The following is a 57,368-nucleotide window of genomic DNA, read 5'->3' as shown; positions in this document are numbered from 1 at the left end:
CCCAGTCGTGGACCATGAGGACGAGGTAGAGCAGATTGAGCAGCAGGCCGCCTATGAGCGCTATGGGCGTGAGGAGTCCGACGACGAGGCCCAGCCCGAGGGCGAGTTCGGCGTAGACGACGATGTACGCCATGGCCTTGGGCCGGGGGCTCACGACCTTCTCGAACCCGGTCCGTACGAACCCCCAGCGGTGCTTGCCCGCCACGTCGGCGGCCCACGCGATGCCCGTACCGCGCTCGAACCAGCCCTTCTTGTCCTTGTGTCGCCAGCTCTCCAGCCACCACAGCCCGAGGCCGATACGCAGCACCGCGAGCCATTCGGCCCCGCTGAGCCAGATCGTCTGCATCGCCCGCCCTTCTGCTTTCTACCGCTCCTCGTGTCCCTGCCGTTCCCCGCGCTCCCCCGATTTTCTGACGGTACGTCAGTTCAACGGATGGGTAAGGGGTTACGCAAGGGGCTAGGCTCGGATCTCTTTCCAGTGCAACCCCATTCCTGACGCAGCGTCAGTTCAGTAACCTGACTAGGCGTCAGCTAAGTTGGCCATCGAGCAGGAGTGGGCGAGAACGATGCTTGGATCGACTCACGGCACCCTCACCACCACCTCCCGTACGGCCCGCGTGCTGGCCTGCGGGGAGCAGGCGGCGCCCGCCGTCCACGGCAGGGCCGCACCGGCCGAGGACGTGGATGTCAGCGGCCGGGCCCTGCACTCGGACGTACCCGACCTGGACCGCTTCTTCCGTCCCTCCTCCGTGGCCGTCGTCGGCGCCTCCGACGCCGAGGGGCGCCCCAACACCGGCATCACCCGGCAGCTCATCGCCTGGGCCGAGCGCGTCGGAGCCCGGCTCCACCCCGTGCACCCCACCCGTACCAGCGTCTTCGGCCTCCCCTGCCATCCGAGCGTCGCCGACCTCCCCGAAGAGGTCGACCTGGCCGTACTCCTCGTCGGCGACCCGACCCCCGTCATCGAGGAACTCGGCGAGTCCAAAGTGCGCTTCGCCGTCGCCTTCGCCTCCGGCTTCGCCGAGACCGGCGAGGCGGGCGCGGCCGCCCAACAACGGCTGGCCGCCGCCGTCGAACGCTCCGGAATCCGCCTCCTCGGACCGAACACCAACCTCAACGCCTTCGAGAGGTTCCGCGACGACCTCGACGGCCCCGCCATCGCCCTCATCACCCAGTCAGGCCACCAGGGCCGCCCCGTCTTCACCCTCCAGGAACTCGGCATCCGGCTCTCCCACTGGGCCCCCACCGGCAACGAGGCGGACCTGGAGACGGCGGACTTCATCTCCTACTTCGCCACCTGCCCCGAGGTCGGCGCCATCGCCGCGTATGTGGAAGGGCTCAAGGACGGCCGCGGCTTCCTCCTCGCCGCCGACCGGGCCGCCCGCAACAAGGTGCCGGTGGTCGCCGTCAAGGTCGGCCGCACGCAGGCCGGCGCCCGGATGGCCGCCTCCCACACCGGCAAACTCACCGGCGCGGACGAGGTGGTGGACGCCGCCATGCGGCAGTTCGGCGTGATCCGCGTCGACGGGCTCGACGAACTCCAGGACACCGCCGCCCTGCTCGCCCGTGCCCGGCCACCGCGCGCCGACGGCGTCGTGGTGTATTCGATCTCGGGCGGCACGGGCGCGCACTTCTCGGACCTGGCGACCGCCGCCGGGCTCCAACTCCCGACCCTCGGCGCGGCGAAACAGGCCGAGCTGCACCAGTGGATACCCGACTACCTCAGCGTCGCGAACCCGGTCGACAACGGCGGCCACCCCGTGGGCGACTGGCGCGGCCGCAAGATCATCGACGCGATCCTCGCCGACCCCTCCGTCGGCGTCCTCATCTGCCCGATCACCGGCCCCTTCCCGCCCATGAGCGACAAACTCGCGCAGGACCTGGTGGACGCGGCGGAACAGACCGACAAGCTGGTGTGCGTGGTGTGGGGGTCCCCCGTCGGCACCGAGGACGCCTACCGCACCACCCTCCTCGGCTCCTCCCGCGTCGCCACCTTCCGCACCTTCGCCAACTGCATCACCGCCGTCCGCGCCTACCTGGGCCACCACCGCTTCACCGCGGACTACCACTCCCCCTTCGAGGACGCCCCGCGCACGCTCTCCCCCTCCGCGCGCAAGGCGCAGGCGCTCATGCGCCCGGGCGAGCAGCTCAGCGAGCACTCCGCGAAGCAGTTGCTGCGCGCGTACGGCATTCGCGTACCACGCGAGCAGTTGGTGACGAGCGCGGCGGCGGCCGTGCGGGCGGCCGGCCTGGTGGGCTATCCCGTCGTCATGAAGGCGTCCGGGCCGGGACTCGCCCACAAGAGCGAACTCGGCCTGGTCAAGGTCGGCCTGACCTCCGCCAGCCAGGTCCGGGACGCCTATCGCGAGCTCACCGACATCGCCCGCTACGAAGGGGTGCCGCTCGACGGTGTGCTCGTCTGCCAGATGGTCGCGCGCGGCGTCGAAATGGTCGTCGGCGTCACCTCCGACAGCCTCTTCGGCCCCACCGTCACCGTCGGCCTCGGCGGCGTACTGGTGGAAGTGCTGCGCGACGCGGCGGTGCGCGTACCACCGTTCGGCGAGGACCAGGCCCGCGCGATGCTCGGCGAACTGCGCGGCCGCGCCCTCCTCGACGGCGTGCGCGGCGCGCCGCCCGCCGATGTCGACGCGCTCGTCGAAGTCGTGCTGCGCGTCCAGCGCATGGCCCTCGAACTGGGCGACAGCCTCGCCGAACTCGACATCAACCCGCTGATGGTGCTCGAACGCGGCCAGGGCGCGGTGGCGCTCGACGCGCTCGCCGTCTGCCACTGACCCAAGGACCCGGAGCCGCTCCCCCATGACTTCCTCCCCCGAAGAATCCGTTGAGTCATTGATACGGCACACCACTGACAACGGGGTCTCGTGGATCACCCTCAACCGCCCCGAAGCGATGAACGCCGTCACCTGGGACCAGCGAGAACGCATCATTTCGCTGCTCGACGAGGCCTCTGCCGATCCGGCCGTACGAGCCGTCGTGATCACCGCGACCGGCAAGGGCTTCTGCGCCGGCGCGGACCTTCGCGGCACCCCCGCCACCGGCGGCGCCGAGCGCGTCGCGGGCGATGTGGCCCGTACGATCCGGCGCGGCGCCCAGCGGCTGATCAGCGCCGTCCTGGACTGCGAGAAGCCCGTCATCGCCGCCGTCAACGGCACCGCGGCGGGCCTCGGCGCGCACCTCGCGCTCGCCTGCGACCTCGTGCTGGCGGCGGAGTCGGCCCGGTTCATCGAGGTGTTCGTACGGCGCGGGCTCGTACCGGACGGCGGCGGCGCGTACCTGCTGCCGCGGCTGGTGGGCCCGCAGCGCGCGAAGGAGCTGATGTTCTTCGGCGACGCGCTGCCCGCCGCCGAGGCGGAGCGGCTGGGCCTGGTGAACCGGGTCGTGGCCGAGGCGGAGCTGGCGAAGGTCGCGCGCGAGTGGGCGGGGCGGCTGGCGGCGGGCCCCACCCGCGCCCTCGCCCTCACCAAGCAGTTGGTCAACGCCTCGCTCGACACCGACCGTACGAGCGCCTTCGCGGCCGAGGCCGCCGCGCAGGAGATCAATATGACGACATCGGACGCGCGGGAGGGCGTCGCGAGCTTCGTCGAGCGACGCACCCCCGAATACCGAGGAGGTTAGCCAAGTGTCACGCTCAGTCCATCACTTCCCATCCGAAACCCCGTCCGTTTCAATGAAGTCATGATGGGACACGCAGGGATGGCAGCCACCGCCGTGCGCTATCTGCGGTCGGTGGGCGCGTCCACCTCAGCCGGGCAGCCGGTCGACCCGCTCCCCCGCCCCGAACTCCGGGCCGTCCGCGAGGACGAGCGCTCCCCCGTCGAGGCGGCCGAGTTCCGGCGCGTTCTCGGCAATTTCGCGAGCGGCGTCACCATCGTCACCGCGCCCGCCGAGCCGGACAGAGCGGACGACGGCGGTCCCCTCGGCCCCGCGGGCTTCGCCTGCCAGTCCTTCTCCTCGCTCTCCCTCGACCCGCCGCTGGTCGCCTTCATGGTGGCCCGGACGTCCACGACCTGGCCGCGCATCGCCCGCACCGGCGTCTTCTGCGTCAACGTCCTGGGCGCCGGCCAAGGCGATCTGTGCCGGGGCTTCGCCGTGAGCGGCGCGGACAAGTTCGCCGGAGTGTCCTACGAGCCGTCCCCGGTGACCGGCTCCCCGCTGCTCGCGGACGTAGCCGCGTGGATCGACTGCACCATCCACACCGTGCACACGGGAGGCGACCACCTCATCGTCGTCGGGCGCGTCGAGGCGCTCGGAGCCCCGGAGGGAGACAGGGACACGGCGGAGGGAGGGCCGCTGCTCTTCCACCGGGGGACGTTCGGCTCGTTCGCCGGCCTCTGAACCGATGTGAGGGGGCCGGGGACCTGGCCGGGCTCGGGCTCGTCAGTGCTGGTGGGCCCCGGCGTGGCCGCCGTGTCTGCGCCGCTCCTGCTGCTCGGCCTGCTTCTTCGTCAGCTTCGTCAGCACATAGCGCTTGCCGGAACCGGGCTTCCCCAGCTCGTGGAAGATCCGCGGCTTCTTGGCGGTACCGCCGACGCTCCACTCCCGCACGAGCTCACACGCGTTGATCCGCATGGAGACGCCCCGAACGTGGTCGCCGTCCTTCACCGAACTCCAGGTCCCGGTGCCCTCGCAGTCCTTCGGCCGGTCCTTTCCGGTGCCGTCCCACACGAAGTTGTCGAGCCCGTCGGCGACGGCCTTCCCGTCCGCCGCCAGCTCCACCGATCCGCCGCGTCCGTCGCTCCAGGTGCCCTCGATGTCCGAGGCGCTGAGCCGGGGCGGCTTGTAGACGCTCACCAGCCCCGTCCCGTACGCGGCCGAGCCGAGCACGGCGATGCCGAGCCAGGCCACGGCGGCGTTGCGCGCGACGCGCCGGACGAGGCGACCGCCGCGGCCGGCCCGGGCCCGCCCACCGGCGGTCCGCGCGACCACCGTCGCGGGCGCCGTCGCGACGGTGAGGGCGGCCCACCAGCCGAGGTACGTCAGGGGCTGCGCGAGCGACCGGCTGCCGAGCGCGGCCACCGCCCCGAACGCGGCGACCAGCGCCGCCGACACCACCGGTACGGCCGCGAGGGCCCGCCACCGGTTGTCGGCGCGCCCCCTGCGCCGCGCCCACCAGCGCGCGAGCGACAGCGCCGGCATCACCGCGATGGCGGTGACGAAACCGCTCAGCAGCACACCGAGGAGGCAGATGGCGAGCACCGCCCCGACGATCATCACGGTGCTGCCGGGCAGACCGTCGTGCTCGCGCGCGAGCACGACGAGGACGGCCAGCGTCCCCCCTATGACGACTTCGGCGCACAGGGTCGCCATGGAGGAGCAGAAGGCCGAACCGAAGCCGTCATCGGCCTTCTCGGCGTTCTCGTCGCCTATGGGGGCTTTGGTTGGCCTTTGGCGAGGCTCCGGGGGTCTCGCCTTTGTCAGGTCGACGCGCACGCCGGTCGGCCCGGGGGCGGCTTCCGGGTCCGGGTGGGGGGCTTCCGAGTCCGCGCCGGGGGCTTCCGGGTCCGGCTGGGATGCTACAGGGCGCGTTCCGGGTGCTTCCGGGCCCGTTCCGGGGGCGGCCGAGTCCATTCCGGAGGCTTCCGGGTCCGTTGGGGAGGCGTCCGCCGCCCGTTTCGCGCGCACCGGTTCGCCGTCCGCCTCCGCCGGTATAGCGCCAGGCCCCGTCTGCTGAGTCATAGCCGCCCCTCTCACCAAGAATGATTCCTTGTGGGGCCGGAAGGTTCCGCTCCAAATGGGCCGGCCGTCGGGGCTCCCAACGGGCGGCGGCACACGCGCGTGCCCGCGTCCCCGCCCGGGGGCTGCCGCCCGGGCCGTACGCGGGCTTCGGGAGCGCCTCAATCACCCGGCGCATCGGCCCCGTTGGTGCCGACACGCCCCGACTGTCCCGTACGCACCACCCGCCCCGTACGTACAGAGAGCCCACCCGGAGCCGCCCATGTGGTTCTCGTCACTATGGGCCGTTTTTCGTGCTCCCATGGGCGTGCCCTACGTCCGGGGCCCGACGCCCGGCGACCGGCGACCGGCGTCAGCGGGTACGGGACGTCAGAAGGTGAGCACGCAGCGCGCCACCCGCCCGTGGTGGGCGTCGTCGGCGGCCTTCGCGAAGTCCTCGACCGGATAGGTCTCCGTGATCAGTTCGTCCAGCATCAGCCGGCCCTCGCGGTAGAGCCGCGCGTACAGGACGATGTCGCGCTGCGGGCGGGAGGAGCCGTAGCGGCAGCCGAGTATCGATTTGTCGAGGTACATGGACGAGACGAGAAAGGACGCCTGCGCGTCGGCCGGGGGCACGCCGAGCAGGACGGCCTGCCCATGCCGGTCGAGGAGGTCGACCGCCTGCCGGATCAGCTTGGTGTTGCCGACGCATTCGAAGGCGTGGTCCGCGCCGGTCGGCAGGATGCTCTTCACTGCGGCCGAGGTGTCCGGACTGGTGGAGGCGTCGACGAAGTGGGTCGCGCCGAACGAGCGGGCCGCCGCCTCCTTCGCCGGGTTCGCGTCCACCGCCACGATCGTCGAGGCTCCGGCGAGGCGCGCCCCCTGCAGGACGTTGAGGCCGATGCCGCCCGCGCCGATGACGACGACCGACTCGCCCTGGCCGACCTCGGCCCGGTTGAGCACGGCTCCGACGCCGGTCAGCACCCCGCAGCCGATGAGCGCGGCGGAGGGCAGCGGCACATCGTCGGGGATCTTGACCGCTTGGACCGCCTTGACGACCGTACGTTCGGCGAAAGCCGAGTTGGAGGCGAAGTTGTAGAGCTTCGTGCCGCGCCGGCTGAAGGGCTGCGCCGGCATGCCGATGGCCTTGCGGCACATGGTCGGACGGCCCCGGTCGCACTCGGCGCACGCGCCGCAGTTGGCGAGGGTGGACAAGGCGACGTGATCGCCGGGCGCCACGTGTCCGACGCCCGCGCCGACCGCCTCGACCACGCCCGCGCCCTCGTGGCCCAGGACCACCGGCACCGGGAAGGGGATGGTGCCGTCGATGACCGAGAGATCGCTGTGGCACAGACCGGCCGCGACGACCGCGACCAGCACCTCGCCGGGGCCCGGATCGCGGATCTCCAGATCGTCGACGACCTGGGGCTGTTTGCCGTCGAAGATGACGCCTCGCATAGTGCCGTCCCTTCAAGGTGGCCTCGATCAAGGCCGGAGTGGAGATCCACAGAGGAATCCGGTGCGGAAGACGGCGACCGGTGCCCGGCCCCGGCGCTGTCGCTGGTGCCGCTCTGGCGCTGTTGCCGGTACCCGGCCCCGGCGCTGTCGCTGGTGCCGCTCTGGCGCTGTTGCCGGTACCCGGCTCCGGCGCTGTGGCTGGTGCTGCCCCGGCGCTGGGGCTGGTTCTCGGCCCCGCCGCTTCGCCGGTGCTGCCCCGGCGCTGTGGCTGGTGCTGCCCTGCCGCTGTTCGCCGGTGCGGCGCCGCCGGTCAGGAGGGCCAGACCACGGACTGGAGTTCGCTGTACGCGTGCAGGCCGAACGATCCGCCGTCGCGGCCGACGCCGCTGTCCTTGAAACCGCCGAACGGGGTCTCGGGGTGCCGCTGCACGGTGTTGATGCCGACGTTTCCGCTGCGCAGGCGGGCCGCGAGGGCCCAGGCGTGGCCGGCGTCGGAGCTGAAGACGTAGTCGTAGAGGCCGTAGGAGGTGCCGTTGGCGATGCGGACGGCCTCGTCCTCGTCGTCGAAGGCCATCGCGACGACGACCGGGCCGAAGAGTTCCTCGCGCGCGACCGTCATATCGGGGGTGGCGTCGGCGATGAGGGTGGGCGGTACGTAGAAGCCCGGCTTGAGGTCGGGGCGCGCGCCGCCCGCGACGATACGGGCGCCCTGCTCACGGGCGCCGGCGATGTACGCCTCGACGCGGTCGCGCTGGGCCGCGGAGATCAGCGGGCCGACGATCGTGGAGTTATCCACAGGGTCCCCGATTGTCAGTGCCTCCGCGTAGTGTTTGAGACCGGCGACGACCTTCTCGTACAGCGATCGATGGACGAGCACGCGGGTCGGCGCAGTGCAGATCTGTCCGCTGTGGAATGACCAGACCGAACCGACCGCCTTGATCGCCGACGCGACCGTCTTGTCGTCGGCATCCCCCAGGACGATGGCCGCGCCCTTGCCTCCCAGCTCCATGAGGGTGCGCTTCATCGACCTCCCAGCGGACTCGGCGATCTTCTTTCCCACCGCGGTGGACCCGGTGAAGCTGACCATGTCGACGTCCGGATGGGAGACGAGTTCCTCTCCGGCGGCGGCGCCCGATCCCGTGACGACGTTGAAGGCGCCGTCCGGCAGTCCGGCCTCCTTGAGGATCGGCCCCAGTTCCAGGCAGGCCAGCGGGTCTTGGGGGGCGGGCTTGGCGACGACCGTATTGCCCATGGCCAGGGCGGGCGCGGCCTTGCCCGCGAGATTGACGATGGGGAAGTTATAGGAGGTGATGCATCCGATCACGCCCACCGGGCGGCGTACGGCGGCGGCGCCGATGAGTCCGCCGGGGGCCAGCGCGCTGGCCTTCACGGGCTGCGGCGCCAGCGGGACGACATCCGGTTCGAGCGCGCCGCGCGCGTAGCGGCGGAAGCGGTCGGCCGCGGTGGGCACCTGCATGGTCGAAGCGAGGCGCATGGTCGCCCCGGTCTCGGCCTGGAGCAGGGGCACGAGGTCCCCGCCGTGTTCGGCAAGAAGATCGGCTATCCGGTCCAGCACGGCCGCGCGCTCGCGCGGATCGGTGCGGGACCAGCCGTCATAGGCGGCCCGTGCGGCGGCCACGGCAGCGGCGACCTCGGCTCGCGTCGCTTCCGGGGCCTCCCCGACGACCTCCTCGGTCGCCGGATTGACAACTGCATAGTGCCCTTGGGCGGGCTCGCACCAGGAGCCGTCGATCCAGTGCCCGTACGCGGTCATCGGGACTCCTTCGGCAGGCCGAGCACCCGCTCGGCGATGATGTTGCGCTGGATTTCGTCCGAGCCGCCGTAGATGGTGTCGGCCCGCGTGAAGAGGAAGAGGCGCTGCAGCGCGTCGAGTTCGTACGGGCGCTCGGCGCTCCAAGCGGCGGGGCCCACGGCCGAGGCCGTGCCGCGCACCCGCATCGCCAGCTCGCCGAGCCGCTGGTGCCAGCCGCCCCACAGCAGTTTGGCGACATTGGGCGCGCCGGGCACGTCCGTGGCGCCCAGTGTGCGCAGGGCGTTCCAGCGCATCGTCCGGAGCTCTGCCCATTGCCGTACGAGCCGGTCGCGCAACACCGGTTCCGCTGCGGTGCCGTGCTCCAGGGCGAGGCGTACCACTTCGCCCAACTCCGCTGCGAAGCCGATCTGTTGGACGAGCGTGGAGACTCCGCGCTCCAGAGCCAGCAGCCCCATGGCGACCCGCCAGCCGTTGCCCTCCCCGCCGACGAGGTGCTCGGCGCTCGCCAGCGCCCCGTCGAAGAACACCTCGTTGAATTCGGCGGTCCCCGAGAGCTGCCGGATCGGCCGGACCTCGATCCGGCCGGGCTGGTCCATCGGCACGAGCAGGAAGGAGAGCCCGTGGTGGTGGCGGGAGGCGGGATCCGTTCTGGCCAGCACGAAGCACCAGTGGGCGTCCTGGGCGAGGGAGGTCCAGATCTTCTGGCCCGTGATGCGGTACGGGCCTTCGGGGGCGGTGTCGCGCGTGGCCGTGGTGCGCACTCCGGCCAGGTCGGAGCCGGCGTCGGGTTCGCTGTAGCCCTGGCACCACAGTTCCTGGCCCCGGGCGATGGGGGGCAGGAAGCGCTCCCGCTGCTTCTCGTCCCCGTAGGCGATCAGGGTCGGGGCGAGCAGGTTCTCGCCGATGTGGCCGACGCGTCCGGGGGCGCCGGCGCGGGCGTACTCCTCGGCCCAGACGACCTGCTGGGTGAGGGTCGCCGTGCGGTTGCCGTAGGGGCCCGCCGCGCGGTCCCAGCCGAGTCCGATCCAGCCGCCCGCGCCGAGTTCGCGTTCCCAGGCGCGGCGGACCTGGGGGAGTTCATGTTCGCTGCCGGGTCCGCCGTGGCCCGCGGCGTCCGCGAACTCGCCGGTCAGGTGGGTCGAGAGCCATTCCCGTGCCTCTGCGCGAAAGGTCTCGTCCTGTGGCCCGAAGGCGAAATCCACAGCGTCTCCTTCCTTCCGCGCGGGGCGCGCGGATTCGCCCGGCTCTTCGCCGACCGGGCTACGGACCGGTGCCGCCGACCGGGCTGCGGGCCGGTGCCGCCACATGGGGTCGGCGTTCGGCGTCGCCCCCGGCGGTCTCAGGCGTTGGGGCGTTCCTTGGCCGCCGCGGCGGCGGCCATCGCCTCCAGTTGCGCCAGCATCGGCATGGGGTCCGTGCCGACCGTTCCGGGCAGGAAGTCGGCGATCTTCTCGGGGGTCCACGCGCCGTCCGCGTAGGCGGACCGCAGCTCGCGGGGTTGCGCCCAGACCGCGATCTTGGGGCCGGCGACCGTATAGACCTGTCCGGTGATCTTCTCCTCGCGGGCCCGTTCACTGAGCAGGTAGACGACGAGCGCGGCCACGTCCTCGGGTTCGCCGATCTCCTTGAGCTCCATCGGCACGTTCGCCGACATCCGGGTGCGGGCCACGGGGGCGACGCAGTTCGCGGTCACCCCGTATTTGTTGAGGCCCAGGGCAGCGCTGCGTACCAGGGAGATGATGCCGCCCTTGGCCGAGGAGTAGTTGGCCTGCGCGACGCTGCCCTGGTGGTTTCCGCTGGTGAAACCGATGAGGGTGCCGCTGCCCTGCTTGCGCATCACCGCCGAGGCGGCCCGGAAGACGGTGAAGGTGCCCTTGAGGTGGGTGGCGATGACCGGGTCCCATTCCTCCTCGGACATGTTGAAGAGCATGCGCTCGCGCAGGATTCCCGCGACGCACACGACGCCGTCGATCCGTCCGTACCGCGTCAGGGCGGTGTCGATGATGCGCTGGCCGCCCTCCATCGTCGAGACGTCGTCCGCGACGGCGACGGCCTCGCCGTCGGCCGCCTCGATCTCCTTCACCACCGACGCGGCGATCTCGCTGGTGGGCTCGCCGCCCTCGATGGACACGCCGTAGTCGTTGACGACGACCTTCGCGCCCTCGGCGGCGCAGGCGAGGGCCACGGCCCGTCCGATGCCACGGCCGGCCCCGGTGACGGCGATCACCTTGCCTGCCAAGAAGTTCCCCACGTCGCGCCCCTTCCCGCGTTTTCTGACGGACCGTTAGATTTTTGAGCAGACGGGAGCCGAGCACAAGACCCAGTGGACAACCGATCCCAGGAGGACCCGTGGCCCTGCCACCCGAGTTCCACGACATCGCCAAGCGCGTCAACAACTGGGGGCGTTGGGGGGAAGCCGACGAGCTGGGGACCCTCAACCTCATCACCGCCGACGTCGTCCGCGCGGCCGCCGCGACGATACGGGCCGGGCGCCGCGTCCCCCTCGCCCTCCCGCTGCAACAGGACGGGGTGCAGACCGGGATGATCCCCGGCAGGGTCAACCCACTGCACACCATGGTCGCCGTCAATCTGGAGATGTTCGGCCCCGGCACCGTCGCCACCAGCGACGACGCGGTGACCATGGGCCTACAGGCGGCCACCCACTGGGACGGCCTCACCCATGTCTCGCACGGCGGCAAGCTCTACAACGGCCGCCCGGCGGACTCGATCACCGCCCATGGCGGAGCCGCGTTCCATGGCATCGAGAAGGCGGGGCCGCTCGTCTCCCGCGGGGTCCTGCTGGACGTCGCCCGCGCCCGGGGCGTCGACCGCCTGGAGGGCGAGCACGCCGTCACGCCCGAAGATCTGGAGGCCGCGGAGGAGCTGGCCGGCACCGAGGTGCGCTCCGGCGACATCGTGCTCGTCCGCACCGGCCAGATCCAGCACTACCTGGCGGGCGACAAGCACGCCTACGCCTTCCCCTCGCCGGGGCTCTCCGTCCGGACGCCGGAGTGGTTCCACGCCCGCGACGTGGCGGCCGTCGCCAACGACACCCTGACCTTCGAGATCTTCCCGCCGGAGATAGCCGATCTATGGCTGCCCGTGCACGCCCTCGACCTCGTCGAGATGGGCATGCTCCAAGGCCAGAACTGGAATCTGGAGGAGCTGTCCCAGGCGTGCGCGGAGGAAGGCCGCTACGCGTTCCTCCTGTCGGCCCCGCCGGAGCCGTTCACCGGCGGCACGGGGGCGCCGGTCGCACCGGTCGCCATCCTGTGAACTCGTTTCGGCCCCACGGCAGGCCGGACGGTCGGGCAGCGGTGCGCGGGTGCGCGCCCCGAGCACGGCACGGCGCACCGCCACCCGGCTCCGACGCTCAGACCATGCGGACGCGCCGGGCCGCGACCCGCACTCGCCGAGTCCTCCGGCCGCAGCCGGCTTCTCGGCGTCCCCTCGCGACGAATCGCTCAACCCAAGAGTGATCACACGGACACGTCACGTCAACACCTGGTCTGGACTTTGTGGGTTACGCCCCATTTGTCACGGCGCGAGGTGCGTCATAAGCACCCATCAAGAGCGACTGGGCGCGGTCCACCTCGCACCAGATGCTCTTGCCCGCGCCTTCCGGCCGCCAGCCCCACCGGTCGGCGAGCCCGTCGACCAGTTCCAGGCCGCGGCCGCCCGTCTCCTCGCCGTCCGCGTGGCGCTGCCGCGGCGGCCGCGCGCTGATGTCGGCGACCTCCACCCGGACCGTGCCGACGCCGACACCGGGTTCCATCGCGCCGCCCCCGCCACGGCTGTCGCCGTCGCGCCGTCCGTCGCCTCCGAGGCCGGCGCGGACGACCGGGAAGAGCATGCGGAGCACGGCCGGGCAACCCGTGTGCACCACCGCGTTGGTGACCAGTTCCGAGATCAGCAGCAGAAGCGTGTCGGCCAGCGGCTCATCCGCTCCTATCCCCGAACCGGCGAGCCGCGAGCGGGCCCACCTCCGGGCGCGCCCCACCTCCGCGGGGTCGGGCCTGATCTCCATCTGCACCTGAAGCACCTGCACCGCTCACACCATCCGAACCGGCGGACACATCGCCTCGCACCTCCGAGAGATCACGGACCGTGATCCCCGTGCGAGACAGCATGGTTGACGTTCAGTCACCCCAACAAGCGCTTCGGGCATATTCCGGCGCAAAGGAGTATGCGTGCTGCATACTGTGCGACGCACGCCACGGGGGGTCGAACAATCGAGGTTCACGGGCCTCCACCCGGTGGGAGCGGCGCACATTCCGCCTTCCGGAGTCACCTCATCGGCAACGCCAGGGGGGTTGCGCCTCAGAACCACTCGCACCCAAGGGAGCGTACCTGAGCCCGGGACCGACTCCCCCCTGTGACGAGTCACCCTTAGGACACAACCCGGTATCAACGCTCGGTGACCACTTATATGGTGCAGATGGTGGATTTCGCCCGACGGCTCTATAGCGCGACATTCCCCTCGGACAGCAGCTCCTCCGCCAGCGCTTCCTCGCCCGCCGCCGTGGACTGCCACCGCCGCTCCCTGAGCCAGGCCCGCTTGAGGTGCAGATGAACGTCCGCCTCCCACGTGAACCCCATGCCGCCGTGCACCTGCAAGCAGTCGCGGGCGTTGTGGACGGCTGCCTCGTCGGCGAGCAGTTTGGCCGCCGCCACGTCCCCGGGCTCCCGCGTGACGGCCGCCGCGTACACCGCGCTTCTGGCCAGCTCCGCGCGGACGAGCATCTGCGCGCACAGATGCTTCACCGCCTGGAAGCTCCCGATCGGCCGGTCGAACTGGGTGCGCTCCTTGGCATACGAGACAGCCATCTCGACCGTACGGGCGGCGCTGCCGAGCTGTTCCGCGGCGGTCAGCAGGGCCGCTTCCGCTCGCAGACGGGAAGCGTCGCCCCCCAGCGGGCGGCCCTCCTCGGGCACCACGACGCGGGCCAGCGGCGTCAGCGGGTCCACGGAGCGGATTGTGGTGACCGCCGGGGACGAGGCGTCCACGCCGTACGGCCCGCCGTCGCCGAGGAAGATCAATTCGTCGCAGTCCGCCGGGTGTTCCCAGAGCTGGTCCTTCGCCCCCGCGTCGCACATACCGACGATCCGCTCACCGCTCGCCGCCCCCTCCACGAGCCCGGCCGCGAGGTGGGTGGCGACCAGGGGCCCCGGCAGCAGCACCCGGCCCGCATCCTCGAAAACGAGCACGGCCTCGGGCAGCCCGAGCCCCACGCCGCCCTCGTCCTCCGGCAGCCGCAGGCCGAAGAACCCGGCCGCTCCGAGTTCGCGCCACAGCCCCCGGTCGACGACCGGCCCGGCGCCATCCGCCGCGGCGCGCAGCCGCTCGCGCGGGAACCGGCCCGCCAGCAGCTCACGCGTGCCGCTCCGTAGTGCTTCCTGGTCCTCGGTCAGCTGAAAGTCCATGATCACCACCCTTTCGGAAGACCGAGGATGCGCTCGGCGACGATGTTCGCCTGGATCTGGGACGTACCGGCCGCGATCGTGTACGACAGCGACGACAGCCGGTCCGCCACCCATTCGTGGTCCACGTCCAGCGCCCCCTCCCCCAGGACCTCGGCGGCCGCGTCGTACAGCTCCTGCCTGGCCTGCGAGTAGCGCAGCTTGAACACGGAGCCGCCCACGCCCGGCACCCCGCTGCCGCCGTCGCGCAGCGACCGCTGCGCCTCGCTGACGTTCCACTGCGTGAGCCGCCACAGCGCGCGGAACTCGGCGGACAGCCGGCCGAGCCGCCGCCGCAGCACCGCGTCGTCCCAGAGCCCGTTCGCGCGGGCCGTACGGGCCAGCTCGCCCAGCACCCGCGAGCAGGCGACGACCTCGCCGACGAAGGCCGTGCCGCGCTCGAAGGAGAGGGTCACCATGGTCACCCGCCAGCCGTCGTTCTCCGCCCCGATCCGGTGGGAGACCGGCACCCGCACCTCGTCGAGGAACACCTCGGCGAACTCCGCGGACCCGGCCAGCGTCCGCAGCGGCCGGACGGTGACGCCGGGCGCGTCCATCGGCAGGGCGAGCCAGGAGATGCCCCGGTGCTTGGGGGCCGAGGGGTCCGTGCGGACCAGCAGTTCGCACCAGTCGGCGATCTCGGCGTGCGAGGTCCAGATCTTGCTGCCGCTGACGACATAGGAATCGCCGTCGCGGACCGCCCGGGTCCGCAGCGCCGCCAGGTCGGACCCGGCGTCCGGCTCCGAGAACCCCTGGCACCACACCTCGTCGCCGCGCAGGATGGGCGGCAGCCAGCGGGCCCGCTGTTCGGGGGTCCCCTCGGCCGCGATGGTGGGGCCGGCGTGCAGCGTCCCCACGAAGTTGGCCCCCACGTAGGGCGCGCCCGCCCGTTCCGTCTCCTCCAGGAAGATCAGGTGCTGGGTGGGCGTGGCCCCCTGGCCCCCGGCGTCGCGGGGCCAGTGCAGTCCGGCGTATCCGGCGTCGTACAGCGCACGCTGCCACGCGCAGTCGTAGGCCCGGCGGCCCGGCCAGTCGGTGGCGGCGGGCTTCGGGGGGAGTTCGGCCAGTGCCGTGCCGAGCCAGTCGCGCAGCTTCCGCCGGAAGTCCTCCTCTTCCTCCGTGCAGGAAAGGTCCATCAGCTCCGGCGCCCCCGGTCGAGGTCCAGGTCGAGCATCCGGATGGCGTTGCCGCGCATGAGTTTGTAGACCGTCTCGTCGTCGAGCCCCTTCACATGGTCGAGGGCGACTTCCTTGGTGTGGGGGAAGGTCGAGTCGACGTGGGGGTAGTCGGTCTCGAAGGTCGCGTTGTCGCGGCCCACCACATCGAGTGACGCGACGCCGTGTTTATCGCGGAAGAAGCAGCAGAAGATCTGCCGGTAGTAGTAGGAGGACGGAGGCTCGGGGATCAGGTCGCGCACCCCGCCCCATGCCCGGTGCTCCTCCCAGACGTCGTCCGCGCGCTCCAGGGCGTAGGGAATCCAGCCCATCTGCCCCTCGCTGTAGGCGAGTTTGAGGGTGGGGAACTTCACCAGTACGCCGCTGAAGAGGAAGTCCATCATCGACGCCATGGCGTTGTTGAAGGAAAGGGACGCCTGCACGGCGGGCGGTGCGTCCGGGGAGGCCGCGGGCATCTGCGAGGACGAGCCGATGTGCATGTTGACGACGGTGCCGGTCTCCTGGCAGATGGCGAAGAACGGGTCCCAGTAGCCGGAGTGGATGCTCGGCAGCCCCAGGTAGGTGGGAATCTCGCTGAAGGTGACGGCCTTCACGCCCCGTGCCGCGTTCCGCTTGATCTCGGCGACGGCGAGGTCGATGTCCCACAGCGGGATGATGCACAGCGGGATCAGCCGGCCGCCGCTGTCGCCGCACCACTCCTCCACCATCCAGTCGTTGTAGGCCCGTACGCAGGCGAGGGCGACCTCCTTGTCGTGCGCCTCGGCGAAGGTCTGGCCGCAGAAGCGGGGGAAGGTGGGGAAGCAGAGGGAGGCTTCCACATGGTTGAGGTCCATGTCCCGCAGCCGCTCGGCGGGGTCCCAGCAGCCACGCCGCATCTCGGCGCGGGTGATGCCCTCCAGCGTCATGTCGTCGCGGTCGAAGCCGACGGCGGCGATGTTGCGCTTGTACGGGAACTTGAGGTCCTCGTAGATCCACCAGTCGGTCGGGGGGCCGGCGGGGTCCATGGTGATGACGTACTTCCCGCCGGTGTACTCCAGCTCGCCGATCCCCTCCGTCAGCGGTTGGGGCCCGCGGTCCCGGTATCTGGCCGGCAGCCAGGTCTCGAAGAGGTGCGCGGGCTCGATCACGTGGTCGTCGACGCTGACGATGCGCGGTAGCTCCATGGTTTCCCCTCCCGCAGGGCGGTGATCACTGTGGCGCGGTCTGCTTCCAGCAGCATTTCTGATGGGGCGTCAGATATGCAGGCTAGCCCCGCTACCTCTGGACCGACAAGGCGCTGCGGCTTACGCTTCGCGGAGATTCTGACGGGGCATCAGGTCAGCGGAGGCGGCACTCATGCGCGAGCACACTGATCCCGGAACCGACACCCCACTCGCCCACGAGCTGGAGAACTCCCCCACCCTGTGGCAGCTCCTGGACCGCCGCGCGGCCCGCACCCCCGACGCGCCGGTCCTCATCGACGCCGCCGCGGCGCCCGAGGACGACCGGACGCTGACCTTCGGCGCCCTGCGCGACCGGGCCGAGCGCGTCGCCGCCGGCCTCCACGGCCTCGGCGTCCGCCCCGGCAGCCGGGTCGCCTGGCAGTTGCCCACCCGCATCGAGACGGCCGTACTGACCTTCGCCCTGGCCCGCCTGGGGGCCGTCCAGACCCCCCTCATCCCCTTCTACCGCGACCGCGAGGTCGGCTTCGCGCTCCGCGCGGCCGAGGCCGAGTTCTTCGCCGTACCCGGCATCTGGCGCGGCTTCGACCACGCGGCGATGGCCGACCGCCTCAGTCGCGAACTCCCGGCGCCCCCGCGCGTCTTCGAGGCATACGACTCCCTCCCCGAGGGCGACCCGGCCCTCCTCCCCGCGCCCCCGACGGACGGCACCGCGGTCCGCTGGATCTACTGGACCTCGGGCACGACCTCCGACCCCAAAGGGGTCCTGCACACCGACCGCAGCCTCATCGCCGCCGGTACCTGCCTCGCCCGCGCCCTACGCCTGACCGCCGAGGACGTCGGCTCGATGGCCTTCCCGTACGCCCATGTCGCTGGCCCCGACTACACGGTGATGCTGCTGCTCCGCGGCTTCCCGGCGGTCATGCTGGAGCACTTCGCGATGCCCGGCTCACTCGACGCCTACCGCCGCCACGGCGTCACGGTCGCCGGCGGCTCCACCGCCTTCTACGCGATGTTCCTCGCCGAGCAGCGCAAGGACCCGGCGCGCAAGCTCCTGCCCGCCCTGCGGCTCATGGCGGGCGGCGGCGCGGCCAAGCCGCCCGAGCTCTACTACGAGGTGGTCCGCGAGATGGGCTGCCAACTCACCCACGGGTACGGCATGACCGAGGTCCCGATGATCACCATGGGGGCGCCCGACGACACGCCCCACAACCTCGCCACGACCGAGGGCCGGCCGCCCGCCGGCATGGAGATCCGCGTCGTCGACGCCGACGGCACACCCCTGCCGGCCGGGCGGGACGGAGCCGTACGGCTGCGGGGCGAGGCCGTCTGCCGCGGCTACCTGGATCCCGCGCAGACCGCCGAGGCCTTCGATCGCGACGGCTTCCTCATCACGGGCGACCTCGGCCACCTCACCCCCGACGGCCATCTGGTGCTCACCGGCCGCGAGAAGGACATCATCATCCGCAAGGGCGAGAACATCTCCGCCCAGGAGATAGAGCGGCTCCTCTACGAGCACCCGGACGTCGAGGACGTCGCCGTCATCGGCCTCCCCGACCCGGACCGCGGAGAACGGGTCTGCGCCGTGGTGCAACAGCCCGCCGGGGCGCCCGCACTCGGCCTCGACGCCGTGTCCGCGTATCTGCGCACCGCGGGGCTCTCCGTGCACAAGATCCCGGAGCAGCTCGAACTGGTCGACGCGCTGCCGCGCAACGAGACGCTGCGCAAAGTCCTCAAGTACCGGCTGCGCGAACAGTTCTCCGAGCCCAGGTCCGACCCGGAGCCCAAGTCCGAGCCGGAGCCCGATTCCGTACCCGGCCCCGACTCCGGTCGGGCGCCCCGTCAGGCCTCCGCACGGTAGGTCGCGGTGGCCTGGTCGTAGAACCGGTCCACGGCACGCTGGTCGTTGGCCGGGCCGATCACCTGGAGCAGGTGATAGCGGCCTTCGAGGATCATCGCCGCGTTGCGCACGTACACCTGCCGCCCGCTGCTGTCGTTCCAGTTGAACGTGCCCTCCGCCATCGCCGTCCTCCCCACGTCGATGCGGCGCAGCCCCGAGGCGCCCGACCAGGACGACGAGCGGTACGGGGCCAGCTCCGGCTCCTTGTCCTGCTGGTACGCCATCGGGTCGGCGCCGTACTCGGAGACCTTGTCCCGGCCGGGGACCACGATCAGTTCGTAGTCCCCGCCGATGTAGACGACCTGCCCGCGGGCGTTCTCGCCGCGCCGCTGCCAGTCCTTGGCCACGGACACCGCGAACCCCTTCGGGTCCTGGCGCAGCGTGAAGCCCTTGGCGACCCCGGCGGGCTCGGACGTCTGGGGCTCCTGCTCCCCCATGGAGGCCGCGGCGGAGGAGCGGGGCGCGCTCTTCGCACCCGTCCCGTCGGGCGCGGCGCTCTGCGCGCCGGCCGCCCCCGTACGGTCCGTACGCACCTGGCCCGCGGTCTTCTCCTGGCGCGGCATGAACAGCAGGGCGTAGGCGATGGCCCCGGCCAGGGCCAGGAGGATGAGGAGCAGCAGGAGCCGCCCCAGTCGCCGGGGCGCGCGTCCTTGCCGCTCGTGCCCGGGCCTGCCGGTCCGCTCCGGGCGAGCGGCAGGGGCGGGCCGTTCGCTGTGCTCCATGGTGAGCCGCTGCGAGCGCGGGGGACGCGGCTGCTTGGTCACGGTGCGGTGCGGTGCCTTGTGAGCCTTCTTGTGCCGGCCGTGCGGTGCGGCCGAGGACGCGCCGGAGCGCCGTCGGCGCACCAGTTCCCCGCGCCGCCGCTTGATGGGCAGCCGACGCGGGTCGGAGGGGGCGCCCGGGCCGATCGACGGCACGGTGACGGTGCGGCTGCCGAGTTCCGGCTCCGGGGCGGACCGGATCAGGGAGCGCAGCCAGCCCCGCAGCTCCTCGAAGTCGGGCCGCTCGGTCGGGTCCTTGCGCATCAGCGACTCGACGACCGGGCGCAGCGCCCCGCACTCCTCCGCGTAGGCGGGCGGCTCCGCGCAGACGAGCTGCACCAGTTCGGCGGCGGTCTCCTCGGGGTATGGCGCGTGCCCCTGGACGGCCCGGAACAGCAGGGCGCCCAGCGCCCACAGGTCGGCGGCCGGGCCCACGGGCGGTGCCAGCCGCCAGTTCTCGTGCACTGGGCCGGCCTGCTCGGGCGCCCACCGCTCGGTGACGGGGCCCACGACCACCATGCGTGCCTGCCGGGCCCGTTCGGCGTCCAGGGCCGTTCGCGGGCCCCGCCCCTGCTGGTCGTCGCCGCCGCTGTGGCCCCATGGCTCGGTGGAGTCCGTACGCGCGTGGCCGCCGCCGCTCGTCACCGGGGCCTCGGCCGACCCGCTCGCCCCGGCGCCCCCTGCTGCCCCGGACGCTCCCTCGCGCCCGGTGCTGCCCCCGGCCATGGGCGAGCCCGAAGAGGTCAGGGCCCCGGCACCTTCGCCCGCTGCCCCTCCCGCAGCCCCCGCGGACCCGGCGGTCCGCCGCACGGGGCTCTGCAATCCGGTCTTCACGAGCGCGTCCGCGTTCCATGCGGCGCTGTTCGGCGCGGGCCCCGTGGGCGCGGTGCCGCTCGCGGCGCTGCCCCCGCCCCAAGTCGCCGTCCCGCCCGGGCCATGCGGGGCGCCGCCCGGGCCATGCGGGTTGCCACCAGGCGCGTGGGAGGGAGCGCCCGGGGCGGGTGCGGGTGCGCCCGGGGCGTGCGCAGGGCCGTTCGGCCCCTCGGCGTCGGTCCGGGCGGCGGCGGCACGGGTTCCGGCGCGGTAGGCGGCTATCGCACCGGCCCGTACGGCGCGCGGGTCGGGGCCCGCGGCACCGTTCCGCGGGGGCTCGGCCGTCCCGGGATGGGCGGCGGCCTGGGGCAGGAAGCCGCCGGCCGCGCCCTGGTCGCGGTAGGCGGGCCCGGTGGCGGCCTGGGGCGGGGAGCCGTTGCGGGCGGGCGCGGGAGGCCGCGGGCCGGAGCCGCCGTCGGCCGCGCGGGCGGTGGCTATCGCGGCGCGCCCACCGACCGGCGGGCCCACGGGCCGGCCCGCGGCGAAGCCGCCCGGACCGGCGTTTCCCCCGTTACCCCCTCCCACCGACCCCGCGGGCACGGCGGGGCGAGGGCTGGGGCCACCGCCTCCGGCAGACTCGTCCGGCACCGGGTCGTAGCCGCAGAGCGCCTCTTCCGCCGCCCCTGCCGCGAGCCCGGTGAGGACGGCTCGGCCGTCGTCGCAGACGAGGACCGTACGGGCGGTGATGTTGCGGTGGGTCCAGCCGTGCGCGTGCAGGGCGCGCAGGGCGGTCAGCACGTCGGCCGCGACCTCGGCGGCGCGGTGCGGGGTCAGCGTGCGTTCGGCGAGGAGCGCGGCCAGCGGGCGGGCGGGGATGAGTTCGCTGACGATCCACAGGCTGCCGGCCTCGGCGAAGACGTGGAAGACCTGGTCGAGCCGGGGGTGGTCGGGCACTTGAGCGGCGGCGCCGGCGGCGTCGAGGGCCCGGCGCACGGCCGGGTCGCCGGCCCCCTGGGTCACACGCCCGCTGCCCGGGCCCGCGGCCGGCCCGTGGCGCCGGCCCTCTTCGCCGACGACCTCCGCCTCGACGACCTCGGGCAGCGGGATCTGCCGGAGGAGTACCTCCTGCCCGCTGTAGGAGTCGAAGGCCCGGGTCTCGACGAGTTCGAACTCGTCGGACGGCGGCAGCGGAAGGCGATAGCGGTCGGCAAGGACCCGACCGGCGTAGTCGTCCACGACGCCTCCCCAAGCACAAGACTCACCATCTCGCGCCAGCTATCGCACGAGACCTCAACAGACCCCGTCAGCAATCGCCAAGTGCGGTCGTTTCACTGCTATTTGTGGCTGCGTACGGTCCACGGGCTCTCACGATACGTGCCCAGCCGCCCCCTGGGGACCGTACGGCTCAGTACGTCGCTTCGTACGCGCCCTGTGAGCCATTTCGGGCAGGGCCCGGCGCCCGTCGCTCAGCTCTCGGGTTTGAAGGAGGCGAAAGCGGCCTCCCGCAGCTCCCGGCACTGGGCGTCCTTCCACTTGTCCTTCTCGCAAGTGATCATGATGGCGTAGCCATGGCTGTCGTCGACCTTGAAGCCCCGGTTGACGACCTGGACCCGCTTGCCGTTCTGGTCCCGCTCGAAGACCCAGTCCGCGACGGTCGGATAGCCGTGACCTGGCCACTTGTCGACGGGGGCGATGCTGATGCCCTCATAGCCCGGCATGCCGCCGTTCCGCGCGCCGTTCTCCGCCGCGTGCCACGACGCCGCCGCGTCCGACTGCGGCTGCGCGCCGAAATCGACCTGGAGGCGCGGGAAACCGCCCGCCGCGCTGTATATGGCACCGGAGTGCTCGCCCGCGGTGCCCGTCTGCTTCCAGCCCTTGGGCATCGCGATGCTGAAGTGGTACTCGCCGTTCTTGACTGGTTCGTACCCCTCGGGCAGACCGTCCGCGCCCGCCGTGCGGGCCGGCCTCCTGGCCGCGTCGTCGGTGGAGGCCGAGACGGTCGGCTGCCCCGTGCCCTTCTCGTCCTTCGCGCCGCCGGCCGCCGCGGGGGCCGAGCCGGCGGATGCCGCCTTGCCGTTCTTGGCGCCGGAGCCGCTCTTGTCCGAGCCGTCGTCATCGCCGCTGAGGGCGACGGCGAGCACCGTGCCGACCACGGCGAGCACCACGACCACGGCCACCACCAGGAGCGTCCGCTTGGGCACCACGTCCGTGATGGAGGCGCGCGGCGGCATGCTCGGGCCCGCGCCGCCGGATGCGCCCGCCGAGCCGTTGCGGTCGGTGGTTCCGGGCGCCTTGGACTTGGCCGCGTCGGTCGCGGACGCCGCGGCGTTGCGTACGGACTTCAGCGCGCCGCGCACGCGCTCCGCGGCCACGTCCCCGGTCCGCGGTCCGGTCGCGCCGGAGGACGACCCGGGTCCCGACTTCCTCTTCGACGACGGGGAGGCGGAGGCGGGCGGGGTCGGGGGCAGGGCCATCGCGCGCGTCGGCTCGACGACGGGCGGCTCGGGGTTCTCGCGCCCCTGCTCCTCGGGCGCGTTGACCGCCGCGGTCAGCAGGGCCCGCGCCCCCGGCTCGTCCAGCCGCTTCACGGGGTCCTTGGCGAGCAGGCCGTAGATGACCTCCTCCAGCGCCCCCGCGTGCTTCGGCGGCTCCATCGGCTCGGTCATCACGGCGGTGAGCGTCGCTATGGCCGAACCCTTGTCGTACGGCGGTACGCCCTCCACCGCCGCGTACAGCAGGCCGCCGAGGGACCACAGGTCGGCCGGGGGGCCGGGCTTGTGGCCGCGGGCCCGCTCCGGCGAGATGTACGAGGGGGCGCCGACCAGCATGCCCGTGGAGGTGACCGAGGGGTCGCCCTCGACCTGTGCGATACCGAAGTCGGTGAGGACGACGCGGCCGTCATCGGCGAGCAGGACGTTCGACGGCTTCACGTCGCGGTGCAGGATGCCCTCGCGGTGCGCCGCGCGCAGCACGTCGAGGATGGCGAGGCCGGCTTCGGCCGCCCGTCTCCAGGGGAGCGGTCCGTCCTCCCGGATCGCGTCGGCGAGCGAGCGGCCCTCGATCAGCTCCATGACGATCCACGGCCGGTCGTCCTCGTCGACGACGTCGTAGACCGTGACCGCGCCGTTGCTGCGGATGCGGGCGATGGCCTTCGCCTCGCGCAGCGTACGGGTGATCAGGCGGCGCTTCTCGTCCTCGTCGATGTTCGACGGGAAGCGCAGCTCCTTGACCGCGACCGTACGGCCCAAGGTCTCGTCGCGCGCCCGCCAGACGGTGCCCATGCCGCCCCGGCCGAGCACCTCACCGAGCCGGTACCGACCAGCCAGGAGGCGCCCTGTCGTGCCCTGCGTCTCTTCCGCCTCCGACATGCGTCCCCTCTGGCAATCAGCTCTGCGACCAACCCACCCTGGCAGAGCGTCCATTGTCTCTCATCCGCGGACCGGTGAAAGGCCAGGGTCCGAGTGCCGCCCCGATGGGCGCGCCGCGACCACGCCGGTCTCGCGCGCCTCACCGTCCTCACGGCCGCGCCGGCGTCGGCGCCGCGGGCGGGCACCGGATTCGTACCGTGCTCCCTGGTCAAGAGCGGAGGGGCGGCGGTTCGGTTGCGCGCGCCGGGGAGCTGTGACAAGGCGCTCATCGAAACCGGCCGACGACGGCGGGCCAGGCTGCCATGCCGCCCGTACGAGCGGTAGCGCGGTCGCCGTTTCCGTACGGGCAGGGGGTGGTGAGCGGTCGTCACCCTGGCGGCCCACGGGGGCTCCCACCGTCGGTCCGGCTCGGCGGCGATCCCTCAGGTATCGGGACATCGCAGGCGCGACGGCCGCCTTGGTGCCCCAAAAGTCCCTTCTGAGGGCGGAGTTCCACCAGAGGCCGCACAACTGGGACGCGCCCCGCCGCGGCGGCGGGGTGACGCGGGAGGCGCGCGCCGTCGGCGTTCATCGGGGCTGGATGTCCGGGGCCCCCAGCCGTGCCGCGTCCGCCGTGAGGTCGTCGGGCTGCCGCTGCGACTCGCGCTCGGCCTCCACCCGCTTCTCGTAGTGCTCGACCTCCCGCTCGATCTGGCCCTCGTCCCAGCCGAGCACCGGCGCCATCAGCTCGGCGGCCTCGCGCGCGCTGCGCGTGCCCCGGTCGAAGGTCTCGATCGAGACGCGCGTACGGCGGGTGAGGACGTCGTCGAGGTGGCGCGCGCCCTCGTGCGAGGCGGCGTAGACGACTTCGGCGCGCAGATAGTCGTCGGCCGCGGCCAAGGGTTCACCGAGCGTGGGGTCGGCGGTGATGAGCTCCAGCACCTCGTCGATCATCGAGCCGTACCGGTTGAGCAGGTGCTCCACGCGCGCCACATGCAGCCCGGTGCGCTGCGCGATGCGTGCCCGGGTGTTCCAGAGCGCCTTGTAGCCCTCCGCGCCCATCAGCGGCACGTCCTCGGTGACGCAGTCGGCGACCTTCTGGTCGAGGCCGTGGACCGCCTCGTCCACCGCGTCCTTGGCCATCACCCGGTACGTCGTGTACTTGCCGCCCGCCACGACCACCAGGCCCGGGACGGGGTGCGCGACGGTGTGTTCGCGGGAGAGCTTGCTGGTGGCGTCCGACTCGCCGGCCAGCAGCGGGCGCAGCCCGGCGTAGACGCCCTGCACGTCGTCCCTGGTGAGCGGCGTGGAGAGGACCGAGTTGACGTGTTCCAGGAGGTAGTCGATGTCGGCGCTGGACGCCGCGGGGTGCGCCTTGTCCAGGTCCCAGTCCGTGTCCGTGGTGCCGACGATCCAGTGCCGCCCCCAGGGGATGACGAACAGCACGCTCTTCTCGGTGCGCAGGATGAGCCCGGTGGTGGAGTGGATGCGGTCCTTGGGCACCACCAGGTGGATGCCCTTGGAGGCCCGTACGTGGAACTGGCCGCGCTCCGCGATCAGCCCTTGGGTGTCGTCCGTCCACACGCCGGTGGCGTTGACGACCTGGCGGGCGCGGATCTCGAATTCGCCGCCCTGTTCCAGGTCGTGCACGCGGGCCCCGACGACCCGTTCGCCCTCGCGCAGGAAGCCGACCACGCGCGCGCGGTTGGCGACGTCCGCGCCGTAGGCGGCGGCGGTACGGACGATCGTCGCGACGTAGCGCGCGTCGTCCATCTGGGCGTCGTAGTACTGGAGGGCGCCCACCAGGGCGTCCTTCTTGAGGCAGGGCGCGACGCGCAGGGCGTGCTTGCGGGTGAGGTGGCGGTGGGTGGGCAGACCGCGGCCGTGGCCCGAGGAGATGGACATGGCGTCGTAGAGGGCGACGCCCGAGCCGGCGTAGAACCGTTCCCACGCCTTGTGCTGGAGGGGGTAGAGGAAGGGCACCGGGCGGACCAGGTGGGGGGCGATCCGCTCCAGCAGCAGCCCGCGCTCCTTGAGCGCCTCCCGGACGAGCGCGAAGTCGAGCATCTCCAGGTAGCGCAGTCCGCCGTGGATGAGCTTGCTGGAGCGGCTGGAGGTGCCCGCCGCCCAGTCGCGGGCCTCGACGAGCCCGGTCGCCAGTCCGCGGGTGGCCGCGTCCAAGGCGGTGCCCGCGCCGACGACGCCGCCGCCGACGACCAGCACGTCCAGTTCGCGCTCCGCCATCCGGGCGAGCGCCTCGCCGCGCTCGACCGGGCCGAGTGTCGCTGTCCTCACCACTGCCTCCCGTGGGATCGGGCCCGCGCTCCCCCGTCCGACGATTCTGTCCGCGTCGGGGGCGCGCGACCAGGCTTCACCCGGCTTGGCAACACCGGGTCAATGCCACCGTCCAATACTGAATATGAGTCATATTTCCGCTTAGTCTGAATTCACGCCATCCGGAATCGCCTCGGGAAGGACGGCACGACGCCATGCCCGCAGATCTCGCCGTCATCGGCCTCGGCCATCTCGGCCTCCCCCTCGCCCAGGCCGCTACCGCCGCCGGAGTGAACACCGTCGGCTACGACCCCGACCCGCGCGTCATCGCGGACCTCCAAGCCGGCCGGCCGCCCGTGGACGGCTCGCTCACCGCCTCGGAGATCCGCCGGATGCTCTCCGGAGGCTTCCGCACCACCGCCGAGGACGCCGAGCTGGGCCGCGTCCACACGGCCGTGATCTGCGCGCCCACGCCCCTGGGCGAGGACCGGTCGCTGGACCTGCGCGCCGTCGGCGACGCCGCGCACACCCTGGCCGCCCGGCTGCGCCCGCACACCACTGTTCTCCTGGAGTCCACCGCCTACCCGGGGACCACGGAGGAATTCCTGCGCCCCATCCTGGAGCAGGGCTCCGGGCTGCGCGCCGGGCGCGACTTCCACCTCGCCTACTCGCCCAGCCGCCTCGACCCCGGCAACCGCGCGTACGGCTACGGCGACACGCCCAAGGTCATCGGCGGCCTCACCCCCGCCTGCACCGAAGCCGCCGCCGCCTTCTACGGCCGCCTCTGCGACAAGGTCGTACGGGCCCGGGGCCCCCGCGAGGCCGAGACCGTCAAGGTCCTGGAGTCCAACTACCGGCACGTCAACATCGCGCTCGCCAACGAGATGGCCGTCTTCTGCAACGACATCGGCGTCGACCTGTGGGACGTCGTACGGTGCGCGGAGACCAAGCCCTTCGGCTTCCAGGCGTTCCGCCCCGGCCCCGGCGTCGGCGGCCACGGCGTCCCCATCGACCCCAACTACCTCTCCTACCAGGGCCGCAGCCTCGGCCACCCGCTGCGCATGGTCGAACTGGCGCAGGAGGTCAACGGGCGGATGCCGCGCTACATCATCCAGCGCTGCGCCACCCTCCTCAACGAGCACGGCAAGTCCGCGCGCGGCGCGCGGGTGCTGCTGCTCGGCGTCAGCTACAAGGCCGACATCGCCGACCAGGAGGGCTCACCCGCGCGGGAGATCGCCTCCCGGCTCATGGAGCTGGGGGCGCAGGTCAGCTACCACGATCCGCACGTGCCGCAGTGGAGCGTGCTGGGGCGGCCCGTACCGCGCGCGGACTTCCTGTACGAGGCGGCGGCCGACGCCGACCTCACCGTGCTGCTCCAGCAGCACCGCACGTACGACCTCCAAGGGCTGGCCGTGAAGGCGCAGCTCCTGCTGGACACCCGCGGAGCGAGCCCCGCGGGCGCGGCGCACCGCCTCTGACCCCCGACCCGGCCCGCACCGAACCCCGGCCCGCCTCAGAAGCCCGCCACCCCCGGCACCCGTTACGGCCCCCTTCAGCGACCGGCCGCCAGCAGCCGCTGCGGTTGCGCGTCCAGGACCGTCTTGAGCGACGCGAAGTCCTCGACACACCGGCCGGTGCCCACCGCCACGCAGTCCAGCGGCTCGTCGGCCACCAGCACGGGGATGTCCAGCTCCTTGCTGAGCCGCACGTCCAGACCGCGCAGCAGCGCCCCGCCGCCGGTCAGCACGATGCCGCGGTCCATGATGTCGCCGGCCAGCTCCGGCGGGGTCTCGTCGAGCGTCTGACGGACCGCCGCGACGATGGTGTCCACGGGCTCGACCAGCGCGTGCCGCACCTCGTCCGCCGTCAGCTCCAGGGTCTTGGGCAGGCCGCTGACCTGGTCGCGGCCGCGGATGGTGCAGCGGTCCGGGGGCAGCAGGCCCTGGGTGTCCTCGGGGTCGCCGTTGTCGTCGGAGAGGCCGTCGTTCTTCTCCAACTGCTCGGCGAGGGCGCTGAGCCCCGCCGCAGTCCAGTAGCCGGTGGCCGTGGCGGAGCCGATGCTCATCTTGAGGGTCTCCGCGGTCCGCTCGCCGATGGCGAGGGAGTACTCCTTCTTCACGTACGAGATGATCGCGGCGTCCATCGCGTCGCCCGCGGTCCGTACCGAACGGGCCGTCACGATGCCGCCCAGCGAGATCACCGCGACCTCGGTGGTGCCGCCGCCGATGTCGACGACCATGCAGCCGGTCGGCTCGCTCACCGGCAGCCCCGCGCCGATCGCCGCGGCCATCGGCTCCTCGACGAGATGCACCTGGCGGGCCCCGGCGCGGCCGGCCGCCTCGATGACCGCGCGCCGCTCCACGCCCGTGATGCCCGACGGCACGCAGACCACGACCCGCGGGCGCGCCAGCCGGCGGTTGCCCGTGACCCGCTTGATGAAGTGCCGGAGCATCCGCTCGGCTATCTCGAAGTCGGCTATGACGCCGTCGCGCAGGGGGCGGACGGCCACGATGTTCGAGGGCGTGCGACCGATGGTCTCTCTCGCCTCGAAGCCGACCGAGAGCACCCCGCCGTCGGCGGTGTTCACCGCGACCACCGATGGCTCGTTGAGCACCACGCCCTTCCCCCGCACGTACACCAGCGTGTTCGCGGTGCCGAGGTCGATGCCCATGTCCCGTCCGTTGAACGACTTGCTTTGCGCCATAAGTTGCCATTATTCCCTATGCCCGAATGTTTATTTGGCGCACACATCGGACGCCTGCTGACATTGGCCGCTGCTAGCGTGCGAAGTCATGAGCGTGCCCGCACCACGAACCGAGACCGCTCCGCCGCCGCCCGCCCGCCCCGCGGCCGAGGGACGGCCCGCGCGGGGCCTCGTCGCGGGCGCCGCCACCGCGCTCCTCGTCGCCGTCGTCTTCGGCTGGGCCCAGGGGCTGGCCGGCCCGGACGGCCATGAACTCGGCTACTGGGCGCTCGCGATCGGACTGCTCGTCGGCGCGGCCCTCGGCAAGGCCGGCGGCCGGGCCCCGGCGCTCGCGCCGCTCGGCACCCTGCTGGCCCTGCTCGGCGTCCTCCTCGCCCAACTCCTCGCCGCCGCCACGCACATGAACGAGGCGACGAGCGATGCCATGGGCCACCCGCCGGGCGTCCTGGCCACCCTGGTGCACCACTTCGGCGCCGTCGTGGACTACTGGCGCCACGAGATGCTCGGCAGGAACGACATCGCCTTCTACGCCGTGGCGGGGGCGGAGGGATACCTGGTCGCCAAGCGCGTGGCCGAATAGCCGGCTGACCAAATAGCCGAATAGCCGCCTAGCTGATTGGCCGAGTAGCCGCGTGACCGAATAGCCGAGCAGGCATGCGGGCGTTCGATCGCTCCATCGCGTAACCGAGTAGCGAAAACGTCCCGGACGTCCCAACCGTGTCACGGCGCGGGAAACGCCTTGTTGTTCCGTCAGTCCTAACTGTTAGCTTATGGGCCGACTTTCATACTGCGCTCTCGCCACTTCCGGCAAAGGAGCGCGGTTCCGCACCTTCACCACGGGGGACCCTACGTGAGCCAGCCCTGGCAGCAGCCGCAGCATCCGCACGAACCGCAGCAGCCGAACCCGTACGGGCAGCAGCCCCAGCAGCCGGCCGGATACGGCTACCCGCAGCACCCGCAACAGCAGCCCGGCGCCTACCCGCCCCCGCCCCCCGGCGGCTACGAGCAGCAGCCCTACCCGCCCCACCAGGGCATGTACGGCGCTCCGGGCGGCTTCCCGCCCCCGCCGCCGGCCGTCCGCAGGGGCACCCCAGGGCTCGCGGTGGCCGCCGGCGTCGTCGCCATGCTCATCGGCTCCGCGATCTACGGCGCGATACTCAACGCCACCGACGGCGCCCAGATCGGCTACCTCGCGGCCGCCACCGGCGCGCTCATCGGCGCCGCCCTCGGCAAGCTCGGCGGCCGCAACGCCGCCCTGCCCGTCGTCGGCGCGGCGCTCGGCCTGGTCGGCGTCTACCTCGGCCAGGTCTTCGGCATCGCGCTGGGCATCAGCGACGCCGCGCACGTCTCGCTCACCGAGGTGGTCTTCGACCACTTCGACATCCTCAACCGGGCGTGGAAGGAATACCTGGAGTTCATCGACGTGGCCTTCTACCTGCTCGGCGCGGCCGGCGCGTACAGCACGGCCAAGAAGCTCGCGGGCTGACCCCGCCGAACACCCGCCGAACGCGCGCGCCCACACCCACCGGCCCGTACGAGCGCGACGCCGCCGGGTACACGCCCCACGCGCCCGTACGGAGCCGTGCCCGGGCACGCCGCCCGCGCCCGTACGAAACTCCGAGGGCCCGGACCCCCGCGCGCGGCGGGTGATCCGGGCCCTCGGCCGCGGCCGGCGCGGCGTCAGCGGTTGTCGTGCTGGGACGGGGCCACCGTCACCTCGACGCGCTGGAACTCCTTGAGCTCCGAGTAACCGGTCGTGGCCATCGCCCGGCGCAGCGCGCCGAAGAAGTTCATCGAGCCGTCCGGGGTGTGCGACGGGCCGAGCAGCACCTCCTCGGTGGTGCCGACCGCACCCAGGTCCATCCGCTTGCCGCGCGGCACGTCCTCGTGGACGGCCTCCATGCCCCAGTGGTGGCCGCGGCCCGGCGCGTCCGTGGCACGGGCCAGCGGGGACCCCATCATCACGGCATCGGCGCCGCAGGCGATGGCCTTGGGCAGGTCGCCGGACCAGCCCACGCCGCCGTCTGCGATCACGTGCACGTACCGGCCGCCGGACTCGTCCATGTAGTCGCGGCGGGCGGCGGCCACATCGGCGACCGCGGTGGCCATCGGCACCTGGATGCCCAGGACGTTGCGGGTGGTGTGCGCGGCGCCGCCGCCGAAGCCGACGAGCACACCCGCCGCGCCCGTACGCATCAGGTGCAGGGCCGCGGTGTAGGTCGCGCAGCCGCCGACGATGACGGGCACGTCCAGCTCGTAGATGAACTGCTTGAGGTTGAGCGGCTCGGCCGCGCCGGAGACGTGCTCGGCGGAGACCGTGGTGCCGCGGATCACGAAGATGTCCACGCCCGCGTCGACCACGGCCTTGGAGAACTGCGCGGTGCGCTGCGGCGAGAGCGCGGCGGCGGTCACCACGCCGGAGTCGCGCACCTCCTTGATGCGCTGCCCGATCAGCTCTTCCTTGATCGGGGCGGCGTAGATCTCCTGGAGCCGCTTGGTGGCGGCGCCCTCGTCCAGCTCGGCGATCTCGGCGAGCAGCGGCTCCGGGTCCTCGTAGCGGGTCCACAGACCCTCCAGGTTGAGGACGCCCAGGCCGCCCAGCTCGCCGATGCGGATCGCGGTCCGCGGCGAGACCACCGAGTCCATCGGGGCCGCGAGGAAGGGCAGCTCGAACCGGTAGGCATCGATCTGCCAGGCGATCGAGACCTCCTTCGGGTCACGGGTGCGCCGACTGGGGACGACGGCGATGTCGTCGAATGCGTACGCCCGGCGGCCGCGCTTGCCGCGCCCGATCTCGATCTCAGTCACGTGTGTGGCCTCTCAAATTCTTCGGCGCTCCGTCTGCCACATCCAGTATCCCCGACATGGCCGAGCCCGCGGCCGGTAGTCCGGTCCGCGGGCTCTGACCAGCGCTTTCGCCGACTGCCAGGGGCAAGGCCCACCGCCCGTCAGCGGCAAGGCCCACCGATCGACGGCACGGCCGCCGCGCATCAGCGGTAAGGCCCGCCGAGTGCGGCGGCGGCGAGGTCCGCCGGGGGTCAGCGGCGGGAGTAGTTCGGCGCTTCGGTGGTCAACTGGATGTCGTGCGGGTGGCTCTCCTTGAGCCCCGCCGACGTGATGCGCACGAAGCGGCCCTTGTCCTTGAGCTCCTGGACGTCGGCGGAGCCGACATAGCCCATGGAGGCCCGCAGACCGCCGGTGAGCTGGTGTGCGACCGAGGCGAGCGGACCGCGGTAGGGCACCTGGCCCTCGATGCCCTCGGGCACCAGCTTGTCCTCGGAGAGCACGTTGTCCTGGAAGTAGCGGTCCTTGGAGAAGGAGCGGGCCTGGCCGCGGGTCTGCATCGCGCCCAGCGAGCCCATGCCCCGGTAGGACTTGAACTGCTTGCCGTTGACGAAGACCATCTCGCCCGGCGACTCCTCGCAGCCCGCCAGCAGCGAGCCGAGCATCACGGTGTCCGCGCCGGCCGCGATGGCCTTGGCGATGTCGCCGGAGAACTGGAGGCCGCCGTCGCCGATCAGCGGCACGTCCGCCGCGTGGCACGCCTGGGCGGCCTCGTAGATCGCCGTGACCTGCGGCACGCCGATGCCCGCGACGACCCGGGTGGTGCAGATGGAGCCGGGGCCCACGCCGACCTTCACGCCGTCCACGCCCGCGTCGATGAGCGCCTGCGCGCCGTCGCGGGTGGCGACGTTGCCGCCGATGACGTCGACGGCGATCTGGGACTTGACCTTGGCGATCATGTCGAGGATGCCGCGGCTGTGGCCGTGCGCGCTGTCGACGACCAGGAAGTCGGCACCGGCCTCGACCAGCGCCTGCGCCCGGTCGAACGCCTCGTCGCCGACGCCCACCGCGGCACCGACGACGAGCCGGCCCTCGGCGTCCTTGGCGGCGTGTGGGTACTTCTCGGCCTTGACGAAGTCCTTGACGGTGATCAGGCCCTTGAGGACGCCCGCGTCGTCGACCAGCGGCAACTTCTCGATCTTGTGGCGGCGGAGCAGTTCGATGGCGTCCTCGCCGGAGATCCCGACCTTGCCGGTGACCAGCGGCATCGGCGTCATGACCTCGCGCACCTGGCGGCCGCGGTCCAGCTCGAAGGCCATGTCGCGGTTGGTGACGATGCCCAGCAGCTTGCCCGCGGGGTCGGTGACCGGCACGCCGCTGATGCGGAACTTCGCGCACAGCGCGTCGGCGTCGGCCAGCGTCGCGTCCGGGTGCACCGTGATCGGGTCGGTGACCATGCCCGACTCGGAGCGCTTGACGAGGTCGACCTGGTTGACCTGGTCCTCGATGGAGAGGTTGCGGTGCAGCACGCCGGCGCCGCCCTGGCGGGCCATGGCGATGGCCATCCGCGCCTCGGTGACCTTGTCCATCGCGGCGGACAGCAGCGGGATGTTGACCCGTACGTTGCGCGAGACCCGGGACGAGGTGTCGACCGCGTTCGGCAGCACCTCGGAGGCGCCCGGCAGCAGCAGCACGTCGTCGTACGTCAGCCCGAGCATCGCGAATTTCGCAGGCATTCCGTCGACGTTGTCAGTCATGACACCTTCCCAATGGTCTTGCCTCGGCGCGGACGTCCATGCTAACGGGAGCCGCAGGTGTCTCATTCCACGACGGATGAGGGACGCATCACTCGTACGTTCATACGGTCACGCCCGTACGCCCCGGAGCCCTCGCGCGTACGGAACACCCGCGCCCGTACGCGCCCCCGCACGGAACTCGACGCGCGTACGGAACGCGGAAGGCCCGCCCTACTGCTCGGCCAGCGCGCGGAGTCTGCTCATCGCGCGGTGCTGCGCGACCCGGACCGCCCCCGGCGACATTCCCAGCATCTGACCGGTCTCCTCGGCCGTCATGCCGATGGCCACGCGCAGGAGCACGAGTTCGCGCTGGTGCTCCGGCAGATTGGCGAGGAGTTTCTTGGCCCACTCGGCGTCGCTGCTGAGCAGCGCCCGCTCCTCCGGGCCGAGCGAGTCGTCCGGCTGCTCCGGCATCTCGTCGGAGGGCACGGCCGTGCTGCCGGGGCGGCGCATGGCGGCGCGCTGAAGGTCGGCCACCTTGTGGGCGGCGATGGCGACGACGAACGCCTCGAAGGGCCGGCCGGTGTCGCGGTAGCGCGGCAGCGCGCACAGCACGGCCAGGCAGACCTCCTGTGCCAGGTCGTCCACGAAGTGCCGGGCGTCGCCGGGCAGACGGGAGAGCCGGGTGCGGCAGTACCGCAGGGCAAGGGGGTGCACCAGCGCGAGCAGATCGTGGGTGGCCCGCCGGTCCCCCGCGGCGGCGCGTGTGACGAGGGCACCGATCGCCGTGTTCTCGTCGTCGCGCATCGGTCCATGGTGCCTTGACGCCCAGCGATCCATGGCACCGCCTTCGTAGTTGTGCATCGAACCGTTACGCGTCGATGTCCTCGCACTCACGTCTCGCGCCTCCCCATCCGGGTATATCCGCCCCCGCGCCAACGACTCCACCGATGGCCTGCTCCGGTACCGTGCGGCACCGGTCCGAGCCCGTCCGTCATGAGGTCACTGTCGGCCGAGTGAGGAACCTCGGCCTCCGCCGGGGAGGAGTCACACACCCAAGGATGCGGCATCCCTCGGGGTTTCGGCGTCGGGCGCCGACGCGGCGAGGTCGCGGCGCGCACCACCCGGACGAGTGGTGCGCGCCGCGACCTCACACCGCGGCGCGCCGCATCGGTCTCAGCGGACCAGGCCCCAGCGGAATCCGAGCGCCACGGCGTGCGCCCGGTCGGAGGCGCCGAGCTTCTTGAAGAGCCGGCGGGCGTGCGTCTTGACCGTGTCCTCGGAGAGGAAGAGCTCACGGCCGATCTCCGCGTTGGAACGGCCGTGACTCATGCCCTCCAGCACCTGGATCTCGCGCGCGGTCAGGGTCGGCGCGGCGCCCATCTCGGCCGACCGCAGTCTGCGCGGGGCGAGCCGCCAGGTCGGGTCGGCGAGGGCCTGCGTGACGGTCGCGCGCAGCTCGGCGCGCGAGGCGTCCTTGTGCAGATAGCCGCGCGCCCCGGCGGCGACGGCCAGCGCCACCCCGTCGAGGTCCTCGGCCACCGTGAGCATGATGATGCGGGCTCCGGGGTCCGCCGAGAGCAGCCGTCGCACGGTTTCGACGCCCCCGAGACCGGGCATCCGCACGTCCATCAGAATCAGGTCCGAACGGTCGGCGCCCCAGCGGCGGAGGACTTCCTCGCCGTTGGCCGCCGTCGTCACACGCTCGACGCCGGGCACGGTCGCCACCGCACGGCGGAGCGCCTCTCGGGCAAGCGGGGAGTCGTCACAGACGAGGACGGATGTCATGGCTGTCCTCCGCGGCTCTCACAGCTGCTGCGCGTCACCTTGAGCCTCCAGGCTGGTACTGATCGTCACCTGCGCGATCGACGCCATCGGACATCTGCCCGAGTCCTTAATCCGTCAACCGCCTCGCACTCTCAACGACGGTCACCCGAAAGAGTTACGGGCTCGGGCGGCCACCTTCAGCAGTCCACGCGAGGGGGCCGAGGCGGGACGGGACACGCCCGGCCCGACCACCCTCGCCTTTACCCTATGCCCCATTTGCCCATCTTCTTGGATTTTTCTTCCATTTTGGAGGTGTCTATGGCTAGATTCGCAATGAGTCATATTTACATCTGCTTACACGGCGGATGTACGGTCATGGGCAGTGCGTCCGGATCAGAACGCTTCCAAGGGGATAAGCAATGGCAGATTTCTCCCGCCTTCCCGGTCCCAACGCCGACCTGTGGGACTGGCAGCTCCTGGCCGCGTGCCGGGGGGTCGACAGCTCCCTCTTCTTCCACCCGGAGGGTGAACGGGGCGCCGCCCGCAGCGCGCGCGAGACCTCCGCGAAAGAGGTGTGCATGCGCTGCCCGGTGCGCTCGGAGTGCGCGGCGCACGCGCTCGCCGTACGGGAGCCGTACGGCGTGTGGGGCGGCCTCACCGAGGACGAGCGCGAGGAACTCATGGGCCGGGCGCGGCACCGGGTGATCGCGGCCTCCGGCGCGCCCCGCTCCTGACGACGCGACCGACCACTGAAGAAACGTTCATCCGCCATCCGGCCGAGCCGGCCCGGCAGACGGATCAGCGCCGACAGCCGGACCAGCGCCCGCCAGACGGATCAAGCGCACAGCAGACGGATCGCGGCCCGGCATGCGGACCAGCCCGCAGCAGGCGGCCGGCCCAGCCAGGCAGATCAGCGCGCAGCAGGCCCGGCGGCGCCCAGCAGGCGGACCAGCTCCCGGCACTCGGATCAGCCCGCGGCAGGCGGACCGGCGCCCGGCAGGCGGATCAGCGCGCGGCGGCCGTCGCCAAGCGGTCCAGCATGGCCGCGACCGCGGGTACGCGGTCCAGGTCGGGCAGGGTGAGCGCCACGATCTCCCGTTCCACGGCGGGCTCCACCCGCACCGTGCGGGCCCCCTTGGGGCGCAGCGTCTCCAGGGCCAGCTCGGGCATCACCGCCACCCCCATACCGGCTCCGACCAGGCCGAAGACCGCCGGATAATCGTCCGTGGCGAAGTCGATCCGCGGCGTGAAGCCGGCGCTCTCGCACACCCGCTCCAGATGGCTGCGGCAGCGCGGACAGCCGGCGATCCAGGATTCCCCCGCCAGATCGCCCACCGCGATCCGCTCCGCGTCCGCGAGCCGGTGCCCCTCCGGGACGACGCCGACGAGCCGGTCCGTCAGCAGGTGGCGTACGACCAGGTCGTCCCACTCCGCGTCGGCGGCCGGGTCCGCGCCGCGCACGTCCGGGTAGCGGAAGGCCAGCGCGATCTCGCAGTCGCCGGCGCGCAGCATCTCCACCGAGCGCGGCGGCTCGGCCTCGACCAGGGAGATGCGGGTACCGGGGTGCGCGGCGCGCAGGTCGGCCAGCGCGGTGGGCACCAGCGTCGAGCTGCCGCTGGGGAAGGAGACCAGCCGCACCCGCCCGGCGCGCAGCCCGGCGATGGCCGCGACCTCCTCCTCCGCTGCGGCGAGCCCGGACAGGATGCCGGTCGCGTGCCGCACCAGCGCCGCGCCGGCCTCGGTGAGCCGGGTCTCGCGCCCCGTACGGACGAGCAGGGGCGTGCCGGCCGACTGTTCCAGGGCCTTCATCTGCTGGCTGACGGCGGGCTGGGTGCAGCCCAGGTCGCGGGCGGCGGCGGAGAGCGAGCCGGTGACGGCGACAGCGCGCAGCACCCGGAGATGTCGAGCCTCGATCATGCCCTGAGCATAAGGGCGACTTGGGGTTGGCCGAAAATATTCACCCACCCCTTTGGGGTACTTCGTCTACCCTGCTGGTCATGCACCTGCTCACCGTGAACACCGGCCGGCCAAAGATCGTCGAATACACCGACTGGGATGCCGGGACAGGCATCGACAAGCGCCCCGCCGAGGGCCCCGTGGCGGTGGCCGCGCCCGGCCCCAAGGGCACCGCGGGCAGCGGCGTCGCGGGGGACGCCGTCTGCGACCTGCGCCACCACGGCGGCGACGACCAGGCCGTCTACGCCTACGCGCGCGAGGATCTCGACTTCTGGGAACGGGAGTTGGGGCGCGAGATCGCGCCCGGCACCTTCGGCGAGAACCTCACCACCGTCGGGATCGACGTCAGCGGCGCGCTCGTCGGGGAGCGCTGGCGCGTCGGCCCGGATCTGCTCCTGGAGGTGACCTCGCCGCGCATCCCGTGCCGTACGTTCGCGGGCTGGCTGCGGGAGAAGGGGTGGGTGCGCCGGTTCACGCAGGCCACGCTGCCCGGTGCGTACCTGCGGGTGCTCGAAGCCGGCGAGATCCGCGCCGGCGACCCCGTCGAGCTGGTGCACCGGCCCGACCACGAGGTGAGCGTCGCGTTCCTCTTCCGCGCGCTGACAACGGAGCGCGAACTGCTGCCGCGCGTCCTCGCCGCCGGCGACGCGCTCCACCAGGAAGCCATGCGAAAGGCCGTCAACTACGCCGCCCCCGAGGCCGGGAACGACGGGCGAGGAACGAGCGGCGAGGGCGCGCCGGACACTAACGTTCCCGTATGACGACTGCACTGATCACGGGCGCGACGTCCGGCATCGGCGCCGCCTTCGCCCGGCGGCTGGCCTCCGACGGGCACAACGTGGTGCTGGTGGCACGCGACCCCGAGCGCCTTCGCGACCAGGCGACCGAACTCCACGACCGGCACGGCGTGGAGGCCGAGGTGCTCCGCGCCGACCTCTCGACGGACAAGGGGATCGCCGCGGTCGAGGAGCGCGTCGCGGACCGTACGCACCCGGTGGACCTGCTGGTGAACAACGCCGGATTCGGCAACAAGGGCAACTACCTCGACGTGCCGATGGCCGAGGAGCTGACGATGCTCAAGGTGCACTGCGAGGCGGTGCTGCGGCTGACGAGCGCGGCGGCGGCCTCGATGCGCGAGCGGGGGCGCGGCGGGGTGGTCAACGTCGCGTCGGTGGCGGCGTTCGTGCCGCGCGGCACGTACGGGGCGAGCAAGGCGTGGATCGTCCAGTTCACCCAGGGCGCCGCCCGGGACCTGGCCGGGAACGGGGTGCGGCTGATGGCGCTCTGCCCCGGTTTCGTACGGACCGAGTTCCACGGGCGGGCGGGCATGGGCACCGGCAACATCCCGTCCTGGATGTGGCTGGACGCCGACAAGCTGGTCGACGCGGCCCTGCGGGACCTGGCCCGCGGCAAGTCGCTGTCCATCCCGGACCCGCGGTACAAGACGCTGATGGGCATCGCGAAGCTCACCCCGCGCGGCGCGCTCTCGCGGGTGACGTCGTCCACGGGCCGCAAGTACGGGCCACAGTAGGCCGCGGGCGGGTACGGACCGAAAACCCGGCATCGCGGGCGTACGGGCGTACGGGCGTACGGGCCGAAACCTCCATCCCAAAACCTGGCACCGCAGGCGTACCGACACGAGAAGACCCGGCTCCCCCGAAGGGGCGCCGGGTCTCCGTGCGCTATGGCCGTGTGGACGGCCCGCGTACTGGCTACGCGTACCGACTAGTGGGCGTGGCCGTGGCCCTGACCGGCCTCCGGCTCCTCCTCGGCGGGCTTCTCGACGACCAGGGTCTCGGTCGTGAGCAGCAGCGACGCGATGGACGCGGCGTTCTCCAGCGCGGAGCGGGTGACCTTGACCGGGTCGATGACGCCGGCCTTCACCAGGTCGCCGTACTCGCCGGTCGCGGCGTTGAAGCCCTGGCCCTTGTCGAGCTCGGCGACCTTGGAGGTGATGACGTAGCCCTCCAGGCCGGCGTTCTCGGCGATCCAGCGCAGCGGCTCGACGACGGCGCGGCGGACGACGGCGACACCGGTGGCCTCGTCGCCCTCCTTGTCGAGGGAGTTGCCCAGGACCTTCGCGGCGTGCACGAGCGAGGAACCGCCACCGGAGACGATGCCCTCCTCGACCGCGGCGCGGGTCGCGGAGATGGCGTCCTCCAGACGGTGCTTCTTCTCCTTGAGCTCGACCTCGGTGGCCGCGCCCACGCGGATGACGCAGACGCCGCCGGCGAGCTTGGCGAGGCGCTCCTGGAGCTTCTCGCGGTCCCAGTCCGAGTCCGTGGACTCGATCTCGGCCTTGATCTGGTTGACGCGGCCGGCCACGTCGTCGGTGTTGCCGCCGCCGTCGACGATGGTGGTGTCGTCCTTGGTGACGGTCACGCGGCGGGCGGTGCCCAGCACGTCCAGACCGGCCTGGTCGAGCTTGAGGCCGACCTCCTCGGCGATGACGGTCGCACCGGTGAGGGTGGCGATGTCGCCGAGCATGGCCTTGCGGCGGTCGCCGAAGCCGGGGGCCTTGACGGCCACGGCGTTGAACGTGCCGCGGATCTTGTTGACCACGAGGGTGGAGAGCGCCTCGCCCTCGACGTCCTCGGCGATGATCAGCAGCGGCTTGGAGGCGCCGGCCTGGATGACCTTCTCCAGCAGCGGCAGCAGGTCCTGGATCGAAGCGATCTTGCCCTGGTGCACCAGGATGTACGGGTCGTCGAGGACGGCCTCCATACGCTCCTGGTCGGTGACCATGTACGGCGACAGGTAACCCTTGTCGAAGGCCATGCCCTCGGTGAAGTCGAGCTCCAGGCCGAAGGTGTTGGACTCCTCGACGGTGATGACACCGTCCTTGCCGACCTTGTCCATCGCCTCGGCGATGAGCTCGCCGACCTGCTTGTCCTGGGCGGACAGGCCGGCGACGGCGGCGATGTCGGCCTTGTCGTCGATCGGGCGGGCGGTCGCGAGAAGCTCCTCGGACACGGCCTTGACCGCGGCGTCGATGCCCTTCTTCAGGGCGGCGGGGGAGGCGCCGGCGGCGACGTTGCGCAGGCCCTCGCGGACCAGCGCCTGGGCCAGCACGGTGGCGGTGGTGGTGCCGTCGCCCGCGATGTCGTTGGTCTTGGTCGCCACCTCCTTGACGAGCTGGGCGCCCAGGTTCTCGTACGGGTCGTCGATCTCGACCTCGCGCGCGATGGTGACGCCGTCGTTGGTGATGGTGGGGGCGCCGAACTTCTTGTCGATGACGACGTTGCGGCCCTTGGGGCCGATGGTCACCTTGACGGTGTCGGCAAGCTTGTTGACGCCGCGCTCAAGGGCGCGACGGGCGTCCTCGTCGAACTTCAGGATCTTCGCCATGAGTTGCTTCAAGTCCTCTCGTTGCGATCCCCGGCCACGCGGCGGTGACCGCTATCGCTCAAACGAACTGCGCCCCGGGCGCCCGGCATTTCAGACGCGGGGAGCCAGGGGCGCAGAACAGGCAAACTTCGGTGAATTACTTCTCGATGATCGCGAGCACGTCGCGAGCCGAGAGGACGAGGTACTCCTCGCCGTTGTACTTCACTTCGGTGCCGCCGTACTTGCTGTAGAGCACGACGTCGCCGACGGAGACGTCGAGCGGAAGACGGTTGCCGTCTTCGAAGCGGCCCGGGCCCACGGCCAGGACAGCGCCCTCCTGGGGCTTCTCCTTAGCAGTGTCCGGAATGACCAGGCCGGAGGCCGTGGTCTGCTCGGCGTCGAGCGGCTGGACCACGATGCGGTCCTCAAGCGGCTTGATGGCAACCTTGGAGCTGGCGGTCGTCACGATCCGACCTCCCCCTTCGGAGATCTCACGGGGTTAACTGTCTGAGGTGGCGACCAGGTGAGATCCGTCGTCGCGGGTGCCGGATCTGCCCGTCGCTGTGTTTGGCACTCCCCGGTGGAGAGTGCCAGGTGCGAGACTATGACGCGGTTAGCACTCGGTCAAGCGGAGTGCCAATGCGGCGCAATTCTGCGCAACGCAACGGGGGCGCCCCCGACCCCGACCCCGGGGCTCTGCCCCGGACCCCGGCCCTCAAACGCCGGGCGGGCTTGCTCGGACGCACCGGCCCACGTACCGGCTGGAGCAGACGCGGGCCCGCCCGCAGACCGGCGAGTCGGGGCCCGTCCCGAAGCCAGCCCTCAAACGCCGGGCAGGCTTGATCGGCTGCGGCGGCCACGCACCGACCGGACCAGAGACGCCGGGCCCGCAGGCCGGGCGAGTCGGCGCACCGAGCCCGGCCCTCAAACGCCGGGCGGGCTTGCTCGGGCGCACCCGCCTACGCACTGGCCAGACCAGGCATGCGGGGCCGCCCGCAGACCAGTCGTGCCGGGCCACCGCCCCGACCCGGCCCCGCCCTCAAACGCCGGGCGGACCTGGCCGGGAGCACCGGCCTACGTACCGGCCGGACCACGCACACGGGGCCGTCCGCAGACCAGTCGTGCCGGGGCCCGGCCCGCAGACCTGTCGGGCACACCGGTCCACGCACCGGCCGGACCAGAGACGCGGGCGAGTCGGCGCACCGCCCTCGAACGCCGGGCGGGCTCGAACCACGCACACCGGCCCCGGGGCGGGCAGGCCTCGCCCGAATGCGCGAGCCCGCGCGCCGCAGGCCTGGCAGGCCGGGAGAGCCAGGGCACTGGCCCCGCGCCAGAAGTTTGGAGTACGGGCGCGTGCGCACCGACGTGCGCACCGAGGGGCCTGGAACGCCATGGTTTGCGCGGGCCAGGGGCACCCCGCCACGCGGGGCCGAAGCGGCCAGCCCGTCGAGCGTGGGTGACCTGCCCGTCGAAGTCGGAGCGAGCGGATCACGCGGGCCTGGCCGTCGAGTGTCCGACGTGGCGACCCATCACGGGCGGGCGATCGGCCCCACGGAGCCGGTCCGTCGAGGCGGGGCCAGCAGGGCCCGGGGAACCAGGCCGTCCCTCCGGGACGCGGGCCGGCAGGGCCCGGGCGGCCACACCACCCCTCTGGGACGCGGGCCGGCAGGCCCCCGGCGGGGGCGTCAGGGCGCATGCTCGGGTGGCGGGGAGAATGGGTGGGTGGTCGTTGCTAGAGGTGATGGTGGGTCGGCTGGTGCCGGGGGTGGTGCCTTGGGGGCGTTGCTCGGGGAGGAGGGGCAGCGGTTGCTGGCGGGGCTGCGTGATTACGAGCCGGGGCAGGAGCTGGCCACGGCGACGCGGCTGCGGCGGGAGCATCCCGCCGAGTTGGTCTCGGCGGCGCTGGGGATGGCGCGGCTGCGGCAGCGGGCGGTGGCGAAGTTCGGGGCGGAGGACGCGTACCGGATGTACTTCACGCCCGGCGGCGTGGAGCAGGCGACGCGCGCGAGCGTGGCCGCGCACCGGGCGCGGCGCTTCGCGGAACTGGGGGTGCGGAGCGTCGCGGATCTGTGCTGCGGGATCGGGGGCGATGCCATCGCGCTCGCGCGAGCGGGGATCTCGGTGCTGGCCGTCGACCGGTCCGAGGAGACCTGCGAGGTCGTACGGGCCAACGCCGCCGCCCTCGGCCTCGGCGGCCTCATCGAGGTGCGCCGCGCGGACGTCGCGGACGTCGACACATCGGGCTACGACGCCGTGTTCGTGGACCCGGCCCGGCGCGGCGGGCGCGGCCGGATCTTCGACCCGGAGGCGTACTCGCCGCCGCTGTCCTGGGCCGTCGAGGCGGCCCGTACGGCCCGGCACGCCGCGCTGAAGATCGCGCCGGGCATCCCGCACGAGATCATCCCCGCCGAGGCCGAGGCCGAGTGGATCTCGGACGGCGGGGACGTGAAGGAGGCCGTGCTCTGGTTCGGCACGGGAGCGCCGGGCGCGCGCTCGGCGACGCTGCTCCCCGGCCCGTACACGCTGCTCGGCGCGGGCCTGCCCGACCCGGAGCCGGGCCCGGTCGGCCGGTATCTGTACGAGCCGGACGGCGCGGTCATCCGCGCCCACCTCGTCGCGGACGTCGCGCGCCAGGTGGGCGGCCGGCTGATCGATCCGACCATCGCCTATGTGACGGCGGACAAGATGCGGACCACCCCGTACGCCGCCGCCTACGCGATCACGGACGTACTGCCCTTCAACCTCAAGAAGCTGAAGGCGATCGTCCGCGAGCGCGCCATCGGGGTCGTGGTCATCAAGAAGCGGGGTTCGGCGGTGGAGCCGGAGGAACTGCGCAGAAAGCTCAAGCCGTCCGGGCCGAACTCCTGCGTGATCTTCCTGACGCGAGTGGCGGGCGCCCCCTCCATGCTGCTGGGGCAGCCCGCCGCCGGCTGAACGGCCGGCCGGACTACGCCAGGTCCGTCAGGTCCTGCGCGTACAGCGTCGTCAGCGGCTGCGGTCCCACGTACTGCTGGCAGTTGCACACGCCCGGTTCGTACTGCACCGGCTTCTTCTCCGCGTCCCAGGCGACGGGCACCTCGACCGACTCATGGCACTTGCCCTGCTTGTCGTGTTTCGCGAGGTGGTGCCCGCAGCCGCAGACCGGCTCCGGCTGCTTGTTCGCCGCCTCGACGGCCTGCCGCTCCGCCTGGCGCTGGCGCCGCTCGGACTCCAGCAGCTCCAGCTTTCGCTCGTGGCGGGTGCGGAAGGCCGTACGGGCGGTGTCGGCGAGCTTGGTGAAACCGCCCAGGGCGAAGAAGATGAACACCCACCAGAACCAGTGCATCTGCGAGACCGCCCTCCCCGTCCACGCGGCCCATCACGGAACTCCGCGTGAGCCCTGACTTCGCTTCGTCCGAAGTCAAGAATACGCTCAGCGCGGCGCGCCCTCCCGCTTACCGTCGCGCCCGGCACCGGCCCCGGAGGCCGCAGCCGCCTCGCCGGTACGCGCCTCCCCCGCCCCCGTACGGGCCGGGAGCAGCAGCGCTGTCAGCGCGGCCGCCGCCAGCAGCACGGCCCCCACGCCGAACGCGGCCGCGTACCCGCTGACCTGCGCCTCGGCCGAGGTACCGGCCGAGCCTCCAGCCGCACCCGAGGTGCCCGCGGCACCGGCGGCGACGGTGACGAGGACGGCCAGCCCCACCGACCCGCCGATCTGCCGGGAACTGTTGAGCAGCCCGGAGGCCATGCCCGCCTCGGCCGGCGCGACCCCCTCGGTCGCGGCCGTGCCCAGCGGCACGAAGCACATCCCGACCCCGAAGCTGGCCACCAGGAACGGCCCGACGATCGAGTCGGCGAAACCGGCGTCGACGCCGGCCGCGCCGGCCAGCCAGGCGAACCCGGCCGCGCCCAGCGCCCCGCCGGCCACCAGCGTCCAGCGCATCGACAACCGGGCGGTCAGGCGCGGCGCGACGAGCGAGCCGGCCACCAGGCCGACGCAGAAGGGCAGGAACGCGGCGCCGGTCGCGGTGGCCGAGAACCCGAGCACCTGCTGCATGTAGAGCGAGGAGAAGTAGAAGGCGCCGAACTGTCCGGACGCCAGCAGCAGATTGAAGACATTGGCCGCCAGCACCGGCCGGTGGGCCAGCAGCCCCATCCGCAGCAGCGGCCGGTCCACCCGCAGTTCCACGACGGCGAACGCGGCCAGCAGCACCGCCGCGGCCGCGAGCGTACCGATCGTCATCGCCGAGCCCCAGCCGTACGTCTCGGTCCGTACGACCCCCAGGACCAGCACCATCATCCCCGCCGTGATCAGCAGCGCGCCGCCCGCGTCGAGCCGCGGCGCCGGGCCGGTCCGCCGGTCGGCGGGGACCGAGCGGCGGGCCGCCGCGTAGGCGAACACCACGATCGGCACATTGACCAGGAGTACGGTCCGCCACCCCGCGGCCTCCGTGAGCACCCCGCCCGCCAGCACGCCGATCGCGCCGCCCGCCGCCCCGGCCATCCCCCACAGCCCGAGCGCGCGCGACCGCGCCGGCCCGGCCGGGAAGGTGACGGTGATCAGGGCGAGGGCGACGGGCGCGAGCGCCGCGGCCGCGACGCCCTGCGCCGCGCGGGCGGCGATCAGCCCGCCCGGCGACCACACCAGTCCGCCGCCGAGGCTGGCGACGCCGAAGAGGACGAGGGCGGCCGTCAGGGTGCGCCGCCGGCCGGCGATGTCGGTGAGCCGGCCGCCGAGCATCAGCAGGCCGCCGAAGGCGAGGGCGTAGGCGTTCACGACCCATTGGAGGCCCTCGGCGGTGAAGCCGAGGTCCGCTTTCATGTCGGGCAGCGCGACGTTCACCACCGCCATGTCGAGCGCCACCGTGAACTGCACCGTGAGCGCCACCACCAGTAGCCAGCGCGTCTGCCGGTCCCCGTCGTCCACGCCCGTCCCCTTCCGTCGCGTCATGCCGCGTTCCGTCGTGTCTGAGGGGATCGCGCTCCGCGAGCCCCCGGCGGCGAGATTACTATACGCGTATAGAAACTATCCGCTGAGAGAATGGGAACCGTGACGAAGGACGTGACGAAGAGCCCGTCCGAGGAGTCCGCCAAGGACTCCTCCCAGGGCTCCACCGAGACCAAAGACCGGAACAAGCGGCCCGTCGGACGGCCCCGCCGGCTCGAACTGGAGACGATCGTCGCGACCGCGCGCCGCGTCCTGGAGGAGGAAGGCGTCGCGGCCCTGAGCATGCGACGGCTGGCCAAGGAGGTCGGCAGCACGCCGATGGCCCTCTACCACCACGTCCAGGACAAGGACGAGCTGCTGATGCACGTGCTCGTCGGCACCGCCCGCGCCCTCCCCCGCCCCGACCTCCCGGCCGAACCGCGCGCCCGGCTCCGCGCCGTCGCCGTCCATATGCACGACATCCTGCGGCGGATGCCGTGGGTCGTGGAGATCCTCGGCCTCGGCGACGTCACCGACCGGCACGCGCTGTGGATGGTCGAGGAGATCATCGACTCGGCGATGCGCTGCGGACTGAGCGAGCACCAGGCCGTACGGGCGTACCGGACGCTGTGGCACTACGTCTACGGCGAACTCGTCTTCCAGGCCGCCATGGCCCGCCGCGCCGAACAGCCCGGCCGCCGCCGGTACTTCCCCGAGATGCTCGCCGTCCCCGCCGAGGCCGACCCGGCCGAGCTGCCCCGGCTGACCTCGCTCGCCGACCGCTGGCTGGAGCTGACGGCGGACTACGACGTCGCGGAGGAGATCACCGCGATCATCGACGGCCTGCTGGCCCGCCGGAACGACGAGCGGTAGCGAGCAGTATCGCGAGGCCGCGTACGGACCACTCCCACGGGCCCGCGCGTACGAGCACGAGCCTCCACGCGCCCCTGCCGCCTACCGCTCGGGCACCCGCCCCGGCGGCACCGTCGCGAGTCGGCCCGTACGCCCGAAGTACTCGATGGGGCCGCAGTAGTCGAGGCCGCCGAGCGGCCGGCCGTCGAAGAACCGCACCGCCAGGTCGACGACCTCGGCGGGCCGCTCCAAATGGGCCATGTGGTCGGCGCCCTTGATGGTGGTGAAGCGCGCGTCGCCGCAGCGGGCCGCCGCCGCCCGGCTCAGCAGGGGCGTCGTCAGCGGGTCGTACTCGCCGGTCGCGACGAGGATGGGGACGGTGGCGGGCTCGCCCTCGGGGTCGCCGGTGTAGTCGAGCAGCCGGGTCGTGTTGTCGCGGTACTTGTCGAGTTCGTCCGCCGTCATATTGTTGAGCATGCTGGTCAGGCAGCGGATGACGACGTTGCGGCGGGCGATGGCGGCGTCCGGCTCCAGGCAGACCAGGCCGTCCAGCACATGCCCGACGAACTCCTCGTGCCGCCCCTGCGCCGCGAGGTCGAGGGAGCGCTGGAGCACCCCGCGCACATGCTCCGTCATCTGCGCCATGGTGCCGAACAGCAGGAGCCGCGCGCAGCGTTCGGGGTGGAGCTGGGCCCAGCGGTAGGCGACGGCGCTGCCGTAGGAGGCGCCGAAGACGTTGACCGGGCCCGGGGCGACGGAGGTCAGCAGGTGGTCGAGCGCGCCGGTGAGGAAGTCGAAGCCGCACTCGGGCGGCAGCCGGTCGGCGTCGCCGCCACCGGGCAGGTCCATGGTGATCACGGTCGCCTCCGCCAGGAACCCCTGCTCCACCCGCCCCCAGCCGGCCTTGGTCTGGAAGGCGCCGCCGACCAGGACCACGGGCGCCAGACGGGCGCCCGGCCGGTGCACGATCCGCCCCTCGTACGCGAGGCCGCCGAAGGTGAGCGGAATGATCTCCTCCCCGGCAGCGGTGAGCGTCGTCACGAGTGCGTCTCCGTTCGCTGGGCAAGCGTCGCTTGCGGTGTTCACGAGAGCAACGAGCACCGCGGGGGTGAGGTCACAGCCCGCGAACGCCGAGGAGCCGTCCGGCGGGGCCCCCGGGCCCACGACCAACGGCTTTGTACGGAGAGGGAGTTCGCGTTCGAAGGGTCACCCGCGACGGCCGGGCGGCGGACGCGGACCGGTGGATATGGGCACGGACGTGGGTACGGGCGTACGTACGAGCGTGAGTACGGGCGCGGGTGCGGGGCGGGCATGGGCACGGCCGCACGGGCACTCCCCCACACCGTTGCCCGCCCGTATCTCCCGCATCACTCACATCGCCCTCGTCAGCTCTCACCCGACGCCCTTGTCGACTCTCACCCGACGCGCTCGTCGACGAGCCGGAGCCGCTTGCCGGTGCGGGGGTTGCTGACGAGGCCGTCCGGGCCGACCCACTCGATGGCGAGGGGGTGGATCAGGCCCAGTTCCAGGGTCTCGGCGAAGTCCTCGACGTGCACGCGCGCGGTGAGGGCCCGCTCCAGGTCGGCGCGGCCGGCCGCGTCCGCGTCCGCCGCGGGGGCGGCGGAGCCCGCCAGCCGCAGGACGAGTTCGTCCAGCCCCTCCCGGTGCCGCACCACGGCCTGCATGCCGACGGCCCGGCCCGCGTCGTCGGCGCTCTCCACCAGCCGGTGCAGGCCCTCCAGGTCCACGTTGACCGTGCCGACCTTGGCCTCCTCGCCGGAGCGGCCGAGCAGCCGGAAGCGGCGGCGGGGAAAGTCGACCCACTCGGCGAGATCGCCGACGGGGTAGCGCAGCAGCGGCATGAGCCGCCGCGTGAGGTCGGTGACGACGACCCGGCCGGGCCGCCCCGGCTCCTCGACGACCTCGCCGGTGTCCGGGTCGAGCAGTTCCAGCACCTTGTCCGGGAAGGTCTCGTGCACGCGGGTGTCGGGCTCGCCCGGTACCGGGCCGCCGAGGCCGCCCGCGTCCACGCTGCCGTAGCCGCCGGAGCGGACCTCGGCGCCGGGGAACGCGCGGGCGATGAGGGCGAGCTGGTCCTCGTAGCACGCCTCCCCGCCGAACAGCACCAGCCGTACGTCCGGCAGCGCGCCCACGGAGCCGACGACCTCCGTGGCGAGCCGGCACAGCGAGGTGGGCGGCGCGGCGACGACGGTGGCGGCGAAGTCGCGCATGACGCCGACCGTGAAGTCGAGCGGCGCGTTGCCGCTGATCGGTAGCTGCACGGTGCGGACGGGCAGGTCCTGCACGCAGTCGTAGAGGAAGACGAAGCTCGGGTAGAGCCGTCCGGCGTAGAAGAGGTTGGCGACCCGGTCGCCCTGGCGCAGCCCCGCGGCAACGAGCGCCTCGCCGAACCGGCGGCCCGCCGACCGCCATTCGTCCCAGGTGTAGACGGAGATCCGGGGCGCGGACGTGGTGCCGCCGGTGTTGAAGACGACGCCGTCCGTGTGCGGACCCGTCAGCACCCGGCTGTCGCGCAGGCCGTGCGCCGCCCAGTACTCGCGCATCGGGACGAGCGGGAGCGCGGCCAGTTCCGCCGCGTCATCGGGCTGCCCCGCGTACAACTCGCGGTAGAACGGCGAGCGTTCGCGGACGAACCGGATGAGCTCTGCGATCTGCGGGTCCTTCACGTACGTCAACTCCCTGGCGCCGCACGGCGAGACGGCCCACGGACCGCCATCACCACCTGTGATCGCAGGCTAACCCACCGCAGTCGCCATCCCGCAACCCGGCAGCTCACCGGGGGTCCCGGGGCAACCGGAATACTCGGCCACCACTTCGGCACGGCCCGGCCGTACAGTCGTACGCATGTCTCTGATCACCGAGCCCGCGAGCACGACGACCACCAGGGCCGGCGGGGCCGACGGGGGCGGCGGGGCCGCCCCCAGCCTCGACCTGGACGCCTATCTGGCCTGCGTCGGCTGGAGCGGCGAGCGGCGGGCGAGCGCGGACACGCTGCGCTCCCTGCACCGCGCGCACCTGCACAGCATCCCGTTCGAGAACCTGGACGCCGTGCTGGGCTCGGCCCCTTCGCTGGCGCTGCCCGACGTGGAGGCCAAGCTCGTACGCGGCGGGCGCGGCGGCTACTGCTTCGAGCAGAACACCCTCTTCGCCGCAGTGCTCAAGTCCCTCGGCTTCCACGTCACGATGCACACGGCGCGGGTGCTGCGGGCCGGGGGCCACGACGCCGTACGGCCGCGCACCCACATGCTGCTGATCGTCCGCGTCCCCGGCGAGGAGGGCCGCTACCTCGCCGATGTCGGCTTCGGCGGCGCCACCGGCCTGCTCGAAGCGGTCCCGCTCGTCGCCGGCACCGAATTCCGGGCGGGCCCCCGCCTGCACCGCCTGGTACGGGCGACGGAACACGACGGGCTCCTGGACCTGTGGGTGCTCCAGGCCCCGGAGGCCGGCGTCTGGGCCGACCAGTACGCCTTCACCCTTGACCCCGTCGCCCCCGCGGACCTCGAAGTACTCAACTGGTACATGGCCACCAGCCCCCGCTCCCCCTTCTCCCACACCCTCTCCGCCCACCGCAGCACCCCGGAGGGCCACTTGGCCCTGCGGGGCCACACGCTCGTGGCGACCGGCCCCGACGGCACCCGCACGGAACGCGAACTGGCCGACACCGACGAGGTCGTACGCGTCCTGGCCACCGACTTCAACATCGCCGCCCCGGAGGGCACCCGAGCCGCCGTCGCCTCCCCGACCAACCGCCCCTGACACCCGCGCCCGGGCGTCAGCGAAAACCGCGGGTGCTCAGCGCTCCACCCGAGCGACGGCGGCGCAGGCGTAGGCGTAGGCATCGTCGAGGATGCCGCCGATCTCGGCAGCGGCCCGGCGGACCTGGGCCGCGTCGGCCGACTCGGTGAGGTCTTCCAGCTCCCGAAGGCGCACGGCGATGCGCGGCTGACGCTGAATCTGCACATAAGCGGCCCACTGAGTGGTGAAACGCCGCAGTGGGGCGGGGTCGGAGCCCTGCCGTGCCTGATCGGCGGCCTGGTCCAGCTCGCGGGTGAAGGCGGGCAGCGCCGCCGGCGCGATCTGGGCGACAGCCTGGCGCAGCGCGGTAACGGTACTGGGCGGCTGCGGGATCAGGGGCTGCTCGGGACCGCCGGCAGTCATGTTCCCCATGGGCTCGATTCTGATCAGACGCGGCTCTCGGACGTCCCCTGGGCGCCCGGGCCGTTCTCGCCGTGGGGGGACGGGCCGGGGAGGCGCATGACGAGGGCGTCGACATTGCCGGGCTGGTAGTAGCCGCGGCGGACGCCGATGGGCTCGAAGCCGAAGCGCTCGTACAGCCGCTGGGCGCGGTCGTTGTCGACGCGGACCTCCAGAAGGACCTCGTGGCACTCGAAGGCCGTGGCGGCGGCGAGCAGCTCGGTCAGCAGGCGCGCACCGAGGCCGGTGCCCCAGTGGTCGCGGGCGGTGGCGATGGTCTGGATGTCGCCGGTGCCGTCGTTGGCGGCGAGGCCGCCGTAGCCGACGATGCGGCCCTCGGCGTCCTCGGCCACCGCGTAGCGGCGGTTGGCCCCCGGGCCGCGCGCGTGCGCCAGCTCGGACCAGAACAGCCCCTTGGACCAGGCGTCATCCGGAAACAACTCGCGCTCCAGCGGCAGCACCTGGCCGAGGTCCCACCAGCGCATCTCCCGTACGGACACGGGGGCGGCCGAGGCGGTCACCGGGGCGTGACCACCTTGTAGTTGGCCGGCACCTTGGCGTCCGGACGGCGCAGGTACATCGGCCGCGGGGCCGGCAGCTCCTCGCCCGCGGCGAGCTTCTCGGCCGCGAGGGCGGCCAGCGCGGCCGCGGACTGGTGCTGCGGCAGATCGGGCCGCAGGTCCGCGAACGCGTCCGGGTAGAGCAGCGCGCCCGCGCCGACCGCCGGCAGGCTCCCGACGGCGTCCGCGATGTCGTCGGGCCGGTCGACGGAGGGCTCGCCGACGCGCGTACGGGCATCGGCGTACCGCGCCCAGTACACCTCCTTGCGCCGGGCGTCGGTGGCCACCACGAACTCCCCGGGCAGCTCCCCCGTCGCCCCGGCCGCGTAAGCGATCCCGTCCAGCGTGCACAGCCCGTGCACCGGGACCCCCAGGGCCTCGCCGAAGGAGGCGGCCGTCACGAGGCCGACCCGCAGCCCGGTGTACGGGCCGGGGCCGACGCCGACGACGACGCCGGTCACGGCGGCGAGCCCCACGCCCGCGTCGGACAGCACGCGGTCGACGGAGGGCAGCAGCAGTTCCCCGTGGCGCCTGGCGTCCACCTGGTTCGACTGGGCTACGACGGCGCCGCCGTCCCCGTCGTAGAGCGCGACGGTGACGGCGGGGGTGGCGGTATCAAGAGCGAGCAGCAGCACACATACAGCCTACGGCGCGCGGCGCGGCCCCCGTTTCCCCGTCCGGCCCGCCCCCGGCCGGGCGGGCCGGACCGCCCGCCCCCGCCGACGGCGCGGCGGCGGGGCGGCCGGGTGCTACGGTCAGCCGCAAAGTCGTACGTAGGACGAAAGGGTGCGCAGCGTGGCACGCAGCAGCTCGGGGCCGGTCGTGGCCGGGCTCACCGCGGCGGCACTCGCCGTGGTCGGATTCCTCGCCTTCCAGGCATCGGCCGCGCCGGACAACCCGGCGAAGGCCGGCGCCGCGCACTCCTCCCCGTCCGGTCACCCGAAGGACAAGGGCAAGGGCGACGGCAAGGGCGGCCCGGACGGCAAGGACAAGGCGTCCACCGCCATCCCGGCCTCGTCGGGCTCCGGGCTGCGGGTCGTCTACGCGCTCAAGGCGAAGCGCGTGTGGCTGGTGGGCGAGAACGAGCAGGCGACGCGGACGTTCGAGGTCGCGCCCAGCTCGGTGAGCCCTGAGCCGGGCACGTACCAGGTCCCCCCGAGGGGCCGTTCGCCGCAGTTGCTCGGCTCGGACGGGGTTCAGGTCGAGCACGTGGTGCAGTTCCACATCGGGGAAGGCGGCATCGTCTTCGGCTTCAGCGCGGCCCTCGACGGTTCGACGCCGGACCCGAACGCGACGAAGAAGACGGGCGCGGTGCGCGAGCAGCGGGCGGACGGGGCCGCGATGTGGAAGTTCGCCACGACCGGCACGAAGGTGGTCGTGGTCCCGTAGGGCCGTTCCCCCGTATGGGCTAACGCGGGGCGTCTACGCGGCGTGCGGCCCGGCCTCGGCCGGGCAGTCCGTCCCGGCGGGCGCCGAGCCCTCGTCCGTCCGCGGGCCGGCGGCCTCCGGGGCCGTCGGCGGCGTGGAGACCGCGCTGGCCGCGGCGCAGGACGCCAGCAGGTCGCTCATCGAGGGCTGCCGCTCCTCGTCGCGCCGGGCTGCCACGGGAGCTGCGGGCTCTTGGGCCGACATGGTTGCCTCCTGGGGCTGCTGGGGCGGACAGGTATGGGTTAGGTACACCTAACCGGCTCTATACGCCTCCATGTGACCACGCGCGACACCGCGCGCGCAACATCTTGCCGACGGCTTGTCGGAATGTGAGCGGCACCCCGTCGCGGAACCCGCCGTACCGGTCACTGAGAGAAACCCCTAAGCCCCCAGGGCCGTCAGATCCACGCTCGCCCACCGCGCGCCCACGCCGGTCAGCGTCACCTGCCGTACGTCGTCGCCGTCGTACTCGCCGTCACCCTCGCCCCCGGCCGCCGGCTCCGCGCCCACCGCCCGCTCGATGAGGACGTGCAGCCGGTCCTCCGACAGCTCCTCGACCTTCCCGTCGCCCCACTCCACGACGATCACCGAGTCCGGCAGCGAGACGTCGAGGTCCAGGTCCTCCATCTCGTCGAGGCCGCCGTTCAGCCGGTACGCGTCCACGTGCACCAGCGCCGGCCCGTCCCCCAGCGGCGGGTGCACGCGCGCGATGACGAAGGTCGGGGAGGTGACGGCGCCGCGCACGTCCAGCCCTTCGCCCAGGCCACGGGTGAGCGTCGTCTTGCCGGCCCCCAGCTCGCCGGAGAGCAGCACGAGGTCGCCGGGGCTCAGCAGCGCGGCGAGGGCGCGGCCCAGTTCGCGCATGCGCTCGGGCGTCTCGACGGTGATCTGTGCGGTGGCGGTCACGGTCTCGGTGTACGGGACGTTCATACCGGCCGATGGTACGGGCCCGAGCCCCATGATCTGGAGCCGTGCGCCCCGTGCGTCCGGCTCGTACGGGCGCCACAGCCGTGCGCGCGCCCGTACGAGCCGCCCAGCCGTCCCGCGGTAGCACCGGCAGGCCCGCCCGCGTCCGTAAAAGAGCCTTGTGAGCCCCCGGTGAAACCGCCGGCCGTCAGCCGCGCTCCGTGCCCTCGCCGGACGCGGCCCGCGTGGTGAGCGCCTCGCCCGCGCCGGCCGCGGCCAGCACCTCCGCCAGCCGGGCGTTGACGGTCTCGGGGTGTTCCAGCATCACCAGGTGCCCGGCGTCCGGCACGAGGGTCAGTTCGGCGTCGGGGAGCGCGGCGGCGATGGCCTCGCTGTGCTCGCTCGGGGTGATCAGGTCGCCCGCGCCCGCGAGGATGAGCGCGGGCATGTGGTCGAAGGCGCACAGCGCCTCGATCTTGTCGTGTTCGGCGAAGGCCGGGTAGAACTCGGCGACGACGTCGATGGGGGTCGCCTCGATCAGCCGCTCCGCGAACCGCGCCACCCCCGGATCGACGTCCTTGGCCCCGAACGAATAGCGCTTGATGATGCCCGCGAAGAGGTCCGCGGTCGCCCGCCGCCCCTTCTCCACCAGGTCGGCCTGCGAGCCCAGGGCCTTCAGGACGCCGGGCAGTACGCGCCGCACCGCGTTCATCCCGACGACGGGCAGCCCGTAGTTGACGTCGGCGAGGTTGCCCGCCGAGGTGCCGATGAAGGCGGCGCCGACGACGCGTTCGGCGACCAGACCGGGGTACTGCGCGGCCAGCGCCATCATCGTCATGCCGCCCATCGAGTGCCCCACCAGCACCAGCGGCCCCTCGGGCGCCGCCGCGTCGATGACGGCCTTCAGGTCCCGGCCGAGCAGATCGATGGAGACCGGCGCGCTGTCCTCGGCCTCCCCGACGCGCTCCCGGCTCGCGCGCTGGGCGCGCCCGCGCTCCGAGCGCCCGTGGCTGCGCTGGTCCCAGTAGACGCCGCGGACCGCGCCGCGCAGGGCCGCCCGCTGGAAGTGCCAGGCGTCCTGCCCGAGGCAGTAGCCGTGCGAGAAGACGACGGTGACCGGCTGCCGCGGCGCACGCCGCCCGAACAGCCGCGTGCGCAGCGCCGCGCCCTGCGCGTCGCCCTGGGGCGCGGCCCCGTCCGCCTCGTCCACCTCGTAGTACAGCTCCGTGCCGTCCTCCGCTACGGCCGTGCCGGGGGTGCCGCGCAGCGTCCCGTACGGCCCCGCGGAGTCCAGCGCCACCCGGGCCCGGCGCCGCATGCCGCGGCCGACCGTCAGCCGCTCCAGGGCGACGCCCGCCGCCGCGCCGGCCGCGACCACCCCTATCGCCGCGCCCGCCACCCCCGCGCCGCGCTTCCAGCCCCAGTTCAGTCCCTTGGCGGCGGCCGCGCCCGGGCCGCTCGTCGCCTCGCTCATGCTGCGCCCCCCGTGGCATCGCTCTCACCGACATAGACGCGGGGCACGCGCGCGGAGATGCGCGTGACGACCTCGTATCCGAGGGTGTTGGTGGCCCGCGCCCAGTCCTCGGCGGTCGGCTCGCCCCGGTCGCCCGGCCCGAACAGCACCACCTCGTCGCCGACCGCCGCGTCATCCCCGCCGAGGTCGACCACGAACTGGTCCATGGCCACCCGCCCCGCGACCGTGCGCGGCTTCCCCGAGATGAGGACGGGCCCGGTGCCGGACGCGGCGCGGGGTATGCCGTCGGCGTAGCCGAGGGGGACGAGGGCGAGGGTCGTCTCGCCGGGCGTGACGTACTTGTGCCCGTAGCTCACCCCATGGCCGCCCGGCACCCGCTTGACGCTGACCAGCGACGCGCTCAGCGTCATCACGGGCCGCAGGCCGAAGTCGCCGGGGACGCCGATCTCGGCCGACGGCGACACCCCGTACACGGCGATGCCGGGCCGTACGAGGTCGAAGTGCGACTCGGGCAGGGTCAGGGTCGCCGGGGAGTTCGCCATGTGGCGCACCTCCGGATCCAGCCCCCGCGCCTCGGCGTGGCCGACGCTGTCCCGGAAGACCGCGAGCTGCGCCTGGATGGACGGGTGACCGGGCTCGTCCGCGCAGGCGAAGTGCGACCACAGGCCGGTGACCTTGAGGGCACCACGCTGCTCCGCGGCGCGCGCGGCGGCGACCAGGTCGGGCCAGTCGGCGGGCTGGCAGCCGTTCCGGCCGAGCCCCGTGTCGATCTTCAACTGGACGCGCGCCACCCGGCCGGCCGCGACCGCGGCGGCCTCCGCCTCGCGCAGCGCCCACAGCCCGCTCACCGAGACATCGATGTCCGCCTCGATGGCCTCGCGCCACGGGTCGCCGGGCGCCCACAGCCAGCACATCAGCCGCCCCCGGTCGCCGGCGGCGCGCAGCGCCAGCGCCTCCTGCGGCGTGGCCGTCCCCAGCCACGTCGCCCCGGCCTCGCGGGCCGCGCGCCCGCAGGGCACCGCGCCGTGTCCGTACGCGTCGGCCTTGACCACGGCCATCAGCTCGGCGCGCGGCGCACGGGCCCGCAGGGCGCGTACGTTCTCCCGCAGCGCGGCCAGGTCGACAACGGCACGAGCGCGCATCTGTGTCTCACTCATCACCGCCAGTGTCTCAGGCCGCACAGCTGTACAGCACTCGCAGCGGCGCGCCGGAGGTCGTCTCCGCCTTCGGTTACGTGGTGGGGGCACGCACTCCGCCTACCCGCCCCGCCCCGCACCAGACGACGCGCGGGCCGGGAACCGCCGCCCTGACGCGCCCACCCGCGTCGCCGACACTGGACGCATGAGGACTGGCTACAGCGTGGAGAAAGTACGGGCCGCCGAACGCGAACTGATGGCACGACTCCCGGACGGCGCCCTCATGGCGCGCGCCGCCGCCGGACTCGCCGCCGCCTGCGCCGGCCTGCTCGGCCGCGTCTACGGGGCGCGCGTCGCCCTCATCGTCGGCAGCGGCGACAACGGCGGCGACGCCCTGTACGCCGGCGCGCGGCTCGCGCGGCGCGGCGCCGGCGTGAGCGCCGTGCTGCTCGCCCCGGAGCGCACGCATCCCGGCGGCCTCGCCGCCCTGCGCGCCGCCGGCGGCCGCGTCCTGACCGCGGGCGACGGTACCGCCGCCGTCGCCCGGGCCGACCTCGTCGTCGACGGCATCGTCGGCATCGGCGGCAAGGGCGGCCTGCGCCCGGACGCGCAGGCCCTGATGCGGGCCGCGACGGGCACGGTCGTCGCCGTCGACCTGCCGAGCGGCATCGACGCGGACACCGGCGAGGTCACCGGCGAGGCCGTACGCGCCGACGCCACCGTCACCTTCGGCGCGTACAAACCCGGCCTGCTCATCGACCCGGCGCACGAACACGCCGGCGCGCTCCGCCTCGTCGACATCGGTCTGCGGCTCCCCGAACCCGACATCGAGGCCCTCCAGCACGCGGACGTCGCCGCGCTGCTGCCGCGCCCGGCGGCGGAGAGCGACAAGTACCGGCGCGGCGTCGTCGGCGTCGTCGCGGGCTCCAGCCGCTACCCGGGCGCGGCCGTACTGACCGTCGCGGGCGCCCTGCGCGGCGGCGCCGGCGCGATCCGCTACGTCGGACCCGGCTCGGACGCGGTGATCGCCCGCTTCCCCGAAGGCCTCGTCACCGCCGGCCCGCCGAGGAAGGCCGGGCGCGTCCAGGCGTGGGTGATCGGCCCGGGCGTGGGCGACGACGAGGGCGCGCACCAGGCGATGGCGGACGTCCTGGCCTCGGACGTCCCGGCCTTGATCGACGCAGACGCCCTCCACCTCCTGCCGCCCGCCGGCCAGCTTCGGGCCCGCGAGGCCCCCACCCTCCTGACCCCCCACGCGGGCGAGGCGGCGGCGCTCCTGGGGACGACCCGCGAAGAGGTCGAATCCTCCCGCCTGGCTTCCGTACGGGCCCTGGCCGACCGCTACGGCGCGACGGCCCTCCTCAAGGGCTCCACCACCCTGGTCGCGACCCCCTCCCACCCCGTACGCGCCAACCCCACCGGCACCGGCTGGCTGGCCACCGCCGGCAGCGGCGACGTCCTCTCCGGCCTCACCGGCTCCCTCCTCGCCGCCGGCCTCACCCCCCACAACGCCGCCTCCACCGCCGCCTACCTCCACGGCCTAGCCGCCCGCCACCTGGCCCCCCGCCCCCTAACCTCCATCGAGGTCGCCTCAGCCCTGACGGCAGCATGGCGAGACGTGACTGGCTGACCCCCTGGGTGGGTGCGAGGTCGGGGCCTACGGGGTGGGGTGGCGACGTGTGTGGGTGGGTGCGGGGTCGGGGCCTACGGGGTGGGGTCCTCCACCGCATATTTACGGGCCGCAAACCCGGAACCGTCATCTCACCCGGCACTCCGGCCCACAAATACACGTCAGCGTTCCGGACCCCACCCCTACGGCCCC

The 57,368-nt window shown here is 72.8% G+C and carries 48 protein-coding genes (1 of these 48 running past the window's edge); 16 read left to right on the top strand and 32 right to left on the bottom strand.

Features of this window, described 5'->3' with window-relative positions; translation table 11 throughout:
• Positions 1–346, bottom strand: the 5' portion of a protein-coding gene (locus IF55_RS29260) for a DoxX family membrane protein (RefSeq protein WP_030887592.1). Its footprint begins 107 nt before the window's first position; the window shows 346 of its 453 coding nt (coding positions 1–346); the start codon lies at positions 344–346; its stop codon lies beyond the left edge, outside the window.
• Positions 347–566: 220 nt separating this feature from the next.
• On the opposite strand from IF55_RS29260, the gene IF55_RS29255 reads away from it, so the two are divergent.
• The 3 genes from IF55_RS29255 to IF55_RS29245 all read left to right on the top strand — a co-directional run bounded on the left by IF55_RS29255 (position 567) and on the right by IF55_RS29245 (position 4,356).
• Positions 567–2,792 carry an acetate--CoA ligase family protein gene (locus IF55_RS29255; RefSeq protein ID WP_030887589.1) on the top strand — a complete coding sequence of 742 codons (2,226 nt, stop codon included), beginning with the start codon at positions 567–569 and terminating at the stop codon, positions 2,790–2,792.
• A 25-nt stretch (positions 2,793–2,817) separates the two neighbouring features.
• Complete coding sequence (locus IF55_RS29250) at positions 2,818–3,636, top strand: enoyl-CoA hydratase/isomerase family protein (protein WP_030887586.1); 819 nt, start codon at positions 2,818–2,820, stop codon at positions 3,634–3,636.
• Between the two features lie 78 nt (positions 3,637–3,714).
• Positions 3,715–4,356 carry a flavin reductase family protein gene (locus IF55_RS29245; protein WP_030887583.1) on the top strand — a complete coding sequence of 214 codons (642 nt, stop codon included), beginning with the start codon at positions 3,715–3,717 and terminating at the stop codon, positions 4,354–4,356.
• Between the two features lie 42 nt (positions 4,357–4,398).
• On the opposite strand, the gene IF55_RS29240 is transcribed toward IF55_RS29245, so the two are convergent.
• From IF55_RS29240 to IF55_RS29220, 5 genes are all read right to left on the bottom strand, one after another.
• Entirely contained in the window at positions 4,399–5,328 is a 930-nt protein-coding gene (locus IF55_RS29240) for a hypothetical protein (RefSeq protein ID WP_048832682.1), read from the bottom strand.
• Positions 5,329–6,063: 735 nt separating this feature from the next.
• Positions 6,064–7,131 (bottom strand): Zn-dependent alcohol dehydrogenase, encoded by a 1,068-nt coding sequence (locus tag IF55_RS29235; protein ID WP_030887575.1) that lies wholly within the window; start codon positions 7,129–7,131, stop codon positions 6,064–6,066.
• 310 nt (positions 7,132–7,441) lie between these two features.
• Positions 7,442–8,905: an aldehyde dehydrogenase family protein gene (locus tag IF55_RS29230; RefSeq protein ID WP_030887573.1), complete on the bottom strand. Its 1,464-nt coding sequence runs from the start codon at positions 8,903–8,905 to the stop codon at positions 7,442–7,444.
• Entirely contained in the window at positions 8,902–10,107 is a 1,206-nt protein-coding gene (locus IF55_RS29225) for an acyl-CoA dehydrogenase family protein (RefSeq protein ID WP_030887570.1), read from the bottom strand. Before IF55_RS29225 ends, IF55_RS29230 begins: the two co-directional genes overlap by 4 nt.
• Before the next feature lie 137 nt (positions 10,108–10,244).
• Positions 10,245–11,156 carry an SDR family oxidoreductase gene (locus IF55_RS29220; RefSeq protein ID WP_030887568.1) on the bottom strand — a complete coding sequence of 304 codons (912 nt, stop codon included), beginning with the start codon at positions 11,154–11,156 and terminating at the stop codon, positions 10,245–10,247.
• 98 nt (positions 11,157–11,254) lie between these two features.
• Here IF55_RS29220 and IF55_RS29215 point away from each other — a divergent pair, with 98 nt between their 5' ends.
• The gene (locus IF55_RS29215; protein ID WP_030887565.1) at positions 11,255–12,181 is read left to right on the top strand and encodes a cyclase family protein; all 927 of its coding nucleotides are present in this window, start codon (positions 11,255–11,257) and stop codon (positions 12,179–12,181) included.
• Positions 12,182–12,428: 247 nt separating this feature from the next.
• Here IF55_RS29215 and IF55_RS29210 read toward each other — a convergent pair whose 3' ends face one another.
• The 4 genes from IF55_RS29210 to IF55_RS29195 form a co-directional block, all read right to left on the bottom strand.
• Positions 12,429–12,953, bottom strand: a complete 525-nt coding sequence (locus tag IF55_RS29210) for an ATP-binding protein (protein ID WP_030887563.1) — start codon at positions 12,951–12,953, stop codon at positions 12,429–12,431.
• A gap of 413 nt (positions 12,954–13,366) precedes the next feature.
• The gene (locus IF55_RS29205; protein WP_030887560.1) at positions 13,367–14,329 is read right to left on the bottom strand and encodes an acyl-CoA dehydrogenase family protein; all 963 of its coding nucleotides are present in this window, start codon (positions 14,327–14,329) and stop codon (positions 13,367–13,369) included.
• A 2-nt stretch (positions 14,330–14,331) separates the two neighbouring features.
• Complete coding sequence (locus IF55_RS29200) at positions 14,332–15,501, bottom strand: acyl-CoA dehydrogenase family protein (protein ID WP_030887558.1); 1,170 nt, start codon at positions 15,499–15,501, stop codon at positions 14,332–14,334.
• A complete protein-coding gene (locus IF55_RS29195; protein ID WP_030887555.1) occupies positions 15,501–16,703 on the bottom strand; it encodes an amidohydrolase family protein in 1,203 nt (400 codons plus the stop codon). Before IF55_RS29195 ends, IF55_RS29200 begins: the two co-directional genes overlap by 1 nt.
• A gap of 172 nt (positions 16,704–16,875) precedes the next feature.
• Here IF55_RS29195 and IF55_RS29190 point away from each other — a divergent pair, with 172 nt between their 5' ends.
• Positions 16,876–18,561 (top strand): class I adenylate-forming enzyme family protein, encoded by a 1,686-nt coding sequence (locus tag IF55_RS29190; protein WP_078645437.1) that lies wholly within the window; start codon positions 16,876–16,878, stop codon positions 18,559–18,561.
• On the opposite strand, the gene IF55_RS29185 is transcribed toward IF55_RS29190, so the two are convergent.
• From IF55_RS29185 to IF55_RS29175, 3 genes are all read right to left on the bottom strand, one after another.
• The gene (locus IF55_RS29185; protein WP_030887552.1) at positions 18,543–21,410 is read right to left on the bottom strand and encodes a protein kinase; all 2,868 of its coding nucleotides are present in this window, start codon (positions 21,408–21,410) and stop codon (positions 18,543–18,545) included. The two genes, IF55_RS29190 and IF55_RS29185, sit on opposite strands and share 19 nt — an antisense overlap.
• 230 nt (positions 21,411–21,640) lie before the next feature.
• On the bottom strand, positions 21,641–23,542 hold the full coding sequence (locus IF55_RS29180; protein ID WP_030887550.1) for a serine/threonine-protein kinase: 1,902 nt from the start codon (positions 23,540–23,542) through the stop codon (positions 21,641–21,643).
• 567 nt (positions 23,543–24,109) lie between these two features.
• On the bottom strand, positions 24,110–25,816 hold the full coding sequence (locus IF55_RS29175) for a glycerol-3-phosphate dehydrogenase/oxidase (protein ID WP_030887548.1): 1,707 nt from the start codon (positions 25,814–25,816) through the stop codon (positions 24,110–24,112).
• Positions 25,817–26,010: 194 nt separating this feature from the next.
• On the opposite strand from IF55_RS29175, the gene IF55_RS29170 reads away from it, so the two are divergent.
• Positions 26,011–27,273, top strand: a complete 1,263-nt coding sequence (locus IF55_RS29170) for a nucleotide sugar dehydrogenase (RefSeq protein WP_030887545.1) — start codon at positions 26,011–26,013, stop codon at positions 27,271–27,273.
• Between the two features lie 74 nt (positions 27,274–27,347).
• Here IF55_RS29170 and IF55_RS29165 read toward each other — a convergent pair whose 3' ends face one another.
• Positions 27,348–28,499: a rod shape-determining protein gene (locus tag IF55_RS29165; RefSeq protein ID WP_030887542.1), complete on the bottom strand. Its 1,152-nt coding sequence runs from the start codon at positions 28,497–28,499 to the stop codon at positions 27,348–27,350.
• Between the two features lie 88 nt (positions 28,500–28,587).
• On the opposite strand from IF55_RS29165, the gene IF55_RS29160 reads away from it, so the two are divergent.
• Both IF55_RS29160 and IF55_RS29155 read left to right on the top strand, forming a co-directional pair.
• Positions 28,588–29,079, top strand: coding sequence for a hypothetical protein (locus tag IF55_RS29160; RefSeq protein WP_048832681.1), 492 nt, complete (start codon positions 28,588–28,590; stop codon positions 29,077–29,079).
• Positions 29,080–29,349: 270 nt separating this feature from the next.
• Positions 29,350–29,985 (top strand): hypothetical protein, encoded by a 636-nt coding sequence (locus IF55_RS29155; protein ID WP_030887537.1) that lies wholly within the window; start codon positions 29,350–29,352, stop codon positions 29,983–29,985.
• A 194-nt stretch (positions 29,986–30,179) separates the two neighbouring features.
• Here IF55_RS29155 and IF55_RS29150 read toward each other — a convergent pair whose 3' ends face one another.
• From IF55_RS29150 to IF55_RS29135, 4 genes are all read right to left on the bottom strand, one after another.
• Positions 30,180–31,307 (bottom strand): GuaB3 family IMP dehydrogenase-related protein, encoded by a 1,128-nt coding sequence (locus tag IF55_RS29150; protein ID WP_030887534.1) that lies wholly within the window; start codon positions 31,305–31,307, stop codon positions 30,180–30,182.
• Positions 31,308–31,537: 230 nt separating this feature from the next.
• Entirely contained in the window at positions 31,538–33,040 is a 1,503-nt protein-coding gene (gene guaB, locus IF55_RS29145) for an IMP dehydrogenase (protein ID WP_030887532.1), read from the bottom strand.
• 210 nt (positions 33,041–33,250) lie between these two features.
• The gene (locus IF55_RS29140; protein WP_030887529.1) at positions 33,251–33,826 is read right to left on the bottom strand and encodes a sigma-70 family RNA polymerase sigma factor; all 576 of its coding nucleotides are present in this window, start codon (positions 33,824–33,826) and stop codon (positions 33,251–33,253) included.
• A 369-nt stretch (positions 33,827–34,195) separates the two neighbouring features.
• Positions 34,196–34,807, bottom strand: a complete 612-nt coding sequence (locus IF55_RS29135) for a response regulator transcription factor (protein WP_003948568.1) — start codon at positions 34,805–34,807, stop codon at positions 34,196–34,198.
• A gap of 398 nt (positions 34,808–35,205) precedes the next feature.
• Here IF55_RS29135 and IF55_RS29130 point away from each other — a divergent pair, with 398 nt between their 5' ends.
• Positions 35,206–35,520 (top strand): WhiB family transcriptional regulator, encoded by a 315-nt coding sequence (locus IF55_RS29130; protein ID WP_030887527.1) that lies wholly within the window; start codon positions 35,206–35,208, stop codon positions 35,518–35,520.
• Positions 35,521–35,791: 271 nt separating this feature from the next.
• Here IF55_RS29130 and IF55_RS29125 read toward each other — a convergent pair whose 3' ends face one another.
• Entirely contained in the window at positions 35,792–36,703 is a 912-nt protein-coding gene (locus IF55_RS29125; RefSeq protein WP_030887525.1) for a LysR family transcriptional regulator, read from the bottom strand.
• Between the two features lie 80 nt (positions 36,704–36,783).
• On the opposite strand from IF55_RS29125, the gene IF55_RS29120 reads away from it, so the two are divergent.
• The gene (locus tag IF55_RS29120; protein ID WP_048832680.1) at positions 36,784–37,503 is read left to right on the top strand and encodes an MOSC domain-containing protein; all 720 of its coding nucleotides are present in this window, start codon (positions 36,784–36,786) and stop codon (positions 37,501–37,503) included.
• Complete coding sequence (locus IF55_RS29115; RefSeq protein ID WP_030887518.1) at positions 37,500–38,273, top strand: SDR family NAD(P)-dependent oxidoreductase; 774 nt, start codon at positions 37,500–37,502, stop codon at positions 38,271–38,273. The genes IF55_RS29120 and IF55_RS29115 overlap by 4 nt, the downstream gene beginning before the upstream one ends.
• A gap of 194 nt (positions 38,274–38,467) precedes the next feature.
• Here the strand turns inward: IF55_RS29115 and groL are convergent, their stop codons facing one another.
• Positions 38,468–40,090, bottom strand: coding sequence for a chaperonin GroEL (gene groL, locus IF55_RS29110; protein ID WP_030887515.1), 1,623 nt, complete (start codon positions 40,088–40,090; stop codon positions 38,468–38,470).
• 136 nt (positions 40,091–40,226) lie between these two features.
• Positions 40,227–40,535, bottom strand: coding sequence for a co-chaperone GroES (gene groES, locus IF55_RS29105; RefSeq protein WP_030887514.1), 309 nt, complete (start codon positions 40,533–40,535; stop codon positions 40,227–40,229).
• A gap of 1,307 nt (positions 40,536–41,842) precedes the next feature.
• On the opposite strand from groES, the gene IF55_RS29100 reads away from it, so the two are divergent.
• The gene (locus IF55_RS29100; protein WP_030887511.1) at positions 41,843–43,003 is read left to right on the top strand and encodes a class I SAM-dependent methyltransferase; all 1,161 of its coding nucleotides are present in this window, start codon (positions 41,843–41,845) and stop codon (positions 43,001–43,003) included.
• A gap of 13 nt (positions 43,004–43,016) precedes the next feature.
• Here the strand turns inward: IF55_RS29100 and IF55_RS29095 are convergent, their stop codons facing one another.
• On the bottom strand, positions 43,017–43,394 hold the full coding sequence (locus tag IF55_RS29095; protein ID WP_030887508.1) for a hypothetical protein: 378 nt from the start codon (positions 43,392–43,394) through the stop codon (positions 43,017–43,019).
• A gap of 87 nt (positions 43,395–43,481) precedes the next feature.
• The gene (locus IF55_RS29090) at positions 43,482–44,999 is read right to left on the bottom strand and encodes an MFS transporter (protein WP_048832677.1); all 1,518 of its coding nucleotides are present in this window, start codon (positions 44,997–44,999) and stop codon (positions 43,482–43,484) included.
• A gap of 90 nt (positions 45,000–45,089) precedes the next feature.
• On the opposite strand from IF55_RS29090, the gene IF55_RS29085 reads away from it, so the two are divergent.
• Positions 45,090–45,848, top strand: a complete 759-nt coding sequence (locus IF55_RS29085) for a TetR/AcrR family transcriptional regulator (RefSeq protein WP_048832676.1) — start codon at positions 45,090–45,092, stop codon at positions 45,846–45,848.
• A gap of 81 nt (positions 45,849–45,929) precedes the next feature.
• On the opposite strand, the gene IF55_RS29080 is transcribed toward IF55_RS29085, so the two are convergent.
• Together IF55_RS29080 and IF55_RS29075 are read right to left on the bottom strand one after the other, a co-directional pair.
• Positions 45,930–46,868, bottom strand: coding sequence for an alpha/beta fold hydrolase (locus tag IF55_RS29080; RefSeq protein ID WP_030887499.1), 939 nt, complete (start codon positions 46,866–46,868; stop codon positions 45,930–45,932).
• A gap of 374 nt (positions 46,869–47,242) precedes the next feature.
• The gene (locus tag IF55_RS29075; protein WP_048832675.1) at positions 47,243–48,514 is read right to left on the bottom strand and encodes a phenylacetate--CoA ligase family protein; all 1,272 of its coding nucleotides are present in this window, start codon (positions 48,512–48,514) and stop codon (positions 47,243–47,245) included.
• Positions 48,515–48,692: 178 nt separating this feature from the next.
• On the opposite strand from IF55_RS29075, the gene IF55_RS29070 reads away from it, so the two are divergent.
• On the top strand, positions 48,693–49,604 hold the full coding sequence (locus IF55_RS29070) for an arylamine N-acetyltransferase family protein (protein ID WP_078645432.1): 912 nt from the start codon (positions 48,693–48,695) through the stop codon (positions 49,602–49,604).
• A 36-nt stretch (positions 49,605–49,640) separates the two neighbouring features.
• On the opposite strand, the gene IF55_RS29065 is transcribed toward IF55_RS29070, so the two are convergent.
• From IF55_RS29065 to tsaB, 3 genes are read right to left on the bottom strand one after another with little or no spacing between them, the layout of a single operon-like run.
• On the bottom strand, positions 49,641–50,006 hold the full coding sequence (locus IF55_RS29065; protein ID WP_030887489.1) for a hypothetical protein: 366 nt from the start codon (positions 50,004–50,006) through the stop codon (positions 49,641–49,643).
• A 23-nt stretch (positions 50,007–50,029) separates the two neighbouring features.
• Complete coding sequence (rimI, locus tag IF55_RS29060) at positions 50,030–50,527, bottom strand: ribosomal protein S18-alanine N-acetyltransferase (protein WP_048832690.1); 498 nt, start codon at positions 50,525–50,527, stop codon at positions 50,030–50,032.
• A 32-nt stretch (positions 50,528–50,559) separates the two neighbouring features.
• The gene (gene tsaB / locus IF55_RS29055) at positions 50,560–51,237 is read right to left on the bottom strand and encodes a tRNA (adenosine(37)-N6)-threonylcarbamoyltransferase complex dimerization subunit type 1 TsaB (RefSeq protein WP_030887482.1); all 678 of its coding nucleotides are present in this window, start codon (positions 51,235–51,237) and stop codon (positions 50,560–50,562) included.
• Positions 51,238–51,397: 160 nt separating this feature from the next.
• On the opposite strand from tsaB, the gene IF55_RS29050 reads away from it, so the two are divergent.
• The gene (locus tag IF55_RS29050; protein ID WP_030887479.1) at positions 51,398–51,991 is read left to right on the top strand and encodes a hypothetical protein; all 594 of its coding nucleotides are present in this window, start codon (positions 51,398–51,400) and stop codon (positions 51,989–51,991) included.
• Positions 51,992–52,024: 33 nt separating this feature from the next.
• On the opposite strand, the gene IF55_RS29045 is transcribed toward IF55_RS29050, so the two are convergent.
• The 4 genes from IF55_RS29045 to alr form a co-directional block, all read right to left on the bottom strand.
• Complete coding sequence (locus IF55_RS29045; protein WP_037966301.1) at positions 52,025–52,234, bottom strand: hypothetical protein; 210 nt, start codon at positions 52,232–52,234, stop codon at positions 52,025–52,027.
• Between the two features lie 177 nt (positions 52,235–52,411).
• Complete coding sequence (tsaE, locus tag IF55_RS29040) at positions 52,412–52,960, bottom strand: tRNA (adenosine(37)-N6)-threonylcarbamoyltransferase complex ATPase subunit type 1 TsaE (RefSeq protein ID WP_030887476.1); 549 nt, start codon at positions 52,958–52,960, stop codon at positions 52,412–52,414.
• 184 nt (positions 52,961–53,144) lie between these two features.
• A complete protein-coding gene (locus IF55_RS29035) occupies positions 53,145–54,410 on the bottom strand; it encodes an alpha/beta fold hydrolase (RefSeq protein WP_048832674.1) in 1,266 nt (421 codons plus the stop codon).
• Positions 54,407–55,567: an alanine racemase gene (gene alr / locus IF55_RS29030; protein ID WP_030887471.1), complete on the bottom strand. Its 1,161-nt coding sequence runs from the start codon at positions 55,565–55,567 to the stop codon at positions 54,407–54,409. Before alr ends, IF55_RS29035 begins: the two co-directional genes overlap by 4 nt.
• A gap of 184 nt (positions 55,568–55,751) precedes the next feature.
• Here alr and IF55_RS29025 point away from each other — a divergent pair, with 184 nt between their 5' ends.
• A complete protein-coding gene (locus IF55_RS29025) occupies positions 55,752–57,176 on the top strand; it encodes a bifunctional ADP-dependent NAD(P)H-hydrate dehydratase/NAD(P)H-hydrate epimerase (RefSeq protein WP_030887468.1) in 1,425 nt (474 codons plus the stop codon).
• Positions 57,177–57,368 lie beyond the last annotated feature (192 nt).

Source organism: Streptomyces varsoviensis, assembly GCF_000718635.1.
GTDB lineage: Bacteria > Actinomycetota > Actinomycetes > Streptomycetales > Streptomycetaceae > Streptomyces > Streptomyces varsoviensis.
The sequence above is the reverse complement of the archived record's forward strand: the minus strand, read 5'-3'. Positions and strand labels throughout refer to the sequence as shown.

Excerpts from the sequence above, each read along its gene's own strand:
- IF55_RS29190 (WP_078645437.1), top strand. The coding sequence starts at position 16,876 with ATGCGCGAGCACACTGATCCCGGAACCGACACCCCACTCGCCCACGAG.
- IF55_RS29230 (WP_030887573.1), bottom strand. The coding sequence starts at position 8,905 with ATGACCGCGTACGGGCACTGGATCGACGGCTCCTGGTGCGAGCCCGCC.
- IF55_RS29125 (WP_030887525.1), bottom strand. The coding sequence starts at position 36,703 with ATGATCGAGGCTCGACATCTCCGGGTGCTGCGCGCTGTCGCCGTCACC.
- groL (WP_030887515.1), bottom strand. The coding sequence starts at position 40,090 with ATGGCGAAGATCCTGAAGTTCGACGAGGACGCCCGTCGCGCCCTTGAG.
- IF55_RS29160 (WP_048832681.1), top strand. The coding sequence starts at position 28,588 with ATGAGCGTGCCCGCACCACGAACCGAGACCGCTCCGCCGCCGCCCGCC.
- IF55_RS29245 (WP_030887583.1), top strand. The coding sequence starts at position 3,715 with ATGGCAGCCACCGCCGTGCGCTATCTGCGGTCGGTGGGCGCGTCCACC.
- IF55_RS29235 (WP_030887575.1), bottom strand. The coding sequence starts at position 7,131 with ATGCGAGGCGTCATCTTCGACGGCAAACAGCCCCAGGTCGTCGACGAT.
- IF55_RS29170 (WP_030887545.1), top strand. The coding sequence starts at position 26,011 with ATGCCCGCAGATCTCGCCGTCATCGGCCTCGGCCATCTCGGCCTCCCC.
- IF55_RS29085 (WP_048832676.1), top strand. The coding sequence starts at position 45,090 with ATGGGAACCGTGACGAAGGACGTGACGAAGAGCCCGTCCGAGGAGTCC.
- IF55_RS29205 (WP_030887560.1), bottom strand. The coding sequence starts at position 14,329 with ATGGACTTTCAGCTGACCGAGGACCAGGAAGCACTACGGAGCGGCACG.
- IF55_RS29130 (WP_030887527.1), top strand. The coding sequence starts at position 35,206 with ATGGCAGATTTCTCCCGCCTTCCCGGTCCCAACGCCGACCTGTGGGAC.
- alr (WP_030887471.1), bottom strand. The coding sequence starts at position 55,567 with ATGAGTGAGACACAGATGCGCGCTCGTGCCGTTGTCGACCTGGCCGCG.
- IF55_RS29095 (WP_030887508.1), bottom strand. The coding sequence starts at position 43,394 with ATGCACTGGTTCTGGTGGGTGTTCATCTTCTTCGCCCTGGGCGGTTTC.
- tsaE (WP_030887476.1), bottom strand. The coding sequence starts at position 52,960 with ATGAACGTCCCGTACACCGAGACCGTGACCGCCACCGCACAGATCACC.
- IF55_RS29250 (WP_030887586.1), top strand. The coding sequence starts at position 2,818 with ATGACTTCCTCCCCCGAAGAATCCGTTGAGTCATTGATACGGCACACC.
- IF55_RS29255 (WP_030887589.1), top strand. The coding sequence starts at position 567 with ATGCTTGGATCGACTCACGGCACCCTCACCACCACCTCCCGTACGGCC.
- IF55_RS29025 (WP_030887468.1), top strand. The coding sequence starts at position 55,752 with ATGAGGACTGGCTACAGCGTGGAGAAAGTACGGGCCGCCGAACGCGAA.
- IF55_RS29195 (WP_030887555.1), bottom strand. The coding sequence starts at position 16,703 with ATGGAGCTACCGCGCATCGTCAGCGTCGACGACCACGTGATCGAGCCC.
- guaB (WP_030887532.1), bottom strand. The coding sequence starts at position 33,040 with ATGACTGACAACGTCGACGGAATGCCTGCGAAATTCGCGATGCTCGGG.
- IF55_RS29045 (WP_037966301.1), bottom strand. The coding sequence starts at position 52,234 with ATGTCGGCCCAAGAGCCCGCAGCTCCCGTGGCAGCCCGGCGCGACGAG.
- IF55_RS29165 (WP_030887542.1), bottom strand. The coding sequence starts at position 28,499 with ATGGCGCAAAGCAAGTCGTTCAACGGACGGGACATGGGCATCGACCTC.
- IF55_RS29035 (WP_048832674.1), bottom strand. The coding sequence starts at position 54,410 with ATGAGCGAGGCGACGAGCGGCCCGGGCGCGGCCGCCGCCAAGGGACTG.
- IF55_RS29120 (WP_048832680.1), top strand. The coding sequence starts at position 36,784 with ATGCACCTGCTCACCGTGAACACCGGCCGGCCAAAGATCGTCGAATAC.
- IF55_RS29180 (WP_030887550.1), bottom strand. The coding sequence starts at position 23,542 with ATGTCGGAGGCGGAAGAGACGCAGGGCACGACAGGGCGCCTCCTGGCT.
- IF55_RS29115 (WP_030887518.1), top strand. The coding sequence starts at position 37,500 with ATGACGACTGCACTGATCACGGGCGCGACGTCCGGCATCGGCGCCGCC.
- IF55_RS29135 (WP_003948568.1), bottom strand. The coding sequence starts at position 34,807 with ATGACATCCGTCCTCGTCTGTGACGACTCCCCGCTTGCCCGAGAGGCG.
- rimI (WP_048832690.1), bottom strand. The coding sequence starts at position 50,527 with ATGCGCTGGTGGGACCTCGGCCAGGTGCTGCCGCTGGAGCGCGAGTTG.
- IF55_RS29065 (WP_030887489.1), bottom strand. The coding sequence starts at position 50,006 with ATGACTGCCGGCGGTCCCGAGCAGCCCCTGATCCCGCAGCCGCCCAGT.
- IF55_RS29140 (WP_030887529.1), bottom strand. The coding sequence starts at position 33,826 with ATGCGCGACGACGAGAACACGGCGATCGGTGCCCTCGTCACACGCGCC.
- IF55_RS29200 (WP_030887558.1), bottom strand. The coding sequence starts at position 15,501 with ATGGACCTTTCCTGCACGGAGGAAGAGGAGGACTTCCGGCGGAAGCTG.
- IF55_RS29090 (WP_048832677.1), bottom strand. The coding sequence starts at position 44,999 with ATGACGCGACGGAAGGGGACGGGCGTGGACGACGGGGACCGGCAGACG.
- IF55_RS29070 (WP_078645432.1), top strand. The coding sequence starts at position 48,693 with ATGTCTCTGATCACCGAGCCCGCGAGCACGACGACCACCAGGGCCGGC.
- IF55_RS29240 (WP_048832682.1), bottom strand. The coding sequence starts at position 5,328 with ATGGCGACCCTGTGCGCCGAAGTCGTCATAGGGGGGACGCTGGCCGTC.